General features: G+C 58.7%; 56 protein-coding genes, 1 tRNA gene, 1 other RNA gene and 1 riboswitch (1 of these 59 running past the window's edge). Of the genes, 18 read left to right on the top strand and 40 right to left on the bottom strand.

The window, feature by feature from the left end; genetic code table 11:
- Window positions 1-300: 300 nt before the first annotated feature.
- From KR100_RS14720 to KR100_RS01870, 4 genes are all read right to left on the bottom strand, one after another.
- On the bottom strand, window positions 301-3,417 hold the full coding sequence (locus tag KR100_RS14720; protein WP_081858840.1) for a M10 family metallopeptidase C-terminal domain-containing protein: 3,117 nt from the start codon (window positions 3,415-3,417) through the stop codon (window positions 301-303).
- A 1,092-nt stretch (window positions 3,418-4,509) separates the two neighbouring features.
- Window positions 4,510-4,965 carry a hypothetical protein gene (locus KR100_RS01880; RefSeq protein WP_038542742.1) on the bottom strand — a complete coding sequence of 152 codons (456 nt, stop codon included), beginning with the start codon at window positions 4,963-4,965 and terminating at the stop codon, window positions 4,510-4,512.
- A 337-nt stretch (window positions 4,966-5,302) separates the two neighbouring features.
- Complete coding sequence (locus KR100_RS01875; RefSeq protein WP_038542740.1) at window positions 5,303-6,400, bottom strand: hypothetical protein; 1,098 nt, start codon at window positions 6,398-6,400, stop codon at window positions 5,303-5,305.
- Window positions 6,401-6,688: 288 nt separating this feature from the next.
- Entirely contained in the window at window positions 6,689-8,167 is a 1,479-nt protein-coding gene (locus KR100_RS01870) for a DUF4041 domain-containing protein (protein WP_081858839.1), read from the bottom strand.
- A gap of 97 nt (window positions 8,168-8,264) precedes the next feature.
- Here KR100_RS01870 and KR100_RS01865 point away from each other — a divergent pair, with 97 nt between their 5' ends.
- Window positions 8,265-8,546, top strand: a complete 282-nt coding sequence (locus tag KR100_RS01865; protein WP_038542738.1) for a ribbon-helix-helix domain-containing protein — start codon at window positions 8,265-8,267, stop codon at window positions 8,544-8,546.
- Between the two features lie 161 nt (window positions 8,547-8,707).
- Here the strand turns inward: KR100_RS01865 and KR100_RS01860 are convergent, their stop codons facing one another.
- The 11 genes from KR100_RS01860 to KR100_RS01810 form a co-directional block, all read right to left on the bottom strand.
- Window positions 8,708-9,073 carry a hypothetical protein gene (locus KR100_RS01860; protein ID WP_038542736.1) on the bottom strand — a complete coding sequence of 122 codons (366 nt, stop codon included), beginning with the start codon at window positions 9,071-9,073 and terminating at the stop codon, window positions 8,708-8,710.
- A gap of 417 nt (window positions 9,074-9,490) precedes the next feature.
- The gene (locus KR100_RS01855) at window positions 9,491-10,072 is read right to left on the bottom strand and encodes a hypothetical protein (RefSeq protein ID WP_156097873.1); all 582 of its coding nucleotides are present in this window, start codon (window positions 10,070-10,072) and stop codon (window positions 9,491-9,493) included.
- 147 nt (window positions 10,073-10,219) lie between these two features.
- Entirely contained in the window at window positions 10,220-11,533 is a 1,314-nt protein-coding gene (locus KR100_RS01850; RefSeq protein ID WP_156097872.1) for a hypothetical protein, read from the bottom strand.
- A complete protein-coding gene (locus KR100_RS01845) occupies window positions 11,473-12,285 on the bottom strand; it encodes a hypothetical protein (protein WP_038542731.1) in 813 nt (270 codons plus the stop codon). Before KR100_RS01845 ends, KR100_RS01850 begins: the two co-directional genes overlap by 61 nt.
- Before the next feature lie 524 nt (window positions 12,286-12,809).
- Window positions 12,810-13,922 (bottom strand): hypothetical protein, encoded by a 1,113-nt coding sequence (locus tag KR100_RS01840; protein ID WP_038542729.1) that lies wholly within the window; start codon window positions 13,920-13,922, stop codon window positions 12,810-12,812.
- Between the two features lie 58 nt (window positions 13,923-13,980).
- Window positions 13,981-14,142, bottom strand: a complete 162-nt coding sequence (locus KR100_RS15545; RefSeq protein ID WP_156097871.1) for a hypothetical protein — start codon at window positions 14,140-14,142, stop codon at window positions 13,981-13,983.
- The gene (locus KR100_RS01835; protein ID WP_038542728.1) at window positions 14,135-14,407 is read right to left on the bottom strand and encodes a hypothetical protein; all 273 of its coding nucleotides are present in this window, start codon (window positions 14,405-14,407) and stop codon (window positions 14,135-14,137) included. The genes KR100_RS15545 and KR100_RS01835 overlap by 8 nt, the downstream gene beginning before the upstream one ends.
- Window positions 14,407-14,628: a hypothetical protein gene (locus tag KR100_RS01830; protein ID WP_038542726.1), complete on the bottom strand. Its 222-nt coding sequence runs from the start codon at window positions 14,626-14,628 to the stop codon at window positions 14,407-14,409. The genes KR100_RS01835 and KR100_RS01830 overlap by 1 nt, the downstream gene beginning before the upstream one ends.
- A gap of 534 nt (window positions 14,629-15,162) precedes the next feature.
- Entirely contained in the window at window positions 15,163-16,272 is a 1,110-nt protein-coding gene (locus KR100_RS14320) for a hypothetical protein (protein ID WP_156097869.1), read from the bottom strand.
- A gap of 207 nt (window positions 16,273-16,479) precedes the next feature.
- Window positions 16,480-16,929, bottom strand: coding sequence for a hypothetical protein (locus tag KR100_RS01820; protein ID WP_204207755.1), 450 nt, complete (start codon window positions 16,927-16,929; stop codon window positions 16,480-16,482).
- A 442-nt stretch (window positions 16,930-17,371) separates the two neighbouring features.
- A tRNA-Arg gene (locus KR100_RS01810) sits at window positions 17,372-17,445 on the bottom strand.
- A 55-nt stretch (window positions 17,446-17,500) separates the two neighbouring features.
- Between KR100_RS01810 and rnpB the strand changes: the two genes are divergently transcribed.
- Window positions 17,501-17,885: RNase P RNA component class A (gene rnpB, locus KR100_RS14585), an RNA gene on the top strand.
- Here the strand turns inward: rnpB and KR100_RS01805 are convergent.
- The gene (locus KR100_RS01805; RefSeq protein WP_156097865.1) at window positions 17,880-18,710 is read right to left on the bottom strand and encodes a hypothetical protein; all 831 of its coding nucleotides are present in this window, start codon (window positions 18,708-18,710) and stop codon (window positions 17,880-17,882) included. The two genes, rnpB and KR100_RS01805, sit on opposite strands and share 6 nt — an antisense overlap.
- A gap of 45 nt (window positions 18,711-18,755) precedes the next feature.
- Here KR100_RS01805 and rnc point away from each other — a divergent pair, with 45 nt between their 5' ends.
- Complete coding sequence (gene rnc, locus KR100_RS01800) at window positions 18,756-19,469, top strand: ribonuclease III (RefSeq protein WP_038542718.1); 714 nt, start codon at window positions 18,756-18,758, stop codon at window positions 19,467-19,469.
- Here rnc and KR100_RS01795 read toward each other — a convergent pair.
- Both KR100_RS01795 and KR100_RS01790 read right to left on the bottom strand, forming a co-directional pair.
- On the bottom strand, window positions 19,448-20,287 hold the full coding sequence (locus tag KR100_RS01795; protein ID WP_038542716.1) for an ion transporter: 840 nt from the start codon (window positions 20,285-20,287) through the stop codon (window positions 19,448-19,450). The genes rnc and KR100_RS01795 overlap by 22 nt on opposite strands.
- Before the next feature lie 5 nt (window positions 20,288-20,292).
- Window positions 20,293-20,478, bottom strand: coding sequence for an NAD(P)H dehydrogenase subunit NdhS (locus KR100_RS01790; RefSeq protein WP_038542715.1), 186 nt, complete (start codon window positions 20,476-20,478; stop codon window positions 20,293-20,295).
- A 55-nt stretch (window positions 20,479-20,533) separates the two neighbouring features.
- On the opposite strand from KR100_RS01790, the gene rimM reads away from it, so the two are divergent.
- Genes rimM through KR100_RS01770 form a run of 4 tightly spaced genes read left to right on the top strand, consistent with a single transcriptional unit; the run spans window position 20,534 to window position 24,766 of the window.
- Window positions 20,534-21,067, top strand: coding sequence for a ribosome maturation factor RimM (gene rimM / locus KR100_RS01785; RefSeq protein WP_038542712.1), 534 nt, complete (start codon window positions 20,534-20,536; stop codon window positions 21,065-21,067).
- 58 nt (window positions 21,068-21,125) lie between these two features.
- Complete coding sequence (locus KR100_RS01780) at window positions 21,126-22,583, top strand: mannose-1-phosphate guanylyltransferase/mannose-6-phosphate isomerase (RefSeq protein WP_038547638.1); 1,458 nt, start codon at window positions 21,126-21,128, stop codon at window positions 22,581-22,583.
- Window positions 22,584-22,610: 27 nt separating this feature from the next.
- Window positions 22,611-23,741: a GDP-mannose 4,6-dehydratase gene (gene gmd, locus KR100_RS01775; RefSeq protein WP_038542710.1), complete on the top strand. Its 1,131-nt coding sequence runs from the start codon at window positions 22,611-22,613 to the stop codon at window positions 23,739-23,741.
- Window positions 23,738-24,766 (top strand): GDP-L-fucose synthase, encoded by a 1,029-nt coding sequence (locus KR100_RS01770; protein ID WP_038542708.1) that lies wholly within the window; start codon window positions 23,738-23,740, stop codon window positions 24,764-24,766. The genes gmd and KR100_RS01770 overlap by 4 nt, the downstream gene beginning before the upstream one ends.
- Before the next feature lie 46 nt (window positions 24,767-24,812).
- Here the strand turns inward: KR100_RS01770 and glmS are convergent, their stop codons facing one another.
- Window positions 24,813-26,705: a glutamine--fructose-6-phosphate transaminase (isomerizing) gene (gene glmS / locus KR100_RS01765; protein WP_038542705.1), complete on the bottom strand. Its 1,893-nt coding sequence runs from the start codon at window positions 26,703-26,705 to the stop codon at window positions 24,813-24,815.
- 63 nt (window positions 26,706-26,768) lie between these two features.
- Entirely contained in the window at window positions 26,769-27,014 is a 246-nt protein-coding gene (psaC, locus tag KR100_RS01760; RefSeq protein ID WP_006850103.1) for a photosystem I iron-sulfur center protein PsaC, read from the bottom strand.
- Between the two features lie 140 nt (window positions 27,015-27,154).
- Between psaC and acpP the strand changes: the two genes are divergently transcribed.
- The 3 genes from acpP to tkt all read left to right on the top strand — a co-directional run bounded on the left by acpP (window position 27,155) and on the right by tkt (window position 30,726).
- Entirely contained in the window at window positions 27,155-27,397 is a 243-nt protein-coding gene (gene acpP / locus KR100_RS01755; protein WP_007099572.1) for an acyl carrier protein, read from the top strand.
- An 8-nt stretch (window positions 27,398-27,405) separates the two neighbouring features.
- A complete protein-coding gene (gene fabF, locus KR100_RS01750) occupies window positions 27,406-28,653 on the top strand; it encodes a beta-ketoacyl-ACP synthase II (protein WP_038542701.1) in 1,248 nt (415 codons plus the stop codon).
- Between the two features lie 63 nt (window positions 28,654-28,716).
- On the top strand, window positions 28,717-30,726 hold the full coding sequence (tkt, locus tag KR100_RS01745) for a transketolase (RefSeq protein ID WP_038542699.1): 2,010 nt from the start codon (window positions 28,717-28,719) through the stop codon (window positions 30,724-30,726).
- 145 nt (window positions 30,727-30,871) lie between these two features.
- On the opposite strand, the gene thiC is transcribed toward tkt, so the two are convergent.
- The 6 genes from thiC to ruvB form a co-directional block, all read right to left on the bottom strand.
- Window positions 30,872-32,272: a phosphomethylpyrimidine synthase ThiC gene (gene thiC / locus KR100_RS01740; protein ID WP_038547635.1), complete on the bottom strand. Its 1,401-nt coding sequence runs from the start codon at window positions 32,270-32,272 to the stop codon at window positions 30,872-30,874.
- Window positions 32,273-32,316: 44 nt separating this feature from the next.
- A riboswitch (TPP riboswitch) is annotated at window positions 32,317-32,425 on the bottom strand.
- A gap of 22 nt (window positions 32,426-32,447) precedes the next feature.
- A complete protein-coding gene (locus KR100_RS01735) occupies window positions 32,448-33,077 on the bottom strand; it encodes a HEAT repeat domain-containing protein (RefSeq protein WP_038542697.1) in 630 nt (209 codons plus the stop codon).
- Window positions 33,078-33,080: 3 nt separating this feature from the next.
- Window positions 33,081-33,299: a DUF3188 domain-containing protein gene (locus tag KR100_RS01730; protein ID WP_038542695.1), complete on the bottom strand. Its 219-nt coding sequence runs from the start codon at window positions 33,297-33,299 to the stop codon at window positions 33,081-33,083.
- Window positions 33,296-34,465, bottom strand: a complete 1,170-nt coding sequence (locus KR100_RS01725) for an amidohydrolase (protein ID WP_038542693.1) — start codon at window positions 34,463-34,465, stop codon at window positions 33,296-33,298. Before KR100_RS01725 ends, KR100_RS01730 begins: the two co-directional genes overlap by 4 nt.
- Window positions 34,462-35,214, bottom strand: coding sequence for a tetratricopeptide repeat protein (locus KR100_RS01720; protein WP_038547633.1), 753 nt, complete (start codon window positions 35,212-35,214; stop codon window positions 34,462-34,464). Before KR100_RS01720 ends, KR100_RS01725 begins: the two co-directional genes overlap by 4 nt.
- 17 nt (window positions 35,215-35,231) lie before the next feature.
- Window positions 35,232-36,290: a Holliday junction branch migration DNA helicase RuvB gene (gene ruvB, locus KR100_RS01715; protein WP_038542691.1), complete on the bottom strand. Its 1,059-nt coding sequence runs from the start codon at window positions 36,288-36,290 to the stop codon at window positions 35,232-35,234.
- A 50-nt stretch (window positions 36,291-36,340) separates the two neighbouring features.
- Here ruvB and smpB point away from each other — a divergent pair, with 50 nt between their 5' ends.
- Window positions 36,341-36,835 (top strand): SsrA-binding protein SmpB, encoded by a 495-nt coding sequence (gene smpB / locus KR100_RS01710; RefSeq protein WP_038542689.1) that lies wholly within the window; start codon window positions 36,341-36,343, stop codon window positions 36,833-36,835.
- On the opposite strand, the gene KR100_RS01705 is transcribed toward smpB, so the two are convergent.
- Complete coding sequence (locus tag KR100_RS01705) at window positions 36,829-38,976, bottom strand: protein kinase (protein ID WP_038542687.1); 2,148 nt, start codon at window positions 38,974-38,976, stop codon at window positions 36,829-36,831. The genes smpB and KR100_RS01705 overlap by 7 nt on opposite strands.
- 84 nt (window positions 38,977-39,060) lie before the next feature.
- On the opposite strand from KR100_RS01705, the gene egtB reads away from it, so the two are divergent.
- From egtB to KR100_RS01685, 4 genes are read left to right on the top strand one after another with little or no spacing between them, the layout of a single operon-like run.
- Complete coding sequence (gene egtB, locus KR100_RS01700; protein WP_038542685.1) at window positions 39,061-40,245, top strand: ergothioneine biosynthesis protein EgtB; 1,185 nt, start codon at window positions 39,061-39,063, stop codon at window positions 40,243-40,245.
- The gene (egtD, locus tag KR100_RS01695) at window positions 40,242-41,195 is read left to right on the top strand and encodes an L-histidine N(alpha)-methyltransferase (protein ID WP_038542683.1); all 954 of its coding nucleotides are present in this window, start codon (window positions 40,242-40,244) and stop codon (window positions 41,193-41,195) included. Before egtB ends, egtD begins: the two co-directional genes overlap by 4 nt.
- Window positions 41,196-41,215: 20 nt before the next feature.
- Complete coding sequence (locus tag KR100_RS01690; protein WP_038542681.1) at window positions 41,216-41,455, top strand: hercynine metabolism small protein; 240 nt, start codon at window positions 41,216-41,218, stop codon at window positions 41,453-41,455.
- A complete protein-coding gene (locus KR100_RS01685) occupies window positions 41,452-41,934 on the top strand; it encodes a hercynine metabolism protein (protein WP_038542679.1) in 483 nt (160 codons plus the stop codon). Before KR100_RS01690 ends, KR100_RS01685 begins: the two co-directional genes overlap by 4 nt.
- A gap of 19 nt (window positions 41,935-41,953) precedes the next feature.
- On the opposite strand, the gene KR100_RS01680 is transcribed toward KR100_RS01685, so the two are convergent.
- The 7 genes from KR100_RS01680 to KR100_RS01650 all read right to left on the bottom strand — a co-directional run bounded on the left by KR100_RS01680 (window position 41,954) and on the right by KR100_RS01650 (window position 48,285).
- The gene (locus KR100_RS01680) at window positions 41,954-42,217 is read right to left on the bottom strand and encodes a hypothetical protein (RefSeq protein WP_006851112.1); all 264 of its coding nucleotides are present in this window, start codon (window positions 42,215-42,217) and stop codon (window positions 41,954-41,956) included.
- Between the two features lie 53 nt (window positions 42,218-42,270).
- Entirely contained in the window at window positions 42,271-43,776 is a 1,506-nt protein-coding gene (gene lysS, locus KR100_RS01675; RefSeq protein WP_204207753.1) for a lysine--tRNA ligase, read from the bottom strand.
- A 47-nt stretch (window positions 43,777-43,823) separates the two neighbouring features.
- Entirely contained in the window at window positions 43,824-44,582 is a 759-nt protein-coding gene (gene rpaB, locus KR100_RS01670) for a response regulator transcription factor RpaB (protein ID WP_038542677.1), read from the bottom strand.
- A 98-nt stretch (window positions 44,583-44,680) separates the two neighbouring features.
- Entirely contained in the window at window positions 44,681-45,982 is a 1,302-nt protein-coding gene (locus KR100_RS01665; protein ID WP_038542675.1) for a sugar ABC transporter substrate-binding protein, read from the bottom strand.
- A complete protein-coding gene (locus tag KR100_RS01660) occupies window positions 45,979-46,488 on the bottom strand; it encodes a hypothetical protein (protein WP_038542673.1) in 510 nt (169 codons plus the stop codon). Before KR100_RS01660 ends, KR100_RS01665 begins: the two co-directional genes overlap by 4 nt.
- 2 nt (window positions 46,489-46,490) lie before the next feature.
- A complete protein-coding gene (gene mreC / locus KR100_RS01655; protein WP_038542670.1) occupies window positions 46,491-47,228 on the bottom strand; it encodes a rod shape-determining protein MreC in 738 nt (245 codons plus the stop codon).
- A gap of 4 nt (window positions 47,229-47,232) precedes the next feature.
- Window positions 47,233-48,285 (bottom strand): rod shape-determining protein, encoded by a 1,053-nt coding sequence (locus KR100_RS01650; RefSeq protein WP_038547629.1) that lies wholly within the window; start codon window positions 48,283-48,285, stop codon window positions 47,233-47,235.
- 141 nt (window positions 48,286-48,426) lie between these two features.
- Between KR100_RS01650 and KR100_RS01645 the strand changes: the two genes are divergently transcribed.
- The gene (locus KR100_RS01645) at window positions 48,427-48,807 is read left to right on the top strand and encodes a single-stranded DNA-binding protein (protein WP_038542669.1); all 381 of its coding nucleotides are present in this window, start codon (window positions 48,427-48,429) and stop codon (window positions 48,805-48,807) included.
- A gap of 38 nt (window positions 48,808-48,845) precedes the next feature.
- Here KR100_RS01645 and KR100_RS01640 read toward each other — a convergent pair whose 3' ends face one another.
- Both KR100_RS01640 and ahcY read right to left on the bottom strand, forming a co-directional pair.
- A complete protein-coding gene (locus KR100_RS01640) occupies window positions 48,846-49,505 on the bottom strand; it encodes a DedA family protein (protein WP_038542667.1) in 660 nt (219 codons plus the stop codon).
- A gap of 60 nt (window positions 49,506-49,565) precedes the next feature.
- Window positions 49,566-50,996, bottom strand: a complete 1,431-nt coding sequence (ahcY, locus tag KR100_RS01635; protein ID WP_038542665.1) for an adenosylhomocysteinase — start codon at window positions 50,994-50,996, stop codon at window positions 49,566-49,568.
- Window positions 50,997-51,025: 29 nt separating this feature from the next.
- On the opposite strand from ahcY, the gene tsaE reads away from it, so the two are divergent.
- Window positions 51,026-51,532 carry a tRNA (adenosine(37)-N6)-threonylcarbamoyltransferase complex ATPase subunit type 1 TsaE gene (gene tsaE / locus KR100_RS01630; protein WP_038547627.1) on the top strand — a complete coding sequence of 169 codons (507 nt, stop codon included), beginning with the start codon at window positions 51,026-51,028 and terminating at the stop codon, window positions 51,530-51,532.
- Here tsaE and KR100_RS01625 read toward each other — a convergent pair.
- Window positions 51,487-52,473: a carbohydrate kinase gene (locus tag KR100_RS01625; RefSeq protein WP_038542663.1), complete on the bottom strand. Its 987-nt coding sequence runs from the start codon at window positions 52,471-52,473 to the stop codon at window positions 51,487-51,489. The two genes, tsaE and KR100_RS01625, sit on opposite strands and share 46 nt — an antisense overlap.
- Window positions 52,473-53,597: an 8-oxo-dGTP diphosphatase MutT gene (mutT, locus tag KR100_RS01620; protein WP_038542661.1), complete on the bottom strand. Its 1,125-nt coding sequence runs from the start codon at window positions 53,595-53,597 to the stop codon at window positions 52,473-52,475. The genes KR100_RS01625 and mutT overlap by 1 nt, the downstream gene beginning before the upstream one ends.
- A gap of 56 nt (window positions 53,598-53,653) precedes the next feature.
- Between mutT and KR100_RS01615 the strand changes: the two genes are divergently transcribed.
- The gene (locus KR100_RS01615) at window positions 53,654-54,190 is read left to right on the top strand and encodes a YqhA family protein (RefSeq protein ID WP_038542659.1); all 537 of its coding nucleotides are present in this window, start codon (window positions 53,654-53,656) and stop codon (window positions 54,188-54,190) included.
- On the opposite strand, the gene KR100_RS01610 is transcribed toward KR100_RS01615, so the two are convergent.
- Both KR100_RS01610 and KR100_RS01605 read right to left on the bottom strand, forming a co-directional pair.
- Window positions 54,184-55,968 (bottom strand): DUF3488 and transglutaminase-like domain-containing protein, encoded by a 1,785-nt coding sequence (locus tag KR100_RS01610; protein ID WP_038542657.1) that lies wholly within the window; start codon window positions 55,966-55,968, stop codon window positions 54,184-54,186. The two genes, KR100_RS01615 and KR100_RS01610, sit on opposite strands and share 7 nt — an antisense overlap.
- Window positions 55,965-56,189: the final stretch of a DUF58 domain-containing protein gene (locus KR100_RS01605; protein WP_038542655.1), read on the bottom strand. Its footprint extends 666 nt past the window's final position; the window shows 225 of its 891 coding nt (coding positions 667-891); the start codon falls outside the window, past its right edge; its stop codon occupies window positions 55,965-55,967. The genes KR100_RS01610 and KR100_RS01605 overlap by 4 nt, the downstream gene beginning before the upstream one ends.

Below are 56,189 nucleotides of genomic sequence, written 5' to 3'. Positions count from 1 at the left end.
CTTCCTTGTGGATTCCCAATCACTGGTCACATCCTTAGGTCGGTATGGCGCAGTAAGCATTAGCGTGATATCAGAGGGACCAGCTACGCCGCCTCTTTATTCAGGGGGGATCAAAAGAGCAATTCGCTTGAAGAGGTCAGTGTCATTGGCGCGTAGAGCAGCCACCTGCTCTCCCATCAGGAACAGGAGCAGGAAATCTTCTCCGGGCCGCTCTGCTCCGTTACTCTGCAATCAGCGCATCACGCATCCTGAGCTGGTTGCGATGTTGGTAAATATCTAAACATAAATCTGGTAAATTAGTCACAGATACAGGTCTGAAGAGCGCAGGATATCTACAGATGGAATTTCAATGGACATTGAAGGAAGCACGGTACTATCAACATACAAGTTCAGCATTTTTGTTGAACTATTGAAAACAGCTGTACCAGCTTCTGGAATGAAATCAGACGAGAAGGAAAGTTCGAAGGCTTGATCACCTGCAATATTGACATTGGCATCAATGTCAGTCAGATCGATCACATCAAATTGGGACTGGTCAAAATCAGTGATTACATCATTTTCTCCAAAGGGTGATTCGGATATTGACGTATACAAAAATGTATCAAAGTCATCGCCACCCGCAATTCGATCTGCACCCAATCCACCTTTAATGATGTCCATACCACCGAATCCTATTAGAGTGTTATCTAAATCATTACCCGTAATTCTGTTATCCAAGGGGTTTCCATATGCATAAGTAGCTTGATTTCCCACAAGACTCAAGTTTTCGATATCACGAACTTGGCCATAACGATTAGCCACCAAACTAAAAGAAATGTAGGATTTAACATGGTCTATATCGGTATTCATCTCAGATTCTTGGATGATATCATTTATACCTCTAATAGTGTACTCATCACGACCCGACCCACCAAATAGGGTGTCAGCACCGGTACCACCATCGAGACTGTCATTACCAAAACCGCCAATCAATGAATCATTTCCAATGCCACCAAGCAGTGCATTATGACCTAGGTTTCCAGTGATTTCATTATCAAGATCATTTCCTATTAAGCCAATATTAAGAGTGCCTTGCAACTCAATGTCTTCAACATGCGGAGTGACTAGCAAGGAGTAAAGTGAGCGAGTATAGATTTTATCTCTTCCGTTGTCAGATAATTCAATAACCTTGTCATGGCGCGAATCAAGATAATAAACATCATTACCGGATCCACCAATTAGGGAATCTACGCCAGTACTACCATCAAGTGTGTCATTGAGCAAGCTTCCTTCTAATGTGTCATTACCACCCAATCCATTGAGGTAAAGACCTTGGGCTCTAGGCAGTCTTGATGACACACCGGTAATGTGATTAGAGGAGCTATTACCATTCACCTCAAGCAGGCGGACTTTATCTTGAACAACATTTGCATTCTCAAGATTCTCAGCGAGAGTAATTGATTGATTGATTGCATTAACAGTATCGATACCGCCGTCTTCTGATTCAAGGATTTGATCCAAGGAATCAATATAATAAGTATCATTTCCTAGACCTCCAGCTAATGTATCCTTTCCTTTTCCACCAGTCAAACTATCATCTCCATCATCTGATAACAAGTAATCATCTCCTTTTAAACCGCTTAGTGTATCGTCCTTACTCCAACCATAAATTGTGTTATTGGATTCGTTACCTTTAAAATCAAATGAAGGTTCTGTTCCAGCTAACACATCTGCCCAAATTTCCTCCGTATGAGCAGGCATCCTAAAAGTCTCTGCTCTGCAGTGTATTACGTCAACACCCTGGTTTCTTCTTTCTTTGACGATATCACGAGTGTGATTGACATAAAAATGGTCGTCACCTTTTCCGCCATCCATTGAGTCTGTGTAAGGTCTTCCCCATTCTTTGTCTGGGCGACCTCCTTCATTACGCCGCGAATTATGTCCTCGACCATCACCAAAAAGGTAGTCAGTATCTTTTCCACCTATGAGTGTATCCTTACCGTCATGACCATATAGTTCGTTACGTGTATTGTTACCAACAATTTTGTCATCCCCTCTGCCAGCAACAGCATTTTCGATAATTGATTGATATGAAATATTTAAATTATTCACACCGCCACCTACACTTGAGAAAAAGGCGTTCGATCGGCGTGGCTTTGAATCCCGTAAATCTATAATTTGATTAAATTCATGAGAATTATCGGCGCCGTCGTTATCGGTATCAAAGTATGAGAAGTCAATCCGATCATGCTGATTGGGATTTCGACCACGATCTACGATAGTGTACTGGAAACGATCAGCATTATCGATCATTCTCGCGTAATGATGTGATGTTTTTACGTCAATATTAGTTTTGTAACCATATACCGTTTCTCCAGCGAAGGCATTGATCGTTCCCACCGCTTTGTCATGATACATACGATCAAATGCTCGCAAGTCGGCAACATTTGGCGTTACCACTAACTTGTTGGTTTCATTAGGTCGAGCCACCATAGAATCAACCTGATCCCAATATGACATCAACGACAAGCTGAGTGAATCGTTTTTAAAGTGAGCCTGTTCGCAAATATTTCTATTCGAGTTGTAGGGGCCTGGATGGCCAAGACCTAGTGCATGACCAATTTCATGTAGATATGTCTGAAAGATCCTTTGGTTTCGATTATTCTGATTTCGATCTCTCCCATAATGGATTAAGATATATGCTCTATTTATCCAGTTCCAATAATTACCATCATATCCGTTGTCTTCATCCACATACGATAAAGCAGAGCCAAAGAACATATCACCCGAGGCAACACCATCGATGGCCTGGAAAACTGGACCGCCCCAATCAGCAAACTCGTCTCCAGTGTCTCCAAAGGTGATATCTGCATCACGGTTGCGCTCCTTGAACTTGATCCCCGTAACAGCAGACCAAGTTTTGAGTGCTTCTCTGGCTAAGGGGCGTCGATCGGGTGCCCTGTAACACGTTCCAGGCGGGTCATTCTCATCCCATGGAATTGCTGGACAAACTCTTTGTGGACGGAGGTCAGTTAAATCTACGGTTAGATCATATGAAGAAGGTTGGGTGACTTCTCTACCGAACTTTCTCCAACGAACCGGTTCTGATATCCATCTTGTCCACACATCAGAATCAAGATGATGCCAATCTTCACCTCTACGTTTTGAGACGAACCAATTTTTTACTAACCAATCTGCAAGCTTATTAATAGTTGCTGAGCTTGAAGGTCCTGAATTTCTCCAATGACTTGGTCTATATAAAGATTCGGAGGTATTAAAATGTGGGTAGTTATCACTAGTACCATTATCAGAAAATGGCTGACTACCAGTGAGGCCATCGCCAAGTTTGTGGGTCTTGCAAATGGTTGCAAACGAGAAGCCGCCTTCAGGATCACCATCGATCTTGTCAAGAACTTCGTGATCGTGATTAGCGCCCATTTTTAACTCTGTTTAGAGCCATAACACTTATATACTGCCCTATAAATTAAATAAACGTAATTTTAATCCTGTTTTAATGTATTTTTCAAATATATGCAGTATCAGCGATATTTGTCAACTCGCAGGCAAGAGAGTGCTTGCTAATTGACAAGTAATAGAAATATTGTTAATTATGGCATCGTTTAGTTCGGTTCTTGGGTAGAGGAAAAGACAGAAGCACATATCAGAATATCGACTTCCTGACTCCCAAGAGGAGACGAGTATTTAGCTTGAAAGCTAAATCCGGACCTGAGCTAGCAACCAGGTGATGCTACAAAATCAGCAACCTTCGTTTACTTGCATGGGGTAACGATCAGCGAGCAAGACCAGACGAAAGGATTATTTCCTCTAAAAGAAGGACAGCGATAATGAATATATCTGGGGGGATCCATAATCACTCCGAAGAAACGGATCGAGCCCGTCCAGCAGCAACTATTCGCCGGAAGATTATTCAAGTCCTGCACCCCGCCACGAAGCCATCGCTTGAAGGTTTCAGGGTCGTTGGCGGATCTCTTAATCAGCGTGTCGGTTCACAGTCCTCAGGGAAGAGACGCGAAACATCGGGATATTGCGCCCAAAGCCCCCTGAGATTCCCTCTCCTCCCAATCCTGTAAGACACAATCCCGTGTTGATTAGGGCCTGGGGACCAACTCGAGGCCAAAACATTGCCAGTTCGAATCGCAATGCCATGGTGAACTGCGCCGCCGATCGTCCAAGTCAACCGATACCCATCACCTGAACGTTCAATAACGATGTTTGCCTGATATTGGCCGCCGTTGGGATTGCTACCGACGCAACGATACCGACCGACAAGGTCTGCAGCTGCTGCTGGAGCAGCCGTGATTACGGCCATGGCTATCAGCCTTAATAAGAACAAACGATTCAAACCTCTCAGCATCACAGTCATCCTCGTAATAGCAAAGGCTCAACTGAACACGATGCTTACAAATCACATTACCCATTCGGGAGATCTTGCTGCTGGCCTATCCCCCATCTGAGTAGACACGAAAAAGCCCCGCCGTAGCAAGCCTGATGTTCTGCATGAAAGAAGTGCTAGGCAGCTGTGTCTGATGTCTTAGGGATAGTCACCATGAATAATTGATCATCTTCAAATCGACCTAAGCCTTCGGGCACGATCTTACCCGCTGGTGTGTCCAAAGTTAATTTGTAAGCAGTAGGCACGAAATCTAAAGTGCACGCAATTGGCTTATTGCCCTTCATGATATCCCAAGTGCATGAATGTAATTGTCTTGTGAACTTGAGTCTGGATGTATTCGTCAATTCATCGTGTGTTGCATCAGATGTCTTCCCTTTGAAGATCAGCTCATCCTTGCTGAACCTGCCATCTTCATTAATGTCCTGAAAAAGCTTGATTCTGGTAACCCGCCCGTTTTGCTTGGCTGTGATTAAACCATCTGTTCCACCTCTTGGACCGATAGGTCTGTTGAAATCAATCAAACCATTGCGATTGTTGAATTTGCCACGGATTGTTCTGATTTTGGCTGGCATTGACCCAAATAGTTTTGACAACTTTAGGTCTGGCTCAAGAAAGAGAAAAGTATCGTCTGATCCGAACGTCCCAAATGGTAAGAATACTTAGCGGCAAGATAGAGGATCAACATTGATGTTTTTACTCCCACACTCATCTAACAAATGGGGCATCTGGAGTTAGGCAAAAGGACGAAAGGCACAAAGAAGCCCTGCCGTAGCAGGGCTTGTGTTCTATGTGAGTATTCTGCCGGGGGTTACATCAGGAACCACACGCCCTGCCCTGCTTTTCCCAAAGTTGGGTCTTGTATGGCTTTCATCTACGTATTGAGCATCAGGCTCCCCGGCATGCGACGGATCAGAAATCAGTAGCGATTAGTGTGATTGAATCGTCGTTGAAGTCAATCCCAATGGTTGCTTCAGTCGAGTTGCTGTCAGCCATTTCAGAGCGGAGAGTGTCAAAGAACGTTGGATTAATTTCTTCCAGAAGGTCGATCAGCTTGCTTTGAGGTTCGCCGCTTTGGCTTCCATCTTGTCCGTAGTTAATAGTGGGATCGAAATCTGCAAGGAAGTCAAATCTTCCACCCGTATACTCCATCGCTTGTCCGTCAGGGCCGTGGTCAATATCTCCTCTAAAGCCAATCAGATAGTCGTACTGATTGGTTGTACCGCTCCGTTGTCCGTCTGGTCCGTAGTTGATGTCGCTGTCGATGGAATCGAGATCATTGCCAGTGTTGTCTCCACTGTCATGGCCTGAATTGTCGTCCATAGGGTTGTCCATTGACGTGCCTTTCTTTTTCTTTTTGCTCGAGCTGTTGTCGTTATCTTCATCGTTTTCATCTTTTTCTTTCTTCTTGGCCTCGGCAGCTTTTTTAGCTTTTGCAGCTTCTTCTGCTGCTTTCTTTTCGGCTGCAGCCTTTTCTTCAGCTGCCTTTTTAGCTTCTTCCTCTGCTTTCTTTTGTGCTGCTGCCGCTGCTGCCGCTGCTCTCTCTGCTTTTCGTTTCTCTTGCGCTGCATATGATTCAGAGCAGACTTTTGCAACTACTGCTCCTCCTACGACACCCGCACCCCAGGCGACAGCGGGTCCACCTACCGCGCCAATGGTGGCAAAAACCCATGACGCTTTGGCACCTACTGCTGTGCAAATAGTGTCTCCTGTTGTCCAGTTAAGTCCGCTTTTGCTTGATCCAGAAGCCCCATTTTGAACGGTTGACTGCAAGTCACTATCTCTCCTGTTAACAGCTTCTTCCAGAGTGCCAAAATTGACACCTTGATTGTTAATCAGATTTTCAATCTGGATAATTTCGCTATTGATGATAGTGTCGATTTTGCTGGTGTTGATATTGCTTATCTTGTTGGTATTGACGTCTACTTGATTGCTGTTTGTGTTTGCAGTGATATTGGTGAGATTTGCCTGTGAGGCATTTACAAACTTGCTGTTGATTGTGAAGGTCATTGTTCTGAGTGGTGTGTGGTTTGTGTCTTTGGGGTGTCCCCCTCCGATGTACACACCATCTCCGGAATCACTGGACCAGTTGATGACCTGCGTCAAAGGTGCCTGTGATGTTGGTCACAGGGGCTCAGAAGCACTGCAATGACTGTGTTCTATAGGTTCACCCCCAGATGCCATGCAATCAGCCTGTCCTTCTCGTCTTCAGCCAGAAACGGGGCAAGCCAGTCCATAAGCAGCTCCTTCACTGCAGGCTTCCCAAGATCTTGCACCCTATCACCGAGTAATTGAGTTTCAAGCCGCAACCAATTCTCTCTCAGCAAGACTCTGCCTGTATTGCTCAGCCTCAGCAAACCGTGTCCAATGGATCGAATAGCGGATGTTGGAGTTCTCAGATGCCTTGTCCACTGCAGCCTTTAACTCGTCAATTGAGATGGTGAAAAATTCACGGCGCAAGTTGACGCGGTTAAGGCGGTATTCCTCAATCTGTTTGTGGATGGCGTGTTCCAGCCCTGGCGCGTCATCTGTGAAAATCATGGCGTGAACGTCAAACGGGAAGGGAACGGAAGCATCGCCAAGTTCACGAACGCGGTCCATTGGTTCCAATCGTCGCGTCATTCCAACCTTGTAAACATGATCACCAAAAGAACCGATGTTGCTAATGATGTAAACGTGGCCGCTTTTCGTCATCTGTGCGCGGCTCATAGCACGTTCCTTGTTTTCGTTTGCTTCCTCAAGCAACCTTTCCAGTTCAGCGATTTTCCTGCGTTGCTTCTCTGATGCTTCCTGCCCTGCAAGTTCAACAATCTTCTGTGCTTCCTTGAGTGCCTTTGCATACTGTGCTGCTTCTCTTTCGGCATCGTTAGTGGCTTTTTCAATTTCCCTGATTGCCCTTTCTTCGTCCCTGATTTGTTGCCTTAGCTCAGCCTGTTCTTCTCTTTCAATTTGCTTTTGGAGATGAATTTCATGCACTAAATATGCTTCCTTTTCACGTAGGACAAGCAACTTGTCATTCCATGGGATTCTCTCCATCCCTGCCTTTTTATCGTAAAAATCAAACGCCCTGTTGATCTTGTTAATCACCGTTGAATCATTATTGTGCTTCAGGGTGGAAATCGCAGCATCACATTCTCCATTAAAACCACGTAGATAAGCGGTCGCCCGACGTTTCAAGGAATTGCGATATTTAGCAATTGAGCCATCAAAAATTAATTCATCCTCAATAGTTAAATCATCTGATCTCATGCAACGGAGGAGGATTCCGGCCGCAATATTCTTTTGCTTTTCTCGATTTGCCTTTAGCTTCATCTCCATTTCGGTTGAATTCAAATCCGGGTAGCGGCGAGGGCCAAAGCCAGCGGCGGACATCGCTTCTTCGTTTTCTAGTTCTTCCTGAAGAGCAGCTATCTCTGATTTGAGTCTTTCTGTCTTCTCTGTTGCCTTTGCGGCTTCTTCGTTGTTGGTGTTGGCAGTCTGCTCAGACGCGGCAATCTCACGCCTCAGGGACTCGATTCTTCGTGTCAGCTCAGTAAGGGTTTTTTCCTCTGCAGTGCGGACTTTCTTGATTTCATCCTCAACGCTGATGATTCCGCCATATCGCTTATTGAGTTTGCCGTTCGCTACCAGCAGTGCAACAGCCGAACAACTTGCAAAACCAGTGCCTGTCAGGGCCATGAATTTGCTGCGCCAACCTTCGCTAGCCATTGAGCCAACAGCTAGGCCAATAGCAGCGGCCACAGAAGCACCGGCAGCAAGAGGGAGTCGTAATCGCATTTGAAGAATATGAGATATCTTATAGATATCCCATAGCTATTGCATCTGTCAACCTAAGGGCTGGCAGCTATCGCAAAGATTTCGGTATGGTTGGGACATGGCCGAATCCCTCAAGCAAATCGCGCTCAGGCTTCCTCCGGAGTTGCTGGAGAGGATCGACAAGGCAGCGAAAGAAGCAGGGCAAGACAGAAGCAACTTCATCAGGGCTTGCGTCCATCAGGTAATCAGTGGCGGTGGCCTGAACCGGTATCCGGAGATTGACCAGCTTGAAGTCGTTGACGAAAGATCAAGAGACGTCATTCGTTCAGTTCTTGCGAGGCTGGATCGACTGGAAAGGGCACAGTTCGGCGACGTAACGACTCCCGATCCGTTTACCTGAAACGATCAGGCCAAGGTCGTCCTAATCAGCAGGGACACCGCTCTCAGGCCACGGTGCGCCTGCCTCTGGCCCGCCTGACCTGGAAAAGCGAGCGAATGCTGGGGGCGATTGATTTGTGAATTGTTGGGCAATAAAAAGGGGGCAAAGCCCCCTCAGTGGTCTTAGCAGTTAAGTGCTTCAAATTCTTCGGGATCTATCAAGTTATTGAGCATCAGCTCGCGCCTGAGTTCAATAAGGCGACTGCCGCCGTCTTGATGCCGTCTTGGTTTGAGGTAGTCGAGGGACGCAGCAATGACCTCACACCAATAGGAGCCCCGTGGCAGCTCCATTTCCTCGCAGTAAAAACCATCTGCAATGTCGAGACTTGAAGTCTCGGAAAGGGTTTCCTGAGTCCGCTTGAGGATCTGCTCAAGGAACGACCGCTTGCGACGGCTGAGGTTGCCGTCAGCAATGACGTCATTGCAAACGGACTCGACGTCCCAGTCAGATTGGCGCTCAGTAGCGCCAGCACCAGTTGTGATAGTCATGATGAATTTTTTTGAGATAAACGTGCCTCCGCTCCGTTGGAGAAAGATTAGAGATGCTTCAAATGGTTTTGACGACGCGCCGAAGCGGGAAATCTCGTCTCACTCAATATAAGCGAAAGGAAAGGGTTTTGCAAGCACCAATTGAACAGTTGAATACAAACGTTCAGTGGGTGAGACCATTTATTGGTCTGTAGTTGTTGGCTCCTACCACTCTTTAGTGAAGCCCGGCCTTCACAGCGGCGCCACCTCCAACAACAGCTGCCCACGCGTGCGATACACCCTCCGGTAGGCCTGAGTCAGCGCGATTGGCACACCACCACCAGCCTGCACCGTCTTGGACTGAGACACGGGCATTTCTGGACTCAGAACCCGCTCGAATCTCAGCTTGTGAGACGACTAGATCCGTATCGCTACTAGCTAAACCGGCACATCCGGCCCTTGAGTAACTGTCTCTGAAGCAATAACTCGATCGCTGGACTGAGCTTGCATTGGCATCGCTGTCAAAGCTCCGGGTCCAACGCTTTGAAGCCACGCTTGATAACAATCGGTGCCCTTCGGAGCCAGGCTGTTTACGGTGCTCTCACTGACATTGACGACGCTGATCGCAACGTCGGCTTGATCCAGCAGCACCCTGCTCACCCGTTGTGCGTGCAAGCTTGAGATTCCCAACAACGACCTGAGCTCATCCCGGGCTCCACGTTGTTTCGCATCATCTATTTCTTGCCAAAGCTCTTTGGTGATCGATTGCATCAAAGCAAGGGCAACGCCTGCGCGTTCTTCCGGAGTCATCTGCACCAGTGGATGCTGAGTTGCAGCTTTCTTTACTGCCCTGGAGACAGCCTGCTGAGTCATGCTCATGGCCTCAGCGATTTCTGATTGCTTCATTCCGCGAATGTGCATCTCGAAGCACTTATCCACCCGCTCCTGATACTTACGAACAGAAGTTCTGCCGGCCATCGAAGAAAAAGACACGTTCGTACAACTATTTTGGCGAGCCATTGCAGGTTCAACGTCTCTAAATACCTCTACCCCTCCCCCCCCCCCTCTCTCGATCTATTGGTAAATGAGGTGAGTAGAAGGGTTGTGAGCACTGGGATTGAGAGGATTTGTTTTCCCGGAGGGGTTGTGGATGTGTAAGGGGGGGGGTCAGGCAATCCAATCAGGCTGATCGGGCGAAATTTTCAAGGATTCGACGAATCGCTCACCGGCGGAAGTCAATCGGAAACCGCGACCACGGGAGCGAATGAGCTTCATTCCCCGGAGTTCATCGAGAGCGTTGTAGACGGACTGTGGGGGTCGATTGGAGAGTCGGATCAGATCGCTAGGGCTGGTAAAGCCAGCGACGAGGATTTGCTTATGGATGAGGACGAGAACTTGCTCACGGCAGTTCTCAAAGAAGTGGCCGTCGGTGACTTTGAGTTCACCGGCCTCGAGGACGTAACTAAAGCGCCGGTAGTTGGAGCCACGAAGCTTCAGGACATGCCAAATGCGGATCTTCGAGCCATCTGCCTGTTGCTTGGCTTCGATGAGGTGAACAACGCTTGGAACCTCTTGAAAGGCTGGATGGCCACCAATGGCCTTCATGGTGGTTCCACCGTTCCGGTTGGTGTGTTGTGAGATCCAGAGCGGGGCGGTTCGGCAAACGATCTGTTTCAGGAGCCGGAGATAGGTCTCAATCGGTCCTGTGCCGACGTTGATGCCAGCACCTCTAAAGACGGCGTTTGCGGTGTCGATGATGACGACAGCCACATCACCCATGGCCATGCGTTTGTAGAGGCGCTGGAGGTTGTGTAGAGAAACGTTCCATGGGTTTTCTCCTTTTTCATCGTCCTGAGCCCAGACCTCGAGGAGAGCGCCGCGTTCCTGTCCATTGATGGAAGCGAGATAGTTCTCCCACATGGAATAGGCAGTGCCCTCTCCGTCAGAGGCAATCACCAAGGCGGTAGAGCGCGGATCGTCGGGTGGATCAATGCGGGGAGCTTCGTGATCGAGAAAGCCTTTATCTCGAGCGGTCATGACAGTGGCCAGCTCGCAAAACGCTGTTGTCTTGCCTGCAGCGGCATCAGAAACCAAAAGATGCAGGTCGTTGTCGAGCCCGAACCCTGGGAGCTGTTGGCGCATGCCTTTGCCTTCTTTCGCTTTGCCAATCACCCGACCACGCACCTGCTGATTTGGTGCAGCTGTGGTTGAAATATCGAGGCCATGGGATTTGGCCCACTGCATCAGGATTCGCTCTTCTGCGCGATCACGGCGGACACCGAGCTTGAACAAGTCAGCAAAAGCAGCGTCGATTTCCCCGGCGTTGTTTTTGAGGTGGGCTTCCAGCAGGGCTTCAACGCCCAGATCGATCCGTTCGTTGAGAGGCAGGTCTTCGTCATCTGCATCGATAGGCTTTTCGACTAGCGCGGTGGAGGTGATTTCAGCTGACGGCTCCCATCGCAATGGAGTGATGGCTGCCAAGATCTCGTCATTGCTGGGGCTCTTGCTGGTGATCCAGTCCTCAACGCCACGGCACCATCAGCAGGTGGTGAACGCCAATCCATCTTTTTGTCTGGGCACTGCAGGGTCTGCAGCTGAGGGATGGCACCGGTCAGGTCGCGATACCAGTGATCAAGATCGGCCAGGTCGCAGTCGGGTGCCAACGCGACGGTGTGGCCATCAGCAATCAGCTTTCGCAGTTCTGTCACCAGCCGATCGCCAACGGCCAGGACAGAGATGGCAGGGATGCCACGGCCCGCCAAAAGGTCAGCTTTCAGCTCGCCGCGCAGCACCACAAGAACGCCAACGCTGACCACCTCAGCCATGGCTTTGTGCCATCGGTAAGGGGCGATCTCGATCTCTTTGGTGCCGTTAAGCCGCTTTTCCCAGCCAACCCATTTCGGCTTGTCGGGATAGTCGGTGCGCTTGCGGCTGACCTTTAGTGGGGAGCCATCCCAAAGCCGGTATTGAAAAAACTGGGTCTTTGGCTCGCGCCTGGTTTTCAGCGGTTCGGTGCAGAGATGCAGTGGCTTCCAGATGCCAAAGCCCTGCGCCTCGTCCGACTTCCCGCAATAGACAAAATCCTTTTTTGGATGCTGTTTGCCTGGGATGACGCCATTGCGTTCGCTGTGGCAAAAGACCAGCCCCGAATCAAGGATTCGACAGTCGCCGTCACGGGTGCGGCCACAGATTGGGCAAGGGTTTGCCCTGCTGCTGCGGGTGTAGCTGGTCATCAGCAGCTGAGAACTCCGCGAAGGCGTTCGTATAGATGGCAGCCGATAGATTTGTAATGCATTGGATTTCCCTGAAGCGGGGTTGTTCGATCGCGGGATCCAGCCAAGCTTTCCAAGGGCCGGTGGCTGAATCCCAGTGCCTGTCAGTACGCGATTGCAATAAGAGCTCTGTGAATGATTTCGTTCAGTGCTTGATTTTTTGAGCGAAATCCATTCACACGGGTGTAGTGCTCAAGCAACCTCTTTGTGCCGACCGGCACCCTGGCAACAAGGTGCTCGTGGGTCTTTAGATTTTGGGCGCAGGTTGACATTAATATAAAGATTTAATCAGGCTTGAACTGACACTAACCACCACAGATGGGGCAGCAAGGTGAACATCAGTGGTCTGCGTAAACCATGCAAGCATGTGCATTACTTCACAGGCAATATCTATTTAATTCCGCAAAAGTTGAGTATTTACACGCATAAAAAAGACCCCGTTTCAGGAGTCCTCGGAAAGAAATCTCTTTTTGCCCTGTTTTCACTCATGCGGGTGGAAGTGAATTCACGCCTTCGGCAACGGCCTGCTCCAACCGTCGCGGGTTGTAAAGCGCTCCGACGGAATCAAACATCGCCAGCATTCTTGTGATGGCATCAACGTGGCCCGATGCTTCGTCGCTTGCAGCTTGATTCTCCGACTCCCATTGTTTGTGCCCAGCGGCAGATAACCAGAACCAGAGTTCTTCACGAATCAACGCACGGGCAGCAGTTGGATTGGCGATCAGCGCATTAGCTTCCACCTTCCGTTGACCGTACGTCGCCAGGTAGTCCTGCACATACGGAAAATCATGGTGGTTGTGGTTCGGGTTGGCCAAGTCTTCACCGCTACTGGTCTCTAACCCGTCGATCCACAGCAGACCGGCATTGTCCACAAACTCGGCATTGAGCCCGAAGCGGACGATTCGGCCGTCTTCAGCCATCTCCTCCAGCTCGTATTCCCAGTTGAGAACCTTGGCCAATGGCATCAGGTTTTCAAGGATGGCTTCGGACATCTTGACCCCCATCGGATCCAAGTCACCGCAGTAGAGGATCACCGGTTCCAAACCCTCTGATTCAGCCCATTGGCATTCTTCAATCAGAGCCACTCGGCTGTTCACATCGGCTTGGCCTTTGCTGGCGAAGCGTCGCACCGCCTGCGGCAGCTCAGGTTCAAACAGCTTGATCAGGTCGCGTTTTTCAGTCCAGATGATCGGGAAGTGTTGCTGGTGTTTCCAGAAGCTGGCAGGCCAGTACTGCTTGGCTTGATCCAGCGATTCCCGCAGCTGACGGTTGATGTATTCCCGCGGGGTTAGCTCTCGATCGTGAGCATCGTGTCCAGAGAGAGCACGGGTGGAATCGGCAGCGACGAGCTCAAACGGAATCAGCCCTTCTTTTCGGCGATCGGCCAGCCATTTGCCAGCCCAGTTGAAATCACCTTTGGTGATGATGCCTTCAGACTCCAAAGCGTAAAGCCAGGATCGTGCGACAGGAGCGAAGCCAAGCTGCTCAACGTAATGGCGCATCCAGGCCACCACTTCGCGAACATCAGCGTGAAACTGCAGCCGTCGGGCTTCACTCACCCTGCCGCTGCCCATCCGGGGCAAAGCAGTGATGGTCATTGAATACAGGATCTAGAGATTGTTTTTGAGAGGCCCCAGGTGAAAGGGGCCAATGTGTTCATGCGCCCCAGAACTGCCGCTCGGCATCGGCGAGCTCGAGCAAGCACTCCCGCCTCGCACGCAACAGTTGGGCCTGCTCAGGTGTTGCAGGGCCACGGTGCACTCGCAACTTGCGATCAATGTCGTCGAGCCGTCGCTTGAGGTGATAAAGCTCAGCCACGAGCCACCCCCCCGCTCCGGAGCCCAATCCTCTCCTCAACATCGAAGCCAGCGGTCAGGATCTGATAGACCAAGCGGTTGCACTGCTGTTCCCGCTCGTCCATAAGGGCCCAGCACTGGGAATCAGTTGGCCTGGACATGCGGACCGCTTCATCACGCAGGCACTGAACGATCAGCAGCAGCTGGTCTTGGTCCAGGTAGATGTTGGTGCGGATGCAGCCGCCATCCACAGACAGGTGATGGCTCTTGTCGGTGTGAGGGGTCATCACGCTGCACCTTCAACAGATTTGCGTGCCTCATCCCAGGCTTTGAGCGTCAACTCGCGGTTCCAGATCCAGGGCGATCGATCCGCGGGAGTGAGGCGTTGGAAATGGCGCCCCTGCTGCCAGGGGCTCTGCTGGGACGAACGCCAATGATGGATGCTTCGGATTGAAATCCCGAGCTCAGCCGCCATCGGACCCGTGAGGAGCCAGGTGGTTTCAGACATCGTTTAGAGCCAGAAAGATCAGGTTTTGAGGTTTCTGGCGATCGCCGTTATCGCTGTTGGGCTCTCTTGGTGCGGAAAAACGCCCGATTCCGTCGGATCAATTCGTTCATCAACACGGGGTGGACCCGGGTGATTAAACAATTGCAGCCAGGTGGCAACTCAGGGCATTTCTCGACAGTCTCCTCAAGAAATTGACCAATCTGACGACGCTGAAATTTGAGCTCCGGAGGGAGCTCAAAAAAGGCAGCCTTGGATCGGTTGGATTTTTTGGGCGAGCGGCGAGTCATGCGAGCTGGGAAGGGAACCGCAGAGAAACAGCGATAACGGCGACCCGACCCGATAGTCATCGCCGGCTGCCGACCGGAGAGATCTGGCCCCCTGCGAGCAAGGAGGGGGGCTTGGTGACCCCACGTCGTTCCTTGAACATGACACGCGCTGCACACCATTGCAAGCGTTGGCGGCAAACGCTTGCCCCTACATGTGGAGTCGCGTTACACAGAAAGTGGGAGCCCTATTGCTGTCCCACCGTTTTTGTCACGCAAACGGCAAAACAGAATCGTCTCTGCTCCATTCGTACGAGGACGTGTGCACGGTCAGGCTGTGCCCCATCGCCGTGCAGAGCACATCGAGACGATGTCCAGCACGGTGCCCACGCAAGGAATATGAATCTCTGAACGAATACGGCCTCACCCACTCATTGCGCTCGGCGTAAACGGCCTTCAGCTCAATCCAGGCAGGTTGGCGCTCGAGGAACGTTCTCAGCGAATATTTGTCGCTGAGTGGTGGAAGCTCAAGCTGACCAATTGCCATGGCACCCGCCAGGTTCCACTCCACCAACTCGCCGAAGGAGTCGGTCAACGGCAACGGCATGAGCCAGCGTGGTTCCGTCGAGCCGCGAGCATTCTTTTTGCGGTATGTGCAGAACAGTGCTGGCTTGCCGGTGGTGGGGTGCTCCCTAACCGTGAGGTGGTTCAACTCTTCAGGCCTCAAGCCAAACAGAGCCAACAACTTGATCGCATTCCTCCAGCGATCGCCAGCAGCGGTATTCGACAGGCTGTTGAGCAAGTGGAGGATCTCGGCATCGGTGATCGCCGCCACGGTGCGGCGCTCTGGGCGCTTGCCCCGAAGCTGCTTGGCAGCACGATCAGTCAGTGTCCAGGTCTGGGCTGGCAGGCGGTGAACCTCAACCGCAAAATCCAGGAACCGCCGAACAGCGTCTACCGCCATGTTGCGACTCCTGGGCTTGTCGGCCCAGGTGCGAGCCACTTCAGTAATCAAGCTCCGGGCATCCCGCGGTGCTGATGCTTGGGTGAGCAGTTCAACGGCCCGCGTCAGGAACGGCGAATAGTTGCGTTGCCAGGTGCTCTCCTTGATCTGGCTCAGCGTGTTCAGATCGTCATGGAACCGCTCCAGCAGCACAGGCCACTGACTCGAGCCTGTTGCCGCCACCTGAGGTGTAAAGCCATTGATTCGAGCCAGCGCATCACGCAGGTCAACACCAGCCTCAACCTGCTGATGAAGCTCTGTGATCAACGCGATGGTCTCGGAAACCGTGTCTGCGGCCCAGGCGATTGGAAGGGTGACGCAAGCCGCGCTAGATCCTGCCTTGCCGGAGCGAACACTCAGATAAACCTTGCTGCGCATCTCACGCACAGACCAGCCACGAGGGCAGGCGCCACGAAGACGAGCAACCCACCTTGGAGGCCTGGACTGAGGCATTAAGGGAGACAGCTAAAACGTTGGATGCCTACACGATAGCCACGTTTACGAGGATTTATTCAATCCTTCAGTCGCTTTTTCAGCCAGCTCTCAACTCCAAGGCATGCCCCGCGCCATAGCTCAGCCTGGAGGTCACCCCCGTAGCGTCCTTCCTCCTAAGCAGTTGTCAGATATGGCCCAGAACCCAGCTGCCGCCTTCAGGAGATCCTGATTCTCCCGAAACAGCCCTGGATCCGCGACGTTGTTCCAGTACCAAAGAGCCGATGCAAACCCAACGAACAGAACCCTGTTGGTCTCTGAGGGGCGAGGCAGGCGTCGGTGAGGGTTCCAGTGCTGGTCATCTTTAAAAAGCACCGAGACTCCATCACCTTCGCCTGTCTGGTCACGGAAAGACCACCAGACACTTCCATACCCATTGGATTGGCCTGTCTGAAAAATGCCGAGGGTCACGCCCTTCTGCTGCAACTCTCCGTTCAGCGATACAGCAGACCGTTCCTTGAGCAGGATCTGTATGGATGGCACTTCCTCGCTGGTGAGGTCGCAGACCAGAGGGAGTGGAATGGCAGCTGCAGGCTGCGCCATGAGGTGCAACAGCACGAGCATGATCAATCTCTTGCTCGATGCATTAAGCCTCCGCATCTAAAGCCAAGCGCACTGCATCACGGATAAAGGTTGCCTTGTCTTTCTTGTTGTTCAAGCGCTGTAAATCCTCTGCATACGGCCTAAACGAAATGATCGAAGTTGAGACTTCCTTGGTTAGCGGCGGAAGGCCACGACGGGCTGGGAGGTTATTTCTTGTGAACTGCGTGTCTTCGGATGGCATTGATAGATAGCCGCGGCCAATGACGGATGGCTTCAGGACGATTACAAGAGCTTAACGAGGCCTATTCCACGTAAACAAGGAACACCCAGCAGAGGGGGTGAGTGCAGCGATGCGCACGAAAGTGAGTGCAAAGTGAGTGCAGAAGGGATTTTGGGAAAAGAGCAGTGAGCTCATCTTCCCCAAAACCCTTGCTGTGACTGACGGGGCTGGCGGGACTCGAACCCACGACCTACGGTTTAGGAAACCGTCGCTCTATCCAGCTGAGCTACAGCCCCAGGCGCGTGACCGTCCTGGATAAGCAAATTATGCCGAGGCGGCATGATGAGGCCTGAAAGCAGGCGAGGTGGTTGCAATCGGATCCCCTGGATCGGATTGAGGAAAGTCCGGGCTCCCCGATGGCCAGGCTTGCTGGGTAACGCCCAGTGCGGGTGACCGTGAGGAGAGTGCCACAGAAACACACCGCCGATGGCCCCATGGGGATTCCCCAGGCACAGGCAAGGGTGCAAAGGTGCGGTAAGAGCGCACCAGCAGCATCGAGAGGTGCTGGCTCGGTAAACCCCGGCTGGGAGCAAGGCCAAGGAACAACGGTTGGCCATCAGCCCTGTTCCGATTGAACGCGCCGCTCGAGGTCACCGGTAACGGTGATCCCAGATAGATAACCACCCACCCTCTACGGAGTGGTGAACAGAACCCGGCTTATGTCCTGCTTTCACCCAAATCCTGGCCGAAGTCCAGGCACGGTGGATGGCTCGAGATAGGTGAAATCCGAGGGACCTTTCCCGTACCCCTTCAGCGGGGTGCGCTCCTCGCGGGATTGCGCCTGATCGCAGCGTTGCTGGAAATCCCTGAGTCGCTGATCCATATCGGGGATCGCGGCGATGCGTTCATCCAACAACCCTGAAGCCGCGCGATACAGCTCCAAATCCTTCAAAAAACAATTCATCTTCAAAGCATTGTCGATCTCTTTGGACATGTTCTCAACATTCTGTTGGCTTGCCTTGCTTTTATTCTTGCGGCCAGGGTATGCAAAATTCACAGAAATACCCTGCTGAAGCAACAGCCATTCAAACACCACCATGGATTCATCAAATCGCTCAAGAATCCCGAGCTTGAAGGTTTGTAGAATCGATTGTACGCGATCTTCTTTGATATCTTCACCACCGAGAACCCTGACCTGAAAATCATGATGGCGCTCAAGATACTGGGCATACGGAAAATTGCAATCCGTTGATCCCTGATGGATTTGAAACTGATAAGCCGACCAATTGCGATCCATTGGAATTCGCACAATCGAGCAGGGGAATTGTGCTAGTTGTGCGCAAGCTGGCTCAGCGAGATGGGTGGAGAGCACCTGGTAGCCATGGCTCCCTGCCTGCCGAAGGTGATCTTCAACGGATGAAGCCTTGAGACGCCCGCGGCATCGATCAGGCTTTTCCGCATACAGAACGTTATCAGGAAAATTATTCTGAAGAATCCAATTGAATGTTGTTCCGCCACATTTAAATAAATGGAAGAAACAGATTTTCATCTTGACTGCCATGGACCCCATTCCTCATCACCCTAACTGGCCCGAGAGCCCCCTTCGATGAAGCGATTACCTGCAGAGCGCTCACAACAGTTAATCGGCTTCCTCGTCGCCATCGAGCCGACATGGAAGGACGCGATTCAGGATTTACAGGTCATTGATGAAGCGATGACCCATACGTCTGCACGTCTTGGCAGGAATCATGAGCGTCTTGAATTTCTTGGAGACGCTGTTCTGAGACTGGCCTGTACAGACTTTATCGATCAGCAGTTGCCAGAACTCAGCGTTGGACAACGATCCGAACTTCGGGCCCAACTGGTGAGCGACCAATGGCTTGCTGACCTGGGCGAATCCATCGCGATCGAAACAATCCTGAAGGTCGGAGCTGATGCCAAGGGCGACCGGCAGGCCCTCAAGACCTTGCGAGCCGAGGCAACGGAAGCTCTGATCGGTGCCCTGTACCTTCAGGATCAAGGCCTGAACCTGGTGCATCACTGGCTTGACCCCCGTTGGGTAGGCAGCGCCAAAGAGGTTCTGGATCATCCGCACCGTTACCAGAGCAAATCGGCCCTGCAGGAATGGAGCCAGGCGCGCAAGATCGGACGTCCGCGCTACATCACGGAAGAGAACAATCGCATCCATGGCGACCTCAAACGCTTTCACACCTCTGTTCTGTTGAATGATCAGCTCGCTGCCGAAGCCTGGGGACGCTCCAGGAAGGAAGCTGAGCAAAAGGCGGCCGAGGCCGCTCTTCAAACGCTGGACGCTTTGTGATCTCTCAGCAGAGCACCGCATCGGTCGCAATGGACCGCATCATTGCGATGCCCTGAACGACCACAGGCAGGACAGTTGCTGGCCATGGATTCCTGGCGCTGTTGTCGCACCCCCGAGTAGGTGAGAATCCCCGTGGGAATGGCAATGATTCCAAAACCGAGCATCATCACAACTGAAGCGAGTAAACGGCCAAGTGCCGTCTGGGGCACATAGTCCCCATATCCAACCGTTGTCATCGTGACAATCGCCCAATAGACACCATTACCCATCGTTTTGAAGGGGCTGTCTGGATTGACACTTTCAATCACGAAAATGAAGTACCCCAGCACAACCTGGAGCATGAAAACAAAAAACAGATAAACGACAATCGTGCGAGCACTCCTTTGCAGTGCTGCCCCAAGCACCTTGGCTTCATCGATGAAACGCAGTAGCTTGAAGACACGAAGAATACGTCCGAACTTGAAAATCCAAAGCAGAATTTCGCTTCGAATCTGCGGTATAATAAAGAAAACAACCGCAAGTAAATCAATCAGCCCATAAAAACTGAACAGGTATTTCAAAGGCCTTTCGCTGACATACAGGTTTAGCAAAAAGTCAACCGCAAAAACAGCAAGACAACTGTTCTGAATAAAGTAAATCCAGCCAACCGCTGATCGCTGGTAAATCGATGTTGACAACGGATTTGGATCCATCATCAGCGCCAGAACGCTTAACAGAATGGCTCCGAAGACCACAGCGTTGTAGGTGCGCCCGGAGACGGTTTTCGTCTCCAGCACCATGGCCCTCATGCGCAGTTTGAAGCGATCGGGCGACGACATCACCCTCAAGAAGCCTTCAGATCCTTCAAGCGCAAGGTCACAAGCTTGTCCCAGTTACCGCCTTCAAACAGCACCGCAGCTCGGTCGCCGCTGATGCGCTGCACAAAACCCGTGTAGCCGTTGTAGATCGAACAAGCATCCTCAACCGTCACCGTCGAGCCAGGCAGGATTGGAGTTGAGGTCGTCGCCATCGCTCAGGTCCGATGAGGTCTCCAGCCATTATCGACGGATCAGGCAACCATCGTCATGCCCGAATCAGTGGAATGGCTCACGGTGGGCAAGGTGGTGGGAGTCCAGGGGTTGAAGGGTGACCTGAAGATCAACCCAAGCAGCGATTTCCCCGAGCGGTTCCTGAACCCAGGCCCGCGCTGGCTGAAGGGTCGCAACGCAGAGCAGCCCCAGGAAGTGCATCTCCAACGCGGCCGTCAGCTGCCCGGCCGTTCCCTGTTCGTGGTGCATCTCGAAGGCATTGATGACCGGAGCGCCGCCGAAGCCCTGGTGGGTCGAGAGTTTCTGGTCATGGCGGACGACCGTCCTGAACTAGCGGATGGAGAATTCCACCTCCTGGATCTGATCGGACTGGAAGTCCGTCTGGAACCCGATGGAGAGCCGGTCGGCGCGGTGTCGGATCTGATCAGCGCCGGTCACGATCTGCTGGAAATCCGGCGCCAGAACGGCAAGGTGCAACTGGTGCCCTTCGTGGAAGCCATCGTGCCGGAGGTGCATCTCCACGAAGGATGGTTGCTGCTGACGCCTCCCCCCGGCCTGCTCGATCTCTGATGCCCATCGACAGAGACAGGGCGGACAGGCGATTCTGGGGAACCCTGACGTGGGTCCCTTGGCTGTCACCCCTCTGATTCCGGTGATCCTCTGCGGTGGAACAGGCACCCGCCTGTGGCCGCTGTCACGAGCCAGCTATCCCAAGCAGTACTGGCCGCTGAGTGGCGATGGCGACGCCACGCTGCTGCAGCAGACCCACCAACGGCTGACAGGGCTCAATGGGCTGGCGCCGCCGTTGCTGATCTGCAATGAAGATCACCGCTTCATCGTTGCCGAGCAGATGCGTCAGATCGGCATCGAGCCAAACGCGATTCTGCTGGAACCCATGGGCCGCAACACCGCTCCGGCCGTCACCGTCGCAGCCCTGCAAGCCACCTCACAGGGGGAGGATCCGCTGTTGCTGGTGCTGGCGGCGGACCACCTGATCCGCGATGCCGGGCACTTCCGCGACGCTGTCGAAGCGGGCCGCCGACCCGCTGAAGAGGGACGTCTGGTGACCTTCGGCATCGTGCCGACGGCCCCTGAGACCGGATACGGGTACATCGAAGCCGCCCAGTCCTTCCCCAGCGATCAGCTGCTGGATGTGCCGATCAGTCGCTTTGTCGAGAAGCCGGATCGGGCCACCGCTGAGCAATTTCTATCGACGGGTCGTTTCACCTGGAACAGCGGCATGTTCCTGTTCCGAGCTAGCGCCATGCTCGCTGAACTGGAACGCCTGGTCCCGGAGGTGGTGAGCTGTTGCCGCGCTGCCCTGGAACAGGACACGGCCGATCTGGAATTCCTGCGTCTCGAGCGGGAGGCCTTCGCCAAATGCCCGAACGTCGCCATTGATGTGGCTGTGATGGAAAAAACGGACCTTGGCTCTGTCCTGCCGCTCGATGCCGGCTGGAGCGATGTGGGCAGCTGGAGTGCGTTGTGGGAAACGGGGACGCGGGACAGCGAAGGCAATGTGCTGCAGGGACGGGTGATTTCCGAAGGCAGCCGCAACTGCTACATGCGCAGCGAACATCGTTTGGTGGTGGGTCTAGGGGTCGAAAATCTCGTGGTGGTGGAAACCGATGATGCGGTGCTGATTGCGGACCGCTCACAGGCGCAGGCGATCAAAAAGGTGGTGAAACAGCTCGAAACGGACGGCAGCCCGGAAGGCAAGGCGCACCGAAAGATCTACAGACCCTGGGGCGCTTACACCGGTGTCGTGGAGGATCACCGCTGGCAGGTGAAGCGGATTTCCGTGAAACCAGGGGCGAGCCTCTCGCTTCAGATGCACCATCACCGGGCCGAACACTGGGTGGTGGTCCGCGGCACCGCTCTGGTGGAACGGGACGGCGAACAGCAGCTGCTCGGTGAGAACCAGAGCACTTACATCCCGATGGGTTGCCGGCACCGGCTCTCCAATCCCGGCAAGATCCCCGTTGAACTGATCGAGGTCCAGAGCGGTGAATACCTCGGAGAGGACGACATCGTGCGTTTCGAAGACCGTTACGGCCGCCATGAACCGACCCTTCTTGCCGGATGATGGGTCTCAGGGGCTAGCGATTTCCGAATGACCAGAAACGGCTCCGGCCAGGCCCGTGTCGCCCTGATCAGCGGAATCACCGGCCAGGACGGCAGTTACCTGGCCGAACTGCTGCTGGAGAAGGGATACATCGTCCATGGGATCAAACGACGGGCCAGCAGCTTCAACACCAGCCGGATCGATCATCTGTATCAGGATCCCCACGATGTGGATCCCCGACTGGTTCTCCACTATGGAGATCTCACAGACAGCAGCAATCTGATCAAGATCATCCAGGAGATCCAGCCTGATGAGATCTACAACCTGGGCGCCCAGAGCCATGTGGCGGTCAGTTTTGAGGCACCGGAATACACAGCCAATGCCGATGCGCTGGGCACCCTTCGGATTCTCGAGGCCGTCAGGGTTCTGGGGCTGACGCAACGGACCCGCATTTATCAGGCCTCAACCTCTGAGCTCTATGGCCTGGTGCAGGAGGTGCCGCAGACGGAAACCACCCCGTTCCATCCCCGCAGCCCCTATGGCGTGGCCAAGCTCTACGGGTTCTGGATCACGGTGAACTACCGGGAGTCCTACGGCATGTACGCCTGCAACGGGATTCTGTTCAACCACGAAAGCCCCAGACGCGGGGAGACCTTCGTCACGCGCAAGATCACCCGTGGGCTGGCCCGCATCGATGCCGGCCTGGACGACTGCCTCTACATGGGAAATCTCGATGCCCTGCGGGACTGGGGACACGCCCGCGATTACGTCGAGATGCAGTGGCGCATGCTTCAACAAGAGCAACCCGAGGATTTTGTGATCGCCACCGGACGGCAGGAGTCGGTGCGGCGCTTCATCGAACTGGCCGCCGCTGAACTTGGCTGGAGCGGCGAGGGCGGCACTGATTCCATCCACTGGGACGGGGACGGGTTACAGGAGGTGGGACGACGCGGCAGCGACGGGGCTATCGTGGTGTGCATCGACCCGCGTTACTACAGGCCCGCTGAGGTCGAGACCCTGCTGGGCGATCCCAGCAAGGCCCGCGAAAAGCTCGGGTGGACTCCCACCACCAGCCTCGAGGAGATGATCGCGGAGATGATCCACCACGATCAGGAGGAGGCGAAGAAGGAGGCCTATCTGCGTCGGAAGGGCTTCCAGGTGGTGGGCCCCCGCGAATGAAGCCTGAAACCTCGCTGCTGATCTCCGCCAGCGATCGAATCTTGGTGGCCGGCGCCCGTGGCATGGCCGGCAGTGCGGTGGTGAGGGCCCTGCGACGGGCTGGCTACGGGGACGAACGCTGTGGCGGATCCTTGCTCACGCCGACTCGACAGGAGCTGGATCTGCTGGACCTAACCGCTGTTCGGACCTGGTTTGCAAAGCAACAACCCACGGTGGTGGTGCTGACGGCTGCCACCGTGGGCGGCATCGAAGCGAACCGCAGCCGACCGGCGGATTTTCTGCTGCAGAATCTGCAGCTCGAAACGAATGTGATCGAAACGGCCTGGCATCAAGGTGCTCGACGCCTGCTCTTTCTGGGCAGCAGCTGCATCTATCCAAAATTTGCCGACCAACCGATCCGTGAAGAGGCCCTGCTCACGGGAAGCCTGGAACCCACGAACGAGTGGTACGCCATTGCCAAGATCGCCGGCATCAAACTCGCTCAGGCTCTGAGGCTTCAGCACGGTTTTGACGCGATCAGCCTGATGCCGACGAACCTCTACGGACCGGGCGACAACTACCACCCGACAGGGAGCCATGTGCTGCCGGCACTGATTCGCCGTTTCCAGGTTGCCATTGAGCGTGGCGTCTCGACCGTGACCTGCTGGGGATCGGGAACCCCACTGCGGGAGTTCCTGCATGCTGATGACCTGGGCGAGGCCAGTGTGTTCGCCCTGGAGCGCTGGAATCCCGATGCAGAGGATGCCCCGTGCGATGAAGCCGGATCCCCCCTCGCGTTTCTCAATGTGGGGACCGGCATCGATCTGTCGATCCGGGAGCTCGCAGAAGCGGTTGCCCATGCCGTTGGATATGCAGGGTCGATTGAGTGGGACACCAGCAAGCCCGATGGCACCCCAAAAAAGCAGCTCGATGTGAGCCGCCTGGCGGCCATGGGCTGGCGCGCGGGAATCAGCCTGAGCGAGGGGCTGCCCAGGGCCGTCGCGGATTTCAGAGAGCAGAAGGCGGCAGGCACCCTGCGCAACTAGCTGAGGCTCAGCGCAAGCTCACGCCACCGTTCTCCCTGCTCGATGATTACTCCACCGTGACGCTCTTGGCGAGATTGCGCGGTTGATCCACATCCAGGCCCCGATGGGCAGCGATGTGATAGCTGAGCAGCTGCATCGGCACCACGGTGAGCAAAGGGCTGATCCACTCACTCACGTCCGGGACCGGCAGCAGCTCATCAAACAGAGCCGTGTCCGGTCCATCCGGTGCCACCCCGATCAGCTGCGCGTCGCGCGCCTTGGCTTCCTGGGCATTGCTGAGCACTTTTTCGAACACCACGCCGGGGACCGCGATCGAGACCACCGGGACGTGGGAATCCAGCAGGGCGATCGGACCATGCTTCATCTCGCCGGCTGGATAGCCCTCGGCGTGGATGTAGCTGATCTCCTTGAGCTTGAGAGCCCCCTCAAGGGCGATCGGGTAGTTGATGCCGCGGCCCAGGAAAATCACATCCTGTGTTTCCGCAAAGCGGTGGGCGAACGCTGCACAGCGCTCATCGTGGAGATCAACCAACGCCTGCAGCTGATCGGGCAGACGGCGCAGCTCCATGACCAACTCAGCAATCTGTGCGGCCGAACGGCTGTTGCGGCGAGCGGCAAACGCGATGGTCAGGCCGTAGAACGCTAGGAGCTGCCCCATGAACGTCTTGGTGGCGGCGACGCCGACTTCAATCCCGGCGCCGATGTCGAGGATGTCCGGCACCTGGCGCGACAGCGAGCTCTCCGGCCGATTGGTGACGCCCAGCTGACGTGGTGCATAAGCGGGATCCCCGTGGTCGAGGCGACGCTGCGCCTCCATGGCCAGAGCCGCAAGGGTGTCTGCCGTCTCACCGGATTGGGTCACTCCGATGGTGAGGGTGTGGGGAGCCAGTGGCGGCGGTGCGTAGCGGAATTCGCTGGCGTAATGCACAACCGTGGGGATGCCGGCGAACTGCTCGAGCAGATAGGCACCCACCATCGCGGCGTGGCGGCTGGTGCCACAGGCCAGAATTTCGACACGCTCGATGCCCGCATAAAAGGCATCGTCGAAGGGAAGAGCCACAGGACATGCGGGGGGTAACCCCTGAGGCAGATGCCTGGCAACCCAGAGGTCAGCGGTTTCCGGCTGCTCATGAATCTCCTTGAGCATGAAATGACGGAAATGGCGCTTGTCCGCCACGTGATCCGCACCGGAAAGAACCGACGGCATCCGCTGCTGGCGCATCCCGGCATCGTCGTAAAGCTCGACTCCCAGGGGAGACAGCAGGGCCACTTCGCCGTCCTCCATCGGCAGGATCGTGCGCGTGAAACCGGCCAGGGCTGGCGTGTCACTGGCGCAGAGGAACTCGCCTTCGCCCAGTCCGATCAGCAGTGGGGCGGCACGGCGGGCCACCACCAGCGCTCCAGGGGCCGCCTGCCAGATCACCGCCAGGGCATAGGCCCCCTGCAGGTCGGGGAGCACCGCCTGCACTGCAGCGAGCAGCAACGGACCACCAGCCTGTTCACCCGCTGCCAGACGACGCTGCAACTCAGCGCCGATCAGATGGGGGATGACCTCCGTGTCGGTTTCGGAGCGGAAGTCCACCCCTGATGCCTCCAGCTGTTCCCGAAGCACACGGTGGTTTTCGATGATGCCGTTCTGCACCACCGCCACGGATCCATCCATGCTCCGGTGCGGATGGGCATTGCGTTCCTCAGGCTTGCCGTGGGTGGCCCAACGGGTATGGCCGATACCGCACTGGCCCGGTGAACCCAGCTCATCAAACCGTTTGGCGAGGTTGGCCAGTTTGCCGCTGGCCCTCAGGCAGTGGAGTTGTTCAGCCTTGGCATCAACCGTTGCGATGCCTGCGGAGTCGTAGCCCCGGTATTCGAGTTGCCGCAGACCTTCCAGAAGCTGCGGGGCCGCCTCACGGGACCCCACCAGAGCAACGATTCCGCACATACAGAAAAGCCCGGCAGTCGCCGGGCAGAGCTTATGGGGTTTTCAATGATTCAATTCAGAGCCTCAGTAGGCGAGACCCATGCTTCGCGTGGTCTCGTCACCCAGGTAGACGCGGATGCTGAGAAAATCGGTAGGGCAGGCGGTTTCACAACGCTTGCAACCGACGCAGTCCTCGGTGCGGGGTGACGACGCGATCTGGCCGGCCTTGCAGCCATCCCAGGGCACCATTTCGAGCACATCGAGGGGGCAGGCACGCACACACTGGGTGCAGCCGATGCAGGTGTCGTAGATCTTGACGGCGTGGGACATGCCCGGTGCTCAAAGAAGTCCTTGGGCTCAAGGTACCCGCCCTGCCACCCCCTGGCGCCAGAGCCGTCACCGTTGTTCATACCCACTTCAAGGGAGGCCAAGGCGTGCCCGTAGGATGCAGCGTCCCGTTGCAACGGCCCATGTCCCAGGAAGCGATCCTCGAGAAGGTGCGTTCGATCGTTGCGGAGCAGCTCAGCGTTGATGCTGGCGAGGTGAAGCCGGAATCCAACTTCCAGAACGACCTCGGCGCCGACTCCCTGGACACCGTGGAATTGGTGATGGCCCTCGAAGAAGCCTTCGACATCGAAATCCCCGATGAAGCGGCTGAGGGCATCACCACCGTCGGCGACGCCGTGAAATACATCGAAGACAAGCAGGCCTGAGGAACGGCATGGTGGACGGTCTCCATCGCGTCGTGGTCACTGGCCTCGGCGCGGTCACACCGATCGGCAACACGGTTCAGGACTACTGGAGTGGTCTGACATCCAGCACCAATGGTGTCGCGGCCATCACCCTGTTTGATGCCTCAGCCCATGCCTGCCGCTTCGCAGCGGAGGTGAAGGACTTCGACCCTGCCGGACTGATCGAACCCAAGGAAGCCAAGCGATGGGATCGCTTCTGCAAGTTCGGTGTGGTTGCTGCCAAACAGGCGCTGGCGGACGCGGGTCTCACGATCAGCGAGGACAATGCCGATCGAATCGGCGTGATCATCGGTTCCGGCGTCGGCGGACTGCTGACGATGGAAACCCAGGCCCACGTTCTTGAGGGCAAGGGTCCCGGCAGGGTGAGCCCATTCACGGTGCCGATGATGATTCCCAACATGGCCACTGGCCTTGCGGCCATTGCGCTGGGGACAAAAGGGCCCAGCTCCGCCGTGGCCACAGCCTGTGCTGCGGGCTCGAACGCCATCGGCGATGCCTTCCGGCTGCTGCAGCTCGGCAAGGCCGACGCCATGGTGGCCGGGGGTGCGGAGTCGGCGATCACGCCGCTGGGGGTCGCAGGCTTCGCCAGCGCCAAGGCCTTGTCGTTTCGTAACGATGATCCCTCCACCGCCAGCCGTCCCTTCGACGCCGAGCGCGATGGTTTTGTGATCGGTGAAGGCGCCGGAATTCTGGTGCTGGAAACACTGGAGCACGCCGAGGCCCGCGGCGCGTCGATCCTGGCCGAGATCGTGGGCTACGGGATGACCTGTGACGCTCACCACATCACCTCACCCACGCCGGGCGGCGTGGGTGGTGCCGAAGCGATGCGGCTGGCCCTGGCCGATGGCGGCATCAATCCAGATGACGTGGACTACGTCAACGCCCATGGCACCAGCACACCGGCGAACGACAAAAACGAAACCTCGGCCATCAAAAGCGCCCTGGGTCAAAGGGCTTTCCAGATCCCGGTGAGCTCCACAAAATCGATGACCGGGCACCTGCTGGGCGGCTCGGGCGGGATTGAGGCCGTGGCCTGCATCCTCGCCCTGCAGAACGGGGTTGTCCCACCCACGATCAACCACAGCCGTCCTGATCCAGACTGTGACCTGGACGTCGTCCCCAATACCGCCCGGGAGTCCACACTGGGAACGGTGCTTTCCAACTCCTTCGGCTTCGGCGGACACAACGTCTGCCTCGCCATCCGACGGATGACGTGAGCGGCGACACCGCCCGCATCGGTCAAACTCTTCAGCAAATCTGACGCAATCCCCCCTCGAACCATGGTCGTCGCACCCGCTTCTCTCGACACGCTCTGCATCAACAGCATCCGCTTCCTGGCTGTCGATGCGGTGAACAAGTCCAAGAGCGGGCACCCCGGGCTGCCGATGGGATGCGCTCCGATGGGCTACACCCTCTGGGACAAGTTCCTGAAGCACAACCCCAAGAACCCGAAATGGTTCAACCGGGACCGCTTCGTGCTCTCAGCCGGCCATGGCTGCATGCTGCTGTACGCGCTGCTGCATCTCACCGGTTACGACTCAGTGACGATCGAGGACATCAAACAGTTCCGCCAGTGGGGCTCGCGGACCCCGGGGCACCCCGAAACCTTTGAAACCCCTGGCGTGGAAGTCACCACGGGACCCCTGGGTGCCGGCATCTCCAACGCCGTGGGTCTGGCGATCGCCGAATCCCACTTGGCCGCCAAGTTCAACAAGCCCGACGCCAAGGTCGTTGATCACTACACCTATGTGGTGATGGGTGACGGCTGCAACCAGGAGGGCATCGCCTCAGAGGCCTGCTCCCTGGCCGGTCACCTGAAGCTGGGCAAGTTGATCGCGCTTTACGACGACAACCACATCACCATTGACGGCCGCACCGATGTGTCCTTCACCGAGGACGTATTGAAGCGCTACGAGGCCTACGGCTGGCACGTGCAGCATGTGGCGGATGGCAACACGGATGTGGACGCCATCGCTAAGGCGATCGAGGCAGCCAAGGCCGTCACCGACAAGCCTTCGATCATTAAAATCACCACTACAATTGGTTACGGCTCCCCGAACAAGGGCGACACCGCAGGGGTTCACGGTGCTCCGCTAGGTGAGGAAGAAGCTGAACTGACCCGCAAGCAACTGGGATGGGACTACGCCCCCTTCAAAGTGCCCCAGGAGGCCTATGACCAGTTCGGCCAGGCCGTTGACCGTGGCGCCAGCCTCGAGGCGGAATGGAACCAGGCCTTGGCCGCTTATCGCACCAAGTACCCCGCCGAAGCGGCTGAATTCGAGCGCATGCTGCGCGGCGAACTACCCCAGGGATGGGACAAGGATCTGCCGACCTACACCCCCGACGACAAGGGCCTGGCCACCCGCAAGCACTCCCAGATCTGCCTGGGAGCCCTCGGACCGAACCTGCCCGAACTGATCGGTGGCTCCGCCGACCTCACCCACTCCAACTACACGGACATCAAAGGTGAGACGGGCTCCTACCAGCCTGAAACCCCTGAGAAGCGTTATCTGCACTTCGGTGTGCGTGAACACGCCATGGCCGCCGTCCTCAATGGCATCGCCTATCACGACAGCGGTCTGATCCCCTACGGCGGCACCTTCCTGGTCTTCGCCGACTACATGCGCGGCTCCATGCGCCTCTCCGCCCTGAGTGAACTGGGCGTGATCTACGTGCTGACACACGACTCCATCGGTGTTGGGGAAGACGGGCCCACCCACCAGCCGATCGAAACCATCCCGTCCCTGCGCGCCATGCCGGGAATGCTGGTGTTCCGTCCCGGCGACGGCAACGAAACCAGTGGTGCATACAAGATCGCGATTCAGAACCGCAAGCGCCCCAGCTCCCTCTGCCTCAGCCGCCAGGGCATGGCCAACCAGGCCAACTCCTCGATCGACAAGGTCGCCCTCGGTGGATACGTCCTCGAGGACTGCGACGGCACACCGGATCTGATCCTGATCGGCACCGGAACGGAACTCGACCTTTGCGTTCAGGCTGCCAAACAGCTCAGCGCCGACGGCAACAAGGTGCGTGTGGTCTCCATGCCCTGCGTCGAACTCTTCGATGAGCAGAGCGACGCTTACAAGGAAGAGGTTCTGCCCAGCGCCGTTCGCAAGCGCATCGTCGTGGAAGCTGCGGAATCCTTCGGGTGGCACCGCTTCATCGGCCTTGATGGCGACAGCGTGACGATGGATCGTTTCGGTGCATCAGCTCCCGGCGGCACCTGCATGAAGGAATTCGGCTTTACCGTGGAAAACGTGGTCGCCAAGTCGAAAGCCCTGTTGAGCTGATCGATACCCGAACAGCAACAACCAACGCTTAACAACGAACTGAATCAAGCCTCCCCAGTCCCCGGGGAAGCTTTTTTGTCAGGTCAATCAGCAGCAAAACAAACCCTGCTCGCTTTGAGCAGGGCTCGGCAGTAAAAACCTCTGATCAGTTCAGTTTGTCGAGCTTGAGAGGTGTCAGCTCCGCCGCACCCTTGGCGTCCAGCACTTTCTCCAGACCCTCGAGATCCTCATCCGTGATCTTGGTCTGCATCGGGCAGTGCTTTGGTCCGCACATCGAACAGAACTCAGCCTGCTTGTAGATATCGGCCGGCAGGGTTTCGTCGTGATACTCCTTGGCCCGCTCGGGATCGAGAGACAACTCGAACTGCTTGTTCCAATCAAAGGCGTAACGGGCCCGGCTGAGTTCGTCATCACGGTCCCTGGCACCGGGGCGGTGGCGCGCGATGTCGGCCGCGTGGGCGGCGATCTTGTAGGCGATCAGGCCCTCGCGTACATCCTCAGCGTTGGGCAGGCCGAGATGCTCCTTCGGGGTCACGTAACAGAGCATCGCCGTGCCATGCCAACCCGCCATCGCCGCACCAATGGCTGAAGTGATGTGGTCATAACCGGGAGCGATGTCGGTGACCAGAGGACCGAGCACATAGAAGGGCGCTTCATTGCACTCCTCCATCTGCTTTTTCACGTTGAACTCGATCTGGTCCAGCGGTACATGACCCGGGCCTTCCACCATCACCTGGACGTTGTGCGTCCAGGCCCGGCGGGTCAGTTCACCCAGAGTGTGCAGTTCAGCCAGTTGCGCGGCATCGGAGGCATCGTGCTGGCATCCTGGACGCAGCGAGTCCCCCAGGGAGAAGGTGCAATCGTAACGCTTGAAGATCTCGCAGATGTCGTCAAATCGCGTGTACAGCGGGTTCTGGCGGTGGTGATACAGCATCCACTGGGCAAGGATGCCGCCGCCGCGGCTGACGATGCCGGTGATGCGCCCTTTCACCTTGGGCAGGTGCTCAATCAGCAGACCGGCGTGGATGGTCTGGTAATCAACGCCCTGCTGACAGTGCTTCTCGATGATGTGCAGAAAATCGTCTTCATCCAGCTTCTCAATCGAGCCATGAACGCTCTCGAGAGCCTGATACACCGGCACCGTTCCGATGGGGACCGGAGACGCATCGATGATCTCGGTGCGCACCTCGTCCAGGTTCACGCCACCGGTGGACAGGTCCATCACCGTGTCGGCGCCGTACTTCACCGCCAGCTTCAGCTTGTTCACTTCTTCGGCCGCATCGGAGGCATTGGGTGAGGCGCCGATATTGGCGTTCACCTTGCACTTGCTGGCGATGCCGATGGCCATCGGCTCCAGATTGGTGTGGTTGATGTTGGCCGGGATGATCATGCGACCCCGGGCCACCTCCTCCATCACCAGCGACTCGGGCAGGTTCTCCCGCCTGGCCACATGGGCCATTTCCTCGGTCACCACACCCTGCCGGGCGTAATGCATCTGAGACACATTGGCCTGTCCCTTGCGGGGAGACACCCAGGAAGCACGCATGGTCGACGCAGCAATGGAAACCCAGGAGTCGGCAGATGCCGGTTCGATCACGCTGGTCACTTCCCTGCGCCGGCATGACCCGGAATCAGGTTCAGAGGGTGTGATCTCAGCCCGTCAGCGTGATGAAACGCCGTGGCACCCCTAGTGATGTCTGAAAACTAGCAAGATCGCTTGATCAGGACTGCAGACCATTGAGTGCCGCCGCCACCACGCGGTGATCGACGTCCTGCTGCAGAGGCTGCAGCAGGCTGCGGGCTGTCCCGCCAACGCCCGCGGCGCCCTGCTCGCGAACGAGCCGACCGAGAATCTCCGCTCCACTCACACGGACGGTGCCATCGCCGTCTTCGATGGCGAGACGGGACAACTCCAGCAGCCAGGTTGGATCGATGTCGGGTTGCTCCGCCAGGGCGGAGAGGATGCTGCAGCGCACCAACCAGGCCTGATCGACAGCAAAAGCGTTCTTCAGCAGCTCCCAGGAACGCACAACGCCGTAACTGACCATCGCATTGGCCGCTTCAGCACGCACATTGGGATCAGAATCCTGTTGCAGCAGACGGGTGAGAACCTCCCAGCCCGCCTCGTTGCGTTTGTATCCCAGTCCGCTGCAGCTCAGGGACCGCACCAAAAATGGCTGCTGCTGAGTGCCGAGCACCAGCAGAGGAACGGCATCCTCTTCAGTGCAGAAACGCAGCTGAGTCAGGGCCGGCATCGCCCGGACAGGATCGCCACTGGCAATCGCCTTACGCAGAGACTCCAGATCCGGCTGTTGCGGATCAGGTGGTTGAGAATCGGGGGTCTGGGTCATGAATCAATCCGGCTGAGCGCGGCTGCTGAGCAGAGCACTGAGCAGCTTGCCGCGACGACGACGTCGACCGACGGCACTGCTGATGATCAGTCCTGAACCCACCAACACCGCAGGCAGGGCCTGGACCCGATCACTGCCCTGACGTTGCTGACTGGCCAGCACGGCCAGAAGGATCATCAGCGGCGCCCCGAAGGACAACCAGATGGTGACGGTCCGACTCATCCGTTCACCTCCTGCTTCATCCAGGCCAGCAGCGTTGCGGTGAGCACCTGGACGCCAACTCCAAGGGCCCGCTCATCAGGATCAAAGGTGCCGTTGTGCAGCGGCGCACATCCCTGCGGCCCCGCGACGCCGAGGCGCATCATTGTTCCGGGCACATCCCGCAGCAGTTCCGCAAAGTCCTCAGCACCCAGGGACGGCAGCTCAACGGGAAGCACCCGCTCGCGGCCGAGACAGCCAACCGCAGCGGTTTCCAGCAAAGAGGTGAGCGCAGCGTCATTCCAGACGGGCGGCGCAATGCAGCGGTAGCGAACCTGCGCCTCGCCACCGCCACTGCGGCAGATCTCGTCGACAGTCTGTTCGATCCACCGGGGCAGTTGCCGGTGCTGCTCCAGATCCAGGCAACGCACGGTGCCGAGAAGACGCACCCGATCGGCGATCACGTTGAAGGCCTTGCCTCCCTCGATCTTCCCGAAACTGATCACCACCGGCTGCAGGGCATTCAGCCGTCGCGCGATGCATTGCTGCAACTCCGTGACCACCCTGGCCGACAGCCAGATCGCATCAACGGCCTGATGGGGGCGGGCCCCATGGCCGCCCACACCCTGCACCATGATCTCCAGCTCGCCGGCTGCAGCGGTCAGGCAACCGCTGCGCACACCCACGGTTCCAGCCGGCAGATCCGGCACCACATGAACGCCGAAGAGGGCCTGCAGTCCCTGCGTGGCCCCGGCATCCCGCATCCAGACCGCGCCCTGGGCCAGCTCCTCGGCGGGCTGAAACAGCAGCCTGAATCGAGCCTGCAGGGCGGATTCCGCTGCCAACAGCCGGGCCACCCCCAGACCGATGCAGGTGTGGATGTCATGGCCGCATGCATGCATGACCCCCTGCTGCTTCGAGGCGAACGGGAGCCCCGTGCGTTCCTCCACCGGCAGGGCATCCATATCCACCCGCAGGCCTACCAGGGGAGCAGAGCTGGGTCCCATTTCCGCCAGCACACCGGTTCGCCCGACGCCTTCCTGCACCTGCCAACCCAGAGCACGCAACTCACCTGCGACCAGCGCCGCCGTCTGATGCTCCTGACCACTGAGCTCGGGATGGGCGTGCAGATGACGCCGCAGCTCGATCAGCTGCGGTAGCTCCCGGTCCAGCAGCTCCTGATGACTCATGGCTCCTCCAGAGCCAGGAAGGCCATGAGATCAGCGGCGGGCTGGGGCGGCCAACGGCGGATTTCAAGCAACCAGTCGAGTTGTCGGTAGCGCTGATCCAGTCCGGCAGCCGCGGCCCAGTGGCTTTCCGCTTCTCCAGAGGACCCCTGGCGCCACAACAAACCGCTGAGTGCGGCTCGAGCATCCGCGAACATCGGATAGCGGCGAATCAACTTGCGCAGTTCGGCTTCCGCCCATCCCAGATCCCCCTCCTGCCAGGCCGCAAGGGCTTCGCTGGAGCGGGCCATGGCAAACCCAGGCCGGACCCTGAAGGCCTCACCGAAGAGCTCGCGTGCGGCAGACCAGTCCTGCTCGGATCCACGCACGTTGCCGAGGTTGTAAAGAGCGGAAGGATCCTCTGGATCCCGCTCCAGAATCCAGAGATAGTCGCTGGCCGCTGCCGACCAATCCTGGAGCGCCTCCTCGGCCGTTCCCCGGTTGAGATGGGGGTCGATCTCAGCGGGAGCCAAGGCAATGGCGCGGGACTGATCATCGATCGCTCCATCGGGATCCCCAAGAGCCAGCCGTACGTTGCCGCGATTGCTCAAGGCCGCTGCATCCCGAGGCTCAAGAGCGAGCAGCTGATCCCAGAGCGGCAAGGCCCGCACGAAGTCTCCAGCCTGGCTGGCCATCAAGGCCTGGTCGTAGAGCGACCGGTAGCTTTCAGCCAGCACAGCCTGCGGCAGCAGAAGCTGCAACAGCAGGGCCATCAGCAGAGCCAATCGGATCACGCCGCCTCCGCTCCATCGAGGTGGGCACGAGCAGCATCGGTGACCATTCGTCCCCGGGGAGTGCGCACCAGCAGGCCCTGCTGCAGCAGAAACGGTTCGACGACGGACTCCAAGGTGGAGGCGTCCTCGCCCAGAGCCGCCGCCAGCGTCTCCAGGCCGACGGGTCCGCCGCCGTGCTGATTGATCAACATGATCAGCAGACGCCGGTCGCTGGCATCGAGGCCGCGATGATCGACGCGGTGGAGGCTCAGGGCCTGGGCCACCAGTGACTCATCGATCGCATCCTGGGAACCCTGAACGCTGGCCACATCACGGACCCGGCGCAGCAAACGGTTGGCGATCCTCGGAGTTCCTCGGCTGCAGCCGGCAAGTCTCGAGCAGGCCGGCGCCGTCAGGGAAACCCCCAGCAACCCGGCGGTTCTCGCCACGATCGCCTCGAGATCGGCCTGGTTGTAGAACTCCAGCCGTTGGATCAAGCCAAAGCGATCCCGCAGCGGCGAGCTGAGTGAGCCGGCGCGGGTGGTGGCTCCCACCAACGTGAAGGGGGGCAGCTCCAGGGATCGCGTACGGGCTGTGCTGCCCTTGCCAACCGTGAGGTCGAGGCGACGGTCTTCCATCGCCGGATAGAGGAGCTCTTCCGCCACCCTGGTCAGACGGTGGATTTCATCAATGAACAGCAGTTCCCGTGGCTGCAGATTCACCAGCAGCCCAACGATGTCTCTCGGCCGCTCCAGAGCCGGAGCGCTGGTGATCCTGCAGGACACCCCCATCTCTTCGGCCAGCACCAGAGCCATGGTGGTTTTGCCCAGTCCAGGGGGCCCATAGAGCAACACGTGATCGAGGGCGTCACCGCGAGCGATCGCTGCCTTCACGGCAATCCCGAGAACCTGCTTCAGCTCGGCCTGTCCGATGTAATCGTCCAGGCGACGGGGACGCAGTCCGTCATCGGGCCTGGAGCCAACCTCGTCGGGCGTGGGAGAGGAATTGAGCACCTCATTGGATGGGCGCTCCGGTGACGGACGACTGCGATCTGCGCTGGAGGAGACAATCGCCATGCAGGCAGGGTACCGAGACCTGGATAGGGTCGGGGCAGGCAGACAGCGCCATGGCAAAAGGAGGAAAAAAGGCCGCAGCGGCGGCACGGGCTGCAGCCAATCGGCTGCTGGCGGACAACAGGCAGGCCCGCCATCAGTACGAGATTCTCGAAACCCTGGAGACGGGAATCGAGCTGGTTGGCACCGAGGTGAAATCAATCCGGGCCGGCAAGGCCAATCTTCGCGATGGATTCTGCCTGATCCGGAACGGTGAACTGCAGCTGATGAATGTGCACATCTCCCCCCACAGCCATGCCGGCAGCTACTTCAACCACGACCCGTTGCGAACACGAAAACTGCTGGCCCACCGCCGAGAAATCGACAAACTGCGCGGCCAGCTCGATCAGAAGGGACTGGCGCTGATTCCGCTCAACCTCCACCTCAAGGGGTCCTGGATCAAGATCACGATTGGCCTGGGCAAAGGGCGCAAACTCCACGACAAGAGAGCCGCAGAGAAGGAAAAGCAGGTAAGAAAGGAAGTGAAGGCAGCGATCGCCCGCTACTGAATCTCGTCCTCAAGAACCAAGGGCACCTGGATGGATCGCCGTTCCGTGGAAGGCTGATCTCTTGAAAGCGGTTCTGATGAAGGCTGGTCTGCTGGAGGCTGTTCCGTTCCAGGCGGCGGTTCCGGCTGCATCGGAGCCCCTGTTGCCGAATCCGGCACTGGCTCAGATGGAAACGTCTGATCAGGAGCAGGCGCAGGCTCTGGACGACGAACCGGGTTCGGCAACGGTGGCCGCAGCTCTGGTCTGTTCGGTGCCGGCGCAACGGGACGATCGGGTTGGTCCGCACGGCAGGACAGGGTGAGCAGCCCGGACGCAACGCCCTCATTCGTCACCAGGACCTGAATTGGAGAACCAACCGCCGAAGGCAGCGTCACCACCCGCAGGGGACCACGCTCTGTTTCAACTTGCCCCTCGGAGCCGTAGATGGTCATCTGCATCAACGGGGTTCCGTTGATCCCCAGCACCAGCCCATAGCCGCTGGGCACCGCGACAGAGATCAGACGAGCCCCTCCGGAGGGCACGCGAAGCGACAGGTTGGTGGCCTGTCTGGGCTTGGCGACCAGCGTCTCGATCTTGACGTCAGCCAGGCTCTGAACCGCAGCGGCATACCAGAGCTGCCGATAGGGCTCCGGTGGCTTACGACCCTGGGAATCCCCGGGAAGCAAATTGCGCGCTGCGGCACTGACCAGCTGTTCGACGACACGGGGATGCACACCCTGTTTCTCAAGCGCCTGCTGCGGCTCACGCCAATCAGCATCGTTGAGCTGTCCGAGCCTGGATCGAAGCCCCGGTGGCAGCTGTTCGATTCTGGCGAGCCACTCTTCGGCCAGATCGTTCCAGACCCGGCGAAGCGGGGCATCTTCAAGGGAGTCCTTGGGCAACCGGCCTCCCCGTTCAGGGAAGCGGCTGAGCAGGCTGCTGTCCACAAGCTTGAGGAACCAGCTGCGATCGACCTGCAAGGCCCGCAGGCGGCTGAGCAACTGCTGGCGCTCATCCACTTCAGCCGGAGGAAGACTCACGGATGGAGGTCGCCCCACCACATCACGACTGGTGGATGGTGCCGTCCCCCTGGAGGCTCCACGCGACAACAGATACCAACCGATCGCCGTCCCCACCAGAGCCGACAGGGCCAGTGCCGCAACCACCGGCCAGAGACGGCCTTCAGCGCCCTTCTCCCGCTCTTCGGCCCGACTCAGGCGGCGAGGCTGGACCGGCACCGACCCCGCAGCATCCGGCACATCCATGCCGGTTGAACGCGCCTTGAGATCGGGCAAGTCGGGTGCAGCAGGAGCCAGGGCAACCGTGCGATCGGATCGGGCGATCGGCCCTGTGCTGTCGGGCATCGGCACCGCCTCCAGGGCCTGAAGCACCTCACTGGCAGCAGCAAAGCGGTGTTGCGGGTCCTCACTCAGCAACCGCTCCACAGCCGCGCGGAAGTCGTTATCGAGATCAGGACCCTCGGGCCAGGGCCAGTCAACGGCATCAGCAGCGATCAGCGATTCCGGTGCCTGACCTGTCAGCAGGACCAGAGCAGTCACCCCGAGCCCATGCAGATCCATCCAAGCAGCACACGCGTCCTGACGCCCCTGAGCGCGTGGGGCATAACCCGGTGTGGCACCAGGCAGAGGAGAGTCCCCATCGCCCTGGACCAGACCGAAGTCCAGCAACACAGGCAGGCCATCACTATTCCTGCGCAGCAGGTTGCGGGGGTTGACATCGCCATGCACAACGCCGCGACCATGCAGGACAGCCAGCACAGGCAGGATCTGGCGCAGGAACAGCAGCACCTCGCCGGGACCAAACACCAGCTGACGCTCACGGCGCTGTTGAAGGATCTGATCGAAACCGCTGCCGTCCTGCCAATCCCTGACCGCCCAGACCGTTCCCTGCGTCTCCAACAATTCACCAAACCGCGGCAACTGGGGGTGCAGCAGGGACTGCAGCCGCGGCCAGTGGCGCTGAAATCTTGAGGTGGTGTCCTCGGAGAGAAGCTGACGGATCACCACTGGTATCTCACCCGCCAGTAGATCCTTGCCGAGCCAGAGGCAACCCTGAACCGGGTCCGGGTCAGAGAGCCGAGACTCCAGCCTGTATCGGTCGTTCAGCACGGAGCCGACAGCCACTGCGCTGGACTCGCCCACGGAATAGCGGATTCTTGGCGGTGATCGTACCGGTGGTCAGCCCGTTGCACTCCCCACTAGGGTCTGCCGAGTCACATCCACACGTTGCTGCTGAACACCCTGCTGGCGGTGCGACGGCACAGCGAGTCGCTGATTGATCCGCTGCAACCAGAGGATCTGGGACTGCAGGGCATGGAGGATGCCAGCCCCCCGAAATGGCACCTTGCGCACACCAACTGGTTCTTTGAGACCTTCCTGCTGCAACCGCACCTGCCTGGCCATCAGGCCTGCGATCCGCGCTGGTCAGTGCTGTTCAACAGCTATTACGAAGCCGTCGGCGCCCGTCATCCAAGACCGCAGCGGGGCCTGATCAGTCGTCCGGGGATCGATGAGGTGATGCGGTGGCGATCTGATGTGGATGAAGGCCTCTCCCGTCTCTGGGAATCAGCTGAACCAACGCAGATCCAGCTGGCGGAGCTTGGTTTGCATCACGAACAGCAGCACCAGGAACTGCTGCTGATGGATCTGCTGGATGGCTTCAGCCGTCAGCCACTGGAACCGATCTATGCCCCCAAGTCCGATTTTGTTGCCGTCAAACCTCCGGGTGAGGCCAAGTGGCTGAGCTGCGGTGGAGGTCTGGTGGCGATCGGTCATCAAGGCGTCGATGCCGATGGTGGTTTCCATTTCGACAACGAAGCTCCCCGCCATCGCCTCTGGCTGGAAGCGTTCGCGCTGCAGGACCGACTAGTAACCAACAGCGAGTACAGGGCCTTCATGGCCGATGGCGGCTACCAGCGTGCCGACCTGTGGATGAGCGAGGGCTGGAGCCACTGCCAACGGCAGAACTGGGAATCACCGCGGTACTGGCGCGGTGAGGGCCCTGCCTGGGAGTGGCAGGAGGAATTCACCCTGATGGGCCGGCAGCCATTGCATCCAGATGCGCCCGTGCGCCATCTCAGCTGGTTTGAAGCCGATGCGTTTGCCCGCTGGGCCGGCGCCAGACTTCCCAGTGAGGGGGAATGGGAAATCGCCAGGTTGCAGCACGGGGAGGCCATGGGCCAGGCCCATGATCATCTCTGGCAGTGGACCTCCAGTCCTTACCGGCCCTACCCGGGCTTTCAACCGGCAGCCGGGGCGATCGGGGAGTACAACGGCAAATTCATGAGCTCCCAGTTCGTGCTGCGCGGCAGTTGCTGGCTCACGCCCCCTGGCCATGGCCGGGACACGTACAGAAACTTCTACCCGCCTGCGAGTCGCTGGATGGCATCTGGCGTGCGATTGGCCCGATGAGCATTGAGCTCATCGATCTGCAACCAGCCGTCGCCGACTTGGTGCAGCTGGTCCGCGACGGCATGCGAGCGCGACCGCGTCAGTTGCCGGCCTGGCTGCTGTATGACGCCGAAGGATCTCGCCTGTTCTCGAAGATCTGCGAGCAACCGGAATATGGCCTCACCCGCACTGAAATCGCCCTGCTTAAAGACCATGCCGATGACATCGCCAGAACTGCCGGACATGGGGTGGTGGTGGAGTTCGGCATCGGCAACGCCCGCAAAGTGGACCCGCTGCTGAGCACGATCCAGCCCCCAGCATTCGTGGCTCTTGATATCAGTCCATCCGCCCTTGAACAGTCATTGACGGGTCTGGCAGGCAGTCATCCCAACACCGCCATGGTGGGCATCTGCTGTGACCACAGCCACCTCACCGACCTGCCCGAGCACCCGCGCCTGAACGGGCAGCGCCGCATCGGCTTCTTTCCTGGCAGCTCCCTCGGCAACTTCCTGCGCAACGACGCCGTCCGGGTGCTGCGCCAGTTCCGTCAGTTGCTGGCTGGTGGGCCGCTGCTGCTGGGACTCGATCAGCCCCGCGATCCCACCGCCCTCGAAGCCGCCTACGACGATGCCGCAGGCGTGTCAGCAGCCTTCGCCCGCAATCTGCTCTCCAGGCTCAACAGGGATCTGCAGGGAACGATTGATCCTCAGCGCTTTGCGTACCGGGCGGTGTGGCAGGAGGCGGAGCAACGCATCGAAATGGCCCTCGTGAGTCGTTGCGAGCAGAGCATCGAACTGGCCGGTGAAACCTGGACCTTCCAGGCCCACGAGCGCCTGATTACGGAGCACAGCCTGAAGTATTCGCCCGCTGCCGCCGCCGATCTGGCAGCAGCAGCGGGCTGGCGCATCCAACGGCGATGGCACGACCGCGACGACAGCTTCTCTCTTCACTGGCTGGAACCGGCAGACTGAGATCGACTGGGCGGAGCGTCATGAAACAGGACGAGCGACGGGAAGCGATCAGGACACAGCGGGAACAATTGATCCAGGAGCTCGAGGCGCTGTACATGGCAGCGTTTGACCGGCTTGGACAGCTCGAGGGCGATGTTGGGGAGGTGAAAGCAGCCCAGCTCACCCAGATGATCCTGAATTCAAAAACAGGGGCGATCGAACCACTGCTCAAGGAAATTGAAAAGCCTGTGATCACCACGCCAGCAACCGACAAGCCATGAGCTGGCTGGACCAGCTCGAACGGGAGCTTGATGCGCGGCTCTCCGCCTTTCTGCGCAGCAATCCCAATCAGGAGCGACTGTTCCGCGATCAGCATCTCAAGGACCGGGCCGATGCCCTCAGGCGACAGCGCATCCAGCTCAAATCGGAAGCAGACGTTCAGCGGCAACAGCTCCTCGATCTCGCCGCTGACGTCCGTGCCTGGCGCGACCGCATGGAACGGGCCCGCAGGGCCGGCGCCGATGACCTGGCCTCTCGAGCCTCCAACCATCTCGATGGTCTGATGCAGCAGGGGCGCCATCTCTGGAGCGACCTCGACGCTCTGGGACGTCGCTTCTCAGAGGTGGATTGTCAGCTCGAACAACTCGGGGAAGAGGAGGCCATGGCCTCAAGGCCAGCCGATCTGGACAAGGACTGGGCCATGTTCGAAGCCGAACAGGAACTGGAGGAGATGCGACGCCGCCATGGCCTTGACCATTGAAGAGCAGGCCGGCTGACAGTCAGGCCTTGGGTGCTGGGGGTTCCAGGCTCACACCCTCGGGTGGGGGAGTCGGATCCGGATCAGCGATCAGCATGTGTTGCAGAACGATTTCAGGACGCTCGCTGTCACGCCAGCGGATGCGATAGGCCGGCATCTTGGTGCCGCGGCTGGTCGTCTGTTCGACGGGTTCCATCACCCAACCCCGACGAGAACGGCCCTGCGGGTTGCGCTTGACCACCGCATCGGCGTGTTTGAAGCGAAACCCTACGCGCTCACCACTCATGGAGTTCGGACCTTGCCACTGACCTAATTATCCACTTTGGGGGGGCAAACCTCTCAAACATCTGGACGTAGGAGCGGAAAAGCGATCACATCGCGGATTGACGGACTGTCCGTCAGCAGCATCACCAGCCGATCGATTCCGATCCCAAGGCCTCCCGTCGGCGGCATCCCGACCTCGAGAGCATTGACGAAATCCTCATCCAGGCCCTGTGCCTCGAGGTCTCCGGCACTCCTGCGAGCTTGCTGTGCTTCCAGGCGCTGGCGCTGATCCACCGGATCGATCAGCTCACTGAAGGCATTCGCGGTCTCACGGCCCACGATGAACAGTTCAAAGCGTTCCACGAGGCCGGATTTGCTGCGGTGTTTTCGGGCCAGAGGTGAGATCTCGATTGGATAATCCGTCACGAACGTGGGTTGAATCAGACTTGTTTCAACGCGCTGCTCGAACGCTTCATTCAGAAGGCGGCCTACACTGTCCGCTTTGCTAGGCACCTCGAGTCCTGCGGCCTGCATCGCCGTTGCCGCGTCTTCACGACCGGCGAAGCCGTTGAAGTCAAGGCCGGTGGCCTCCTGCACCAGTTCATGCATCGTGGCGCGGCGCCAGGGGGGCGTCAGGTCCACCTCAACCCCTTGGTAGCTCAGGCGGGTGCCGCCGCAGACCTGCTGGCAGACCGAACTGATCATCGACTCGGTGAGCTCCATCATGTCGACGTAGTCGGCATAGGCCTGATACACCTCTACGGAGGTGAACTCCGGGTTATGTCTGGTGCTCACCCCCTCGTTGCGGAAGATGCGGCCGAGTTCATAGACCCGCTCAAAGCCGCCCACCACCAGTCGCTTGAGGTGGAGTTCCGTGGCGATCCGCAGATAGAGGGGGAGGTCGAGGGTGTTGTGGTGGGTAATGAACGGACGCGCATCGGCACCACCAGCCTCCGCCTGAAGCACGGGTGTTTCGATCTCCAGGAATTGACGCTCGTCCAACCAGCGACGAATGCCGCTCACGGTGAGGGCACGTCGGCGAAAGGTCTCGCGCGACTGGGGCGACACGATCAGATCGAGATAGCGCTGGCGGTAGCGCTTCTCAACATCCACCAGGCCATGCCACTTGTCCGGCAAGGGCTGCAAGGCCTTGCTGAGCATGCGCCAATCACGCACCTTCACCGACAACTCACCACGTTCCGTGCGGCGCAGGCTGCCGCTGACCCCCAGCCAGTCACCCGCATCGACAAGGCCCGTGATCTGCTTGAACCAGCCGTCCTGCTGCGCCTCAAGGCCGGCCTTCTCGAGGAACAACTGAATCGTGCCGGTTTCATCGGCAAGGGTGAAGAAGGCGAGCTTGCCCATCACCCGGCGGGTCATCACACGACCGGCAACGGAGACGGTGACATCCCGCTCCTCCCCCTTCGGCAGATCCGCGTGATCGGTCTGCAACGTCGCCATGCGATGGGACGGGCGAAAGTGCAGGGCGTAGGGCCCCTGACCCAACTCCTGAAGCGATTGGGCCTTCTCCAGGCGGGTGTCGCGCAGATCAGACAAGGGAGAAAGGCAGACGGGCGTCATCTTGCCCGCCCGCTGGTCACATGTCGCTGATCAGCCGTCGCACAAGGTCAGGCTGTTGCCGCTTCCCCGAGACGCTGGGAGGCGTAACCGATCCCTCGTACCGTGAGGATCAGCTCAGGATTGCGGGGATCGGGTTCCAACTTGCCGCGCAAGCGGGCCACGTAGACATCAACAACACGAAGATCGGCAGCGCGCCTCGGTGGATAACCCCAGAGCTGCTCGAGGATTTCCGCTCTTGGAACCACGCTGCCCGGGTCGCGGAACAGGAGCTCCAGCAGGCTGAACTCGGTGTAGGTGAGGTTGATGCGCTCCCCGCCTCTGCTCACCTGTCGCCGGTTGGTGTCCACCACCAGATCTCCCAGCTTGAGAACACCCTGCCCGGTGGGAACATCTCGGTTTTCAACAACAGCGTTGCCGCGTCCCACGCGGCGGAGAATGGTGGCGATGCGAGCCTCGAGTTCCTTGGGGCTGAAAGGCTTCGGCAGGTAATCGTCGGCACCAAGATCAAGCCCCGCCACGCGCTCGGAAATCGCTTCAACAGCCGACAGGAAAATGATCGGCACGCACGATTCAGCACGCAGACGACGGCAAACCGCGAAGCCGTCCAGCTTCGGCAGCATCACGTCGAGAACGATCAGATCAGGCTCTTCGTTGTGGAAAAGCTCAAGAGCCTCCTCCCCATCTTCAGCGCAGACAACGCGGTAGCCCGACAGCTGCAACCGCATCACAAGTACACGACGGACAGCGGCCTCGTCGTCCACCACAAGAATCGTGGCTTTCGGTTGCGAGGGCCCACTGCCCGTCATCGGCCACACGCTTAACGACTTGCAACCATACAGTTGAATGTGTTGAAGGTGACGGAAACCAGCTGCGCCGCAGGCTCTTTTCTGATTCTCTTAACAATTCAGGCGTCCGGCCAGCGGGATCTTGAATACTGATTCCACTCTTCTGCAGCGGATACAACAGCCTGATCGCTGCCGATCTGGTCCAACATCGCTTTCTGTAACTGGGTGTAGAGAATCTTCTGCAGCCGTTTGATCCCCGGCAGGGCGGGGACGAGCACACGGGCCGTCTCGAGGGTCTGGGCCGACAACAGTCGCGCTGCTCGGATCTGAACCTCAGCCGCCGTGGTGGGTTGCTCCTGCTCGAGAGCGTTGCGAATCGTCATGAGAGCCTGTCTGGAAGACGGCAGCACCCTGGCCTCTGTGGCAAAGCGGGTCTGGTTGGCCGCATTCGTGAGATAGGCGGCGAAGTCCACAGCCTCCTCGCGACGATGGCTCTGACTCGGCACAGCCAGGGTCATCAGGGCCACATTGGCCGTGCCGTCAGGTCCGGTGAGCGGGGGATGGGGTTCGGTGACTGCAGCCACACCGGGCGCATTGGTCTGAATGCTGCGCAGAAATTCAGCGCCTGTCGCCGCCAGGGCCAGATCACCGCTCTGGAAGAGCTCGATCGCCCTTCGCTGGCCCTGGCTGACGACTTCGCGGGGCAAAAGCCCAGCGCGGTAGAGATCGGTCCAGAAACGAAAGGCCCGACGGCCAGCAGGTCTGTCAAAGGCAGCGCGGCGCCGGTCATCCAGCAGCTGCACACCCATCTGCACCAGCGTTTCCAGCATCTCGGCCGAGTCATCCGGGACCACGGTCACGAACAGGCCGTAGCGACCGGTTTTGTCGCGCAAGCGGCGGGCGAAATCCGGAATCTCACTCCAGTAGCGCGGCGGTGTGGCGATGCCGGCCTGATCCAGCAGGCTCCGGTTCACGAGGCTGAGCCGCACCGTGAGGTACCAGGGGATGGCGATCTGACCGGCCTCGTCATCACGACAGGCCTGCCAGACGGAAGGGAGGTAACGCTCCTCCACATCGCTTGTCAGCAGCGGCGAAAGATCGCTGAGCCCCCCCTTGCTGGCGAGATTGGCCGCAAAGGGCGGATTGAGATTCACCAGATCGGGAGCCGTGCGTGCAAAGACTGCCGCCAGTAACTTGCGTTCCACTGAGCCCCAGGGCAGGTCCGTCCAACGCACCGGAAGACCGGGGTGACTGCGCGTCCAATCGGCCAGCAGATCAGCGAAGTAAGGATTGAATTTCGGAGCCAGCTGCAGCGTCCAGAGATCCAGCTCCTGGCCTGGCATGGTCGGTCGACCACAGGCCGCCAGTGAACCGGCTGCTGCAGCCAGCAGGATTTGGCGGCGCGTCCAGAGCTGCTTCACGCCGGTGCCCTCCGTCGCCAGATCAACAGCTGAATCGACACCAGCATCGGCGCCAGCAACGCCGTCATCAGGGACTGACTCCAGGTGGTCTTCCAGGCCCAGCCAGCCATCCAGGGACCCAGCTCACCGCCCTGAACAACCAGAACCTGCACGATCAGGCTGAGCCCGAGGGCAACACTGCCGATCCAGGCCAGCAAACCAAGATTGAGGCTGCGCTGAATCGGTGGTGCGCGACGACCGAGGCGGCCCCACCACCAGCCCAGCAACAGCAACGCCGGCACCTGCGTGACACCACCAAGGCTGAGTCCATCGAGCACCAGACCCAGGGACACCCCTGCGAAGCCGCCGGAGACAGGGCCATCAACCAGGGCCCAGGGCAGCAGCCAGAGCACAGCCCAGGCGGGGCCGACGCCGGCGACGCCGAACCAGCTCGGAGTCGCCAGAGTCAACAGGGGAACCAGGAGGGCCGTGGCAAGGCAAAGGGGCTGACGATGCAGTCGTGCCATCGTCAGCGCAGGCGGACCTGAACCCAGTCGATCGCCTCGGGAGCGGCGATCAACTGCACAACGGCGTGGGGAGCAGGGACAGCCCGTTCATCCACGGACTGAACCACGCCGACAGGCAGGTTGGCCGGCAGAAGGGTGCTCGCGGGCGACGTGCTCACCAGATCACCTGGCCGCACGCTGGGATCCTTCTCAATGAACCGAAGCTGCGGGCGACTGGTGCCCATCCCCACAAGCAATCCATGGCTGCGCGTGCGGGGAAGCCAGACACCGACCTCCGTCCCAGGAGCCGTCAGCAACTTCACCCGACTGGTGGTGGGCGTGACGCTCTGCACCTGCCCCACCAAGCCGCCCGGACCCATCACCGCATCACCTGCCGTGATGCCGTTCAAGGCCCCTTTGCCGAGCTCGAGTTGCTGCCACCATCCGCGAGGTGAGCGCGAGATGACAGCGGCTGAAAGACTGTTCCCTCCTTCCTGCAACCCGAGCAATCCACGCAGGCGCCTGTTGTCGGCCTCCAGCAGCTGGAGCGATGCCCTTGCTTCAAGATCCGCCGCGGCGCCCAGCCACTCACTCTGGGCGGGACCCGGCCAGAACGGACGGGTCAACAAGGCGTAGGCATCAGCGAAACCAGCACCCTTGCTGGCTCGAACCAGAACGAAGGCCACCAACAGGATCAACCATGGCCAGAACGTCAGAACACCCCGCCATCGGCTGCCGCCGGGCCACTGGGTTGGTGCCACGGGATCAGGCAGTCACAGCGGAGCGAACGAATTCAGGCGTATCGACCACCCGCTGCAGACGCTTCCAATCCTCCAGAACCTGACCGCAGCCATTGACAACGCACAGAAGAGGATCCTCCGCCACATGGACAAAGATCCCTGTCTCGTGGCTGATCAGGTCACTGATCCCACGCACCAGTGCGCCACCGCCGGCCAGCATGATGCCGCGGTCAACGATGTCGGCAGCGAGCTCAGGGGGTGTGCGCTCGAGGGTTCGCTTGACGGCCTCGACAATCACTTTGAGTGGTTCAGCGATGGCCTCACGCAGGTCGCCTGCCTTGAGATTGACGGTGCGAGGCAGACCCGAGAGCAGGTGCAGTCCGCGCACATCCATGGACTGCTGATCGAATTCATCGTCCGGGAAGGCCGAACCGATACGGATCTTGATGTCCTCAGCGGTGCGCTCACCCACCACCATGTTGTGGACCTTCTTGAGATACACCCCGATCGAATCGCTGATTTCATCACCGGCGACCCGCACCGATTCACTCAGGACCGTGCCACCAAGACTCAGCACGGCCACCTCGGTGGTGCCACCGCCGATATCAACCATCATCGTTCCAACCGGCTCGGTGACGGGAAGGCCGGCGCCGATCGCCGCAGCGACCGGCTCATCGATGAGATGCACCTCGCGGGCCCCAGCCATCCCGGCCTCGCGGACCGCCCGCCGCTCGACCCCGGTGACGCCGCTGGGAATGCCGACCACCAGACGGGGAGCCATGATTCCGCGCCCTTCGTTCCCCTTGTTGATGAAGGTTTTCAGCATCTGTTCCGCAGCATCGAAATCGGCGATGACGCCGTCCCGCAGCGGGCGGACTGCCCGGATGTTGCCGGGAGTGCGACCGAGCATCAGCTTCGCTTCATCCCCCACGGCCAAGGTGGCGCCGCGCTCCAGATCCAGAGCGACCACGGAGGGCTCCTGCAGAACAATGCCGCGGCCGGAGACGTAGATCAGGGTGTTGGCAGTGCCCAGATCGATGCCGATGTCTCGTGACAGCTGGAAGCGACGGAGAAACACAGACACCGGACACAGATCGATGAAGTTTAAGGGCGATTTCCGGACAGATCTGATACGTCCGACGTCAGGGGTGGAACTCCTTAAAAGCAGCCACCTCATCTGTGGCGCATCATTGACCACATCACCAGAAAAGAGTCATCCATGGGCGTGAATTCCGTCACCCTCGTCGGCCGTGCCGGCCGGGATCCCGAAGTCCGCTACTTCGAATCAGGCAGCGTTGTTGCCAACCTCACAATGGCCGTCAACCGGCGCAGCCGGGACGACGAGCCCGACTGGTTCAACCTTGAAATCTGGGGCAAACAGGCCCAGGTCGCCGCTGACTACGTCAAGAAAGGGTCCCTGCTGGGAATCGTCGGCAGTTTCAAACTGGATCGCTGGAACGACCGCAATAGCGGTGAGGAACGCAGCAAACCTGTCGTCCGCGTTGACCGTCTGGAACTGCTCGGATCCAAACGCGACAACGAGGCTGCAGCTGGCAGTTTCGGCGGCAACCAGGCCAGTGACGAAGAGATTCCCTTCTGAACAGGCAGTCGGGTGCCGTTCGTCAGTCCGATGACTGTTCAGTCAGGTGACTGACGGCGGCGCCAGATCCGCAGGCACAGCCAGATGCCGCCGGCCAGCACAGCGATGACGAGAAGAACCTTGACGACCTTGGAGACGGGGTCGATCCAGACCTCGACATTGCTGTAACCCTCTCCGAGCAGCATGCCGGCGATGGTGAGCAGCAATGTCCAGATCAGGCTGCCGGCTGTTGTCCAGATCAGGAAAGGCCCCATCGACATCATCTCGATCCCGGCGGGGACCGAAATCAACGTGCGGATTCCAGGCACCAGTCGCCCCCAGAACACCAGGGCGTTGCCGTAGCGGGTGAACCAACGGTGACTCCGCGCCAGCTCCTCCGGGCTGATGCCGATCCAGCGACCGTGGCGCACCAGCCACTGTTCGATCCTGTCTTCATTGATCAAGCGACCGATCCCGTACCAGGGGAGTGCTCCCAGCACCGTCCCCAGCAGCCCTGCCACCACCACGGGAACCAGCTGCAGCTGACCCTGCTGCACATAGAACCCTCCCAGGGGCATGATCAGCTCCGATGGGATCGGGGGAAACAAGTTCTCGAGAAACATCGCGGCGAAGATCGCGGTGTACCCGAGCCATTGGTTGGCCTCCACGGCCTGGCCGATCAGCTCAGGCAGTTGTGTGATGGCATCAGAAAGCCCCATGGAGACCGCGCGAAACGGCGCAAGTCTTCCATGGGGCGACGGTTCTGATCCGCTGAGCGATCAGTAGCGGTAGTGGTCGGGCTTGAAGGGACCCTCCACCGGCACGTTGATGTAGTCGGCCTGGTCCTTGCTGAGCTCGGTGAGCTTGGCGCCGATGCGATCGAGGTGGAGACGGGCCACCATCTCATCGAGGTGCTTGGGCAGCACATACACCTCCTTGCCGTACTCGTTGCCTTTGGTGAACAGCTCGATCTGGGCCAGCACCTGGTTGGTGAAGGAGTTGCTCATCACGAAGCTGGGGTGGCCTGTGGCGCAGCCCAGGTTCACCAGACGGCCTTCCGCCAGCAGGATGATCCTGTTGCCGCTAGGCAGGGTGATGTGATCAACCTGCGGCTTGATGTTCTCCCACTCGTAAGTCTTGAGGGAGGCGACATCGATCTCATTGTCGAAGTGGCCGATGTTGCAGACGATGGCCTCATCCTTCATCTTCAGCAGGTGCTCGTTGCGGATCACCTGGTAGTTGCCGGTGGCGGTCACGAAGATGTCCATGTCCTCGACCACATCCTCCAGGCGGACGACGCGATAGCCCTCCATGGCGGCCTGCAGAGCGCAGATCGGATCAACCTCGGCAATGCAGACGGTGGCGCCGAGGCCCCGCAGGGACTGGGCCGAGCCCTTGCCCACATCGCCGTATCCCATCACCAGGGCCTGTTTACCAGCCACCATCACATCGGTGGCGCGCTTGATGCTGTCCACCAGGGATTCGCGGCAGCCGTAAAGGTTGTCGAACTTGCTTTTGGTGACCGAGTCGTTGACGTTGATGGCGGGGAAGGGAAGTTCACCGCTCTTCTGCATCTTGTAGAGACGGGCGACTCCCGTCGTGGTCTCTTCCGTGACCCCCAAAATCTGCGCCTTGGTCCGGGAATAGAAGCTGGGATCCTGGGCCAGCTTTTTCCTGATCGAGGCGAACAGGAAGGTCTCCTCTTCGTTGGAGGGATTGTCGAGAACCGTGATGTCCTGTTCGGCCTGACTGCCCAGCATCACCAATCCGGTGGCATCACCACCGTCATCGAGAATCATGTTCGGTGAACCGCCATCACCCCACTCGAGGATGCGGTGGGTGTAGTCCCAGTACTCCTCGAGGGTTTCCCCCTTCACCGCAAAGACAGGGATGTTCTGGGCAGCGATGGCTGCTGCGGCGTGATCCTGGGTCGAGAAGATGTTGCAGGAGGCCCAACGGACCTCAGCGCCGAGTTCCACCAGGGTTTCGATCAGCACCGCCGTCTGGATCGTCATGTGCAGGGAACCAGCAATGCGGGCACCCTTGAGCGGCTTCTCCTGGCCGTACTTCTTGCGAAGGGCCATCAGCCCCGGCATTTCGGTCTCGGCAATGTCGAGCTCCTTACGGCCGAAATCGGCGAGGTTGAGGTCGGCAATGATGTAATCCGTGGCGAGCTTCAGCTCGGTCGTCGTTGTGGGCGCTGCCACCATGGTTTTAAAGCTCCCTAGGAATCGTGGAGATCAATCGCTGCAGAGACGCCGAGACTTCGGGCTTGCTTGCGGCGGACTCTACAGGGTGTATCTGGCATCTAGAGACCCTTGAGACCACCCATGCCCTGGGGCGTCAACTGGCCCAGCAGCTCCCGCCAGGGTCGATTCTGTTGCTCAATGGGCCCCTGGGCGCCGGCAAAACATCACTGGTGCAGGGGTTGGCGCAGGGTCTGGGAATCAACGAACCGATCACCAGCCCAACCTTTGCCCTCGCGCAGCACTACACCAGTGGCCATCCACCCCTCGTGCATCTCGATCTCTACCGACTGGAACACCCAGCAGCAGCCGATGAACTCTTTCTTCAGGAAGAGGAGGAGGCCAAAGCCCTTCATGCCCTGATGGCCGTGGAATGGCCTGAACGCCTCAACCTGTCCCTGCCGGAAGCCTGGTGTCTGGCGCTTGAACCGCAGGCCAGCGGCGGGCGGCGGGCTCAACTCATTTCTCCGAACAAAGCAACCTCTGCCTCGGTGGGTTGAGGGTCGATCGCTCCAGCACCACCGCACACCAGAGCCCCGCAGGCCGCTGCAAAGCGCAGGCGATCCGGCACCGGCGCTGCCCAGCGATGCAACAGGCCGGCTGTGAAAGCATCTCCAGCCCCTGTGGTGTCCACCACCTTGGGTGGCCTGAACGCGGCGATCTGAACGGACACGCCTTCGATGCGGCAGCGCACGGGCTGCGCCCCATCGGTCACCACCACTGCGGGCTGCTGCGGAAGAGCTTCCTGGATCACAGCAGGATCATCGGATCCAAACAACCAGAGCGCCTCTTCGCGAGCCAGTTTGATCAAAGCCGCCTGGTTCAGGAGCGGCTGAATCGCCTCCAGGGCAACTGGCGTCGGCCCACTGCCGGGGTCCGATGAGGGATCCCAGAACGTGGGCCGCCAGTTCACGTCAAGGGCAATCGACGTGCCCTGGGCCTGTGCCAGGTCAACAGCGCAGTGCAGAGCCTTTGCTGAATGAGGTGTCGCCAATGGAATCGTGCCGATCAGCAACCAGGCGGCATCGGTTGCGATCTGGGGCCAGGCTTCCGCCAGGGACTCTGCGGAGAGAGCCTGATCGGCAAACCCCGAACCACCATCCCCGCTGAATCCCTGAAACGTCCGCTCACCGGAGCGATCACGCCGCACCAGAACGACGCGGGTTGGACGCTCAGGGTCGATCTGCAAACCGCTGCGATCGACGCCACGGGTTTCAAACAGGGTCTGGAACGAGACGCCAATGGCATCCGCACCGACGCGTCCGAGAAAAGCAGCCGGTGTGCCGAGACGGGCCAGAGCGCAGGCCACATTGGCTGGAGCCCCTCCAAGGCGATCATTCACCGGTCGATCAACGGAAGGGTCACCTCCCGGCGGCCCGAGGCGATCGATCAGAGCCTCCCCCAGGCAAACAACCCGCCCCGGGCGGCTGGTCTCCAGCATCAGGCCGCGTCGCGGTTCCCTCCAGCCTGAACAGATTCCCCGAGCCTGCCAAGCAGCGCATCGATGATCCGGGCGTTGGCGGCTGGAAACGGATAGTCGCCAAGGTCCCCCGGTCGCACCCAGCGCACCTGCTGACTGGCCAGGGGCTGGGGATCGCCGGACAGCCAGGTGCAGAGATGCACCTCAAAGCGCAGCTTCTTGTGGCTGTAGGCGTGCTCAATGCTGATCAACGCCTCCCCGACGCGGACCTCGATCGCCAGCTCCTCGCGCAGCTCACGGACAATACATTCAGCGATGGTTTCGCCGTGTTCCAGTTTGCCGCCGGGAAATTCCCAGAGCCCCCCCAGCAGGCCCTCTTCCAGCCGTTGATCGATCAACACCTCACCCGATTCATTCAGCACAACGCCAACGCCGATGACCTGAAACGGCAGAGGTTTGCGATCGTCGGTCACGGGCCAGCGGGTCGGATCGCCGGAAGCGTAGGCAGCGCAGTCGCCCTTCCAGGGACAACACTGACAGTTGAGATGGCGAGGCGTGCAGACGGTCGCACCCAGATCCATTAGGGCCTGATTGAAATCGCGGGACCGTGGGCGATCCAGCAAGGCCTCGCTCCATTGCCAGAACAGGGCCTGATCCCGGGCCGGCGGGGTTGGGTGAGCCCTCAGACGCGCCAACACCCGCCGCACATTGCCATCCAGGATTGCCTCTGGGGCATTGATGGCACTGGACAGGATGCCCCCCGCCGTCGTGCGGCCAATCCCCGGCAAGGCCTGCCAACCCTGCAGATCCCGCGGCCAGGACGTCGCCTGGATCGCCTGGGCCGCCTCATGAAGACGCCTTGCCCGGGAGTAATAACCCAGACCCTGCCATTGCAGACGCACCTGCTGCAGTGAGGCCGAAGCGAGGGCCTCGAGGCTGGGGAACGCCTCCATCCAACGCTGCCAGTAGGGAAGAACAACAGACAGCTGGGTTTGCTGCAGCATCACCTCGGCGATCCAGCATCCGTAGAACCCAAGGGGTTCGTCAGGATCTGGCCAGCGCCCGTCCTTGCTGAACAACCACGGTTTCAAGGCTGGATCCCTGCGGCCATGCTCTTCCCACCAGGCCAGCAGGGCCGTGGCCATGGTTGACGCCGTTGGAAACCACACTTGACTCATTGAGGGTTCAGCGTCCAGACGCGATGAGAAAGCAGACAGGCATCCAACCAGGCCGGATTGAACGCCGCTTGGAACGGGCGATCTGGAAATTCCGGCTGATCACTCTCATTCCTGTGGTGATGAGCCTGATCGGCAGCATCAGCTGCTTTGTCATCGGCACCTATGCGCAACTCAGCGTGCTGAGCCATGTGCTGCAGGGACGCTTCAACGAGACCTACAGCACACGTCTGGTCGGACAGGTTGTGGGAAGCATCGACTACTACCTGATCGGCATCGCCTTGCTGATTTTCGGCTATGGCATCTATGAGCTGGTGATTGCAGACATGGATCTGCGTCAGCAGGAAACAACGGTTCTGAAGCGCAACCTGCTGAACATCGACTCCCTGGACGGCCTCAAGCAGAAGCTCACCAAGGTGATTGTCGTCGCCTTGATCGTCACCGCCTTCAAGGCGATGGTGGGATTTGAAGTCTCCACCGTCCCCGAACTGCTGATGTTCTGCGGCGGTGTGTTGATGCTGTCCTTCAGTGCGTGGCTGCTGGGCCAAAGCGGCAATCACTGATGCATGACCTGAAGGCGCCGGGCCAGTGCCGCTCGCAGCTGGCGCCAGCGACGGCTGCACTGGCGCTGCTCAGATCGAGGCAAGCGGGCATGGGCAAGCAGCTGCTGTTGCTGGGCCATCCCATCAAGCAGATCGGCGACATCCGGCTGCAGAGACGTTGCGCGGCGACAGAGCTGCGGAAACGTCTCTCCGGGCAATGGCTCGATTCCCAGTCTCGACAGCAGGCGCAGGCTGCGCTGCAGCGGATCCGCCGCTGCAGCGCGCCGCAGCCATCGCAGGATCAACAGGCCGATGGCAACGGACGCTCCGGCCCCCAGGAGCACGATCAACCCGGTCCAGTCTCCGGCCCATGCCAGCAGGCGTTGCAGCAGCCCCTGCTGTCCCACCTGATTCCAGCCAAGCCACCATTGGGTCCAGGCAAGATCCAGTCCCCACCACTGCCATTGCAACCAACGCCACCACGGTGCCGAGAAGGACTGATCGGAACGCTCGCTCCATAGACGCGCCGAGGCATCGATCCGTTGAACCCAGGTGGTGGGATCCACCCGGCTCCAGCCTTGACCCTCCAACCACACCTCATTCCAGGCGTGGGCATCGCTCTGACGGATGTCGAGATAGGGGGAACCACTCAGGGGACGGACCAAACGGCCGCCGCGGTAGCCACTCACAACGCGGGACGGGACACCGGACGCCCGCATCAGAACGGAGAAGGCACTGGCGTAATGCCCGCAGAAACCCACCTGCGATTCGAACAGAAACTCATCGAGGGTTCCGGATCGCCCAGCTCCGGGCTGGAGGCTGTAGGTGAACGGCTGCTGACGGAACCAGGCCTCCGCCGCGGCCAGGCGAGCGCGGTCGGTTGGACGATCACGCCAGGAGGCAGCCAGGGCTTCAAGCCGAGGCTGGCGGCCGCGGGGCAACTCCAGATCCACGGCACTCGGAGGCTGCAGCTGCCATGGCAGGGGGTCATCCAAGTCCTGCAGGCGATAGACACGCTGTTGCGCCGGCGGTTGCTGCAAAAGCAACTCCCCCGACCTGCCCAGCTGAAGATCCGGCGATGCGGGACGGGAACGGCCATCCCAGGGCACAGCTTTGCTGAAGGTGGGCTCGACAGTCCACCACTGCTGCCCGACAGGGTTTGACCCGAACTGGGTCTGAGAGGGCAAACGATCTGAGCGTGCCGAGGATCGGCGTTGCCAGCGCGTTCCATCGACGTGGGAATGCACCATCACCCTCCAGTAGGCATCCTCAGGGGGATCGCGGTCCGCTCCCAGACTCAGCCGCGCCGCCGGATCGTCCGATCTCACAAGTTCGGCGATGCTCAGGGGATCGAGATCAGGCGACAGTCCCGTGCGAGCACGGGCGGAACCGGCGAGATCGGAATTCCAGAGCGGGCCGATACGCGGCAACAGCAGAAACAGGATCAGGGCCAGAGGCAGGGCCGCGGCCAGGAGCTGGAGGCTGCGCATCAGAAGCTCGCGAATGCCGGACACGCCCACGACGTCCACCGCCAGCAGGGAGGCGAGCGCCATGACGGCCGAGAGCATCTGCAGCAGGCTGGCCAGCAGGCCAGGGGACTGGGCTGCCAGCAGACCGACAGCGATCAGCTGAAGCAGTGCAACGAGCCTTAGGTCCAAGGGGCGTCTGGCCTCCAGCAATTTGAAGCTCGAAACCAGCACCAGGGCGACGGTCACCCAGGCCAGAACCATCGAGGGTTCCAGCCCGAGACACTGCAACAGCAGCAACGGCAGGGTGCACCAGGCCAGGGTCCGGCTCATGCCACTGCCAGGGCGGCCAGACAGGCATCGCGGTGGGCGGCGCCGCGGCTGGGTTCGATGGTGAGTCCTGGAAGCTGCAGGCCATAGCTCTCACCGTGGTGATGCAGTTGCCAAATGCGATCGGCGAGATGCTCGAGGGCCCGGTCCCAGGGCACAGCCGCCGTTGGTTTCAGGATCAGACGTTGGCTGGCTGGATCGCTGAACTGCTTCAGCTGCAGGGG

The organism is Synechococcus sp. KORDI-100, assembly GCF_000737535.1.
GTDB lineage: Bacteria > Cyanobacteriota > Cyanobacteriia > PCC-6307 > Cyanobiaceae > Parasynechococcus.
This window is presented reverse-complemented; position numbering and strand designations above follow the sequence as displayed.

Bases quoted from the DNA above. Each gene is read 5' to 3' on its own strand.
- KR100_RS01820 (WP_204207755.1), bottom strand. From the start codon at position 16,929: ATGGCGCAGCCTGCAGCTGCCATTCCACTCCCTCTGGTCTGCGACCTC.
- rnc (WP_038542718.1), top strand. From the start codon at position 18,756: ATGAAGCGATTACCTGCAGAGCGCTCACAACAGTTAATCGGCTTCCTC.
- KR100_RS01735 (WP_038542697.1), bottom strand. From the start codon at position 33,077: ATGACCCAGACCCCCGATTCTCAACCACCTGATCCGCAACAGCCGGAT.
- KR100_RS14720 (WP_081858840.1), bottom strand. From the start codon at position 3,417: ATGGGCGCTAATCACGATCACGAAGTTCTTGACAAGATCGATGGTGAT.
- egtD (WP_038542683.1), top strand. From the start codon at position 40,242: ATGAGCATTGAGCTCATCGATCTGCAACCAGCCGTCGCCGACTTGGTG.
- KR100_RS01730 (WP_038542695.1), bottom strand. From the start codon at position 33,299: ATGAGTCGGACCGTCACCATCTGGTTGTCCTTCGGGGCGCCGCTGATG.
- KR100_RS01880 (WP_038542742.1), bottom strand. From the start codon at position 4,965: ATGCCAGCCAAAATCAGAACAATCCGTGGCAAATTCAACAATCGCAAT.
- KR100_RS01830 (WP_038542726.1), bottom strand. From the start codon at position 14,628: ATGTCTGAAACCACCTGGCTCCTCACGGGTCCGATGGCGGCTGAGCTC.
- fabF (WP_038542701.1), top strand. From the start codon at position 27,406: ATGGTGGACGGTCTCCATCGCGTCGTGGTCACTGGCCTCGGCGCGGTC.
- rimM (WP_038542712.1), top strand. From the start codon at position 20,534: ATGCCCGAATCAGTGGAATGGCTCACGGTGGGCAAGGTGGTGGGAGTC.
- KR100_RS01845 (WP_038542731.1), bottom strand. From the start codon at position 12,285: ATGACCAGCTACACCCGCAGCAGCAGGGCAAACCCTTGCCCAATCTGT.
- KR100_RS01625 (WP_038542663.1), bottom strand. From the start codon at position 52,473: ATGCTGGAGACCAGCCGCCCGGGGCGGGTTGTTTGCCTGGGGGAGGCT.
- mutT (WP_038542661.1), bottom strand. From the start codon at position 53,597: ATGGCCACGGCCCTGCTGGCCTGGTGGGAAGAGCATGGCCGCAGGGAT.
- rpaB (WP_038542677.1), bottom strand. From the start codon at position 44,582: ATGACGGGCAGTGGGCCCTCGCAACCGAAAGCCACGATTCTTGTGGTG.
- KR100_RS01720 (WP_038547633.1), bottom strand. From the start codon at position 35,214: ATGGCCCTGCTGTTGCAGCTTCTGCTGCCGCAGGCTGTGCTGGCTGAA.
- KR100_RS01840 (WP_038542729.1), bottom strand. From the start codon at position 13,922: ATGACCATCACTGCTTTGCCCCGGATGGGCAGCGGCAGGGTGAGTGAA.
- KR100_RS01725 (WP_038542693.1), bottom strand. From the start codon at position 34,465: ATGAGTCATCAGGAGCTGCTGGACCGGGAGCTACCGCAGCTGATCGAG.
- KR100_RS01680 (WP_006851112.1), bottom strand. From the start codon at position 42,217: ATGAGTGGTGAGCGCGTAGGGTTTCGCTTCAAACACGCCGATGCGGTG.
- thiC (WP_038547635.1), bottom strand. From the start codon at position 32,272: ATGCGTGCTTCCTGGGTGTCTCCCCGCAAGGGACAGGCCAATGTGTCT.
- KR100_RS01645 (WP_038542669.1), top strand. From the start codon at position 48,427: ATGGGCGTGAATTCCGTCACCCTCGTCGGCCGTGCCGGCCGGGATCCC.
- lysS (WP_204207753.1), bottom strand. From the start codon at position 43,776: ATGACGCCCGTCTGCCTTTCTCCCTTGTCTGATCTGCGCGACACCCGC.
- KR100_RS01870 (WP_081858839.1), bottom strand. From the start codon at position 8,167: ATGCGATTACGACTCCCTCTTGCTGCCGGTGCTTCTGTGGCCGCTGCT.
- KR100_RS01610 (WP_038542657.1), bottom strand. From the start codon at position 55,968: ATGAGCCGGACCCTGGCCTGGTGCACCCTGCCGTTGCTGCTGTTGCAG.
- glmS (WP_038542705.1), bottom strand. From the start codon at position 26,705: ATGTGCGGAATCGTTGCTCTGGTGGGGTCCCGTGAGGCGGCCCCGCAG.
- KR100_RS14320 (WP_156097869.1), bottom strand. From the start codon at position 16,272: ATGCGCAGCAAGGTTTATCTGAGTGTTCGCTCCGGCAAGGCAGGATCT.
- KR100_RS01690 (WP_038542681.1), top strand. From the start codon at position 41,216: ATGAAACAGGACGAGCGACGGGAAGCGATCAGGACACAGCGGGAACAA.
- KR100_RS01875 (WP_038542740.1), bottom strand. From the start codon at position 6,400: ATGACCTTCACAATCAACAGCAAGTTTGTAAATGCCTCACAGGCAAAT.
- KR100_RS01795 (WP_038542716.1), bottom strand. From the start codon at position 20,287: ATGTCGTCGCCCGATCGCTTCAAACTGCGCATGAGGGCCATGGTGCTG.
- smpB (WP_038542689.1), top strand. From the start codon at position 36,341: ATGGCAAAAGGAGGAAAAAAGGCCGCAGCGGCGGCACGGGCTGCAGCC.
- KR100_RS01615 (WP_038542659.1), top strand. From the start codon at position 53,654: ATGAGAAAGCAGACAGGCATCCAACCAGGCCGGATTGAACGCCGCTTG.
- ruvB (WP_038542691.1), bottom strand. From the start codon at position 36,290: ATGGCGATTGTCTCCTCCAGCGCAGATCGCAGTCGTCCGTCACCGGAG.
- KR100_RS01790 (WP_038542715.1), bottom strand. From the start codon at position 20,478: ATGGCGACGACCTCAACTCCAATCCTGCCTGGCTCGACGGTGACGGTT.
- KR100_RS01865 (WP_038542738.1), top strand. From the start codon at position 8,265: ATGGCCGAATCCCTCAAGCAAATCGCGCTCAGGCTTCCTCCGGAGTTG.
- KR100_RS01685 (WP_038542679.1), top strand. From the start codon at position 41,452: ATGAGCTGGCTGGACCAGCTCGAACGGGAGCTTGATGCGCGGCTCTCC.
- KR100_RS01770 (WP_038542708.1), top strand. From the start codon at position 23,738: ATGAAGCCTGAAACCTCGCTGCTGATCTCCGCCAGCGATCGAATCTTG.
- KR100_RS01805 (WP_156097865.1), bottom strand. From the start codon at position 18,710: ATGGCAGTCAAGATGAAAATCTGTTTCTTCCATTTATTTAAATGTGGC.
- KR100_RS01660 (WP_038542673.1), bottom strand. From the start codon at position 46,488: ATGGCACGACTGCATCGTCAGCCCCTTTGCCTTGCCACGGCCCTCCTG.
- KR100_RS01835 (WP_038542728.1), bottom strand. From the start codon at position 14,407: ATGACCCCTCACACCGACAAGAGCCATCACCTGTCTGTGGATGGCGGC.
- KR100_RS01640 (WP_038542667.1), bottom strand. From the start codon at position 49,505: ATGGGGCTTTCTGATGCCATCACACAACTGCCTGAGCTGATCGGCCAG.
- psaC (WP_006850103.1), bottom strand. From the start codon at position 27,014: ATGTCCCACGCCGTCAAGATCTACGACACCTGCATCGGCTGCACCCAG.
- gmd (WP_038542710.1), top strand. From the start codon at position 22,611: ATGACCAGAAACGGCTCCGGCCAGGCCCGTGTCGCCCTGATCAGCGGA.
- acpP (WP_007099572.1), top strand. From the start codon at position 27,155: ATGTCCCAGGAAGCGATCCTCGAGAAGGTGCGTTCGATCGTTGCGGAG.
- tkt (WP_038542699.1), top strand. From the start codon at position 28,717: ATGGTCGTCGCACCCGCTTCTCTCGACACGCTCTGCATCAACAGCATC.
- KR100_RS01860 (WP_038542736.1), bottom strand. From the start codon at position 9,073: ATGACTATCACAACTGGTGCTGGCGCTACTGAGCGCCAATCTGACTGG.
- ahcY (WP_038542665.1), bottom strand. From the start codon at position 50,996: ATGGTGGCAGCGCCCACAACGACGACCGAGCTGAAGCTCGCCACGGAT.
- KR100_RS01855 (WP_156097873.1), bottom strand. From the start codon at position 10,072: ATGGCTCGCCAAAATAGTTGTACGAACGTGTCTTTTTCTTCGATGGCC.